Below are 57671 nucleotides of genomic sequence, written 5' to 3' on the forward strand. Positions count from 1 at the left end.
AGACAACGCCCCCCGCCCCCGCGCGCCCGCCCCCCCCCCCCCCCCCCCCCCCCCCCCCCCCCCCCCCCCCCCCCCCCCCCCCCCCCCCCCCCCCCCCCCCCCCCCCCCCCCCCCCCCCGGTGGTCCGGGCCCCTTCCCCCGCACGGGCACCCGAACAGCCCGCAGAGCGCGCGGGCGACGTCGTGCTCGTGCCGGACGGGCTCGGGGAACGGCGCCCGCAGCGTCCTCGTGCCGCCACCGATCGTGACCAGCACGTCGAGCCCGTACCGGTCGGCGCCCACGACGGCGACCTCGCGCGTCTCGCGCGCCTGCGCCTCGGGCAGCTGGCCCAGCACCCAGCCGATGAGGGCGTCGCGGTGGTGGGCCTCCAGGTGGGCGACCAGCCCGTCCTCGTCGTCGTACAGCGGATCGGGTGCGGCCGTGGTGAACTCCTCGTCCTCCAGCAGGTGCACCCCGCCGGCCGTGGTCACCCGGACGTCGGCGACCTCCAGGCGCCAGACGAGCCGCGTGCTGCCGACGTCCAGCAGCGCCCCCAGCGGCCGCACGGCCGCCGCGGTCTGGGCCACCCGGCGCTGGTCGGCCGGCAGGATCGACTCCACCCAGCCCGTCACGCACAGCCGGGCCCTGGGCAGGACCGCCTGTCCCGGCGGGACGTCCAGGACGTCCAGCACGGCGGGGACGCGGCTCCAGCGGCTGTCGTCGTCGAGTTCGAGCAGCCGGCGGTGCAGCGGCGAGCCGTCCTCCAGGAGCAGCAGCAGCCCGCCCCAGGCGTCGGTGAGGTGCTGCACGCCGTAGGCCTCGGTGCGCGACTCGCTCGTGCGGGTGCGCCGGGCCGGGGCGATCTCGGCGAAGACGTCCTCGGGGTCGTGCGGGTGGTCGTGCCCGTGCTGGTGGTGCGGGCAGGCCTGCCGGGTGCGCGGCAGGTGCAGCGTGCCGGTGACCGTCCCGACGGCCAGGGTGCGGGCCCACTGGGCGGGGGTGGGGCGGGTGAGCGCGTGCCTGGTCGTGCCGCTGGTCGTGCCGCTGGTCGTGCCGCTGGTCGTGCTGGTGGTCATCGTCACCCCGTCGGAGGCCGTAGAGTTGGGAGCGGTGCGCTCCGAGTCCTGCCCGTGCGGGACCGGTGCCGTGGTCCGCTCGATCCCCGGGATCCGGTGGTTCACGTTGCCTCCTCGGGGCGCGATCGTCCTGGCCCTTCGAGTGCTTCTCGAGGAAGGCCAGGCTCACCTTACGATCAGGAGAGTGGAATGAACAACGCCCGACCCAAGGTGCGCATCTCCCGCGCACTCGGGGTGGCCCTCACGCCGAAGGCCGCCCGCTACATGGACCGTCGCCCGTACCCGCCGGGCATGCACGGTCGCAAGCAGAAGAAGGCGTCGGACTACGCGACGCAGCTGCGCGAGAAGCAGCGTCTGCGGTTCCAGTACGACGTCAGCGAGACCCAGCTCCGTCGGGCGTACGACCTGGCCAAGCGCAAGCCGGGCAAGACGGGCCAGAACCTGGTCCAGCTGCTCGAGACGCGTCTGGACTCGGTCGTGTGGCGTGCGGGCTTCGCCCGGACCATCTACCAGGCTCGCCAGATGGTCGTGCACCGCCACATCGTCGTCGACGGCCGTCGCGTGGACCGTCCGTCCTTCCGGGTCCTGCCCGGTCAGACGGTCGAGGTCGCGCCGCGCTCGAAGGCGAAGACCCCGTTCATCGTGGCTGCCGAGGGCGGCTGGAGCGACAACGAGATCCCCGGCTGGCTGGAGGTGGAACGTGCCGAGCTCACCGCCAAGGTGAACGCTCTGCCGGTCCGCGAGCAGATCCCGGTGACCTGCGACGAGCAGCTCGTCGTCGAGTACTACTCGCGCTGAGTCTCCTCACGTCCACAGGGCGCCGGTCCCCGCGAGGGGGCCGGCGCCCTGTGGCGTCGGCGGGCCCGCCGCACGCGCTCACAGTCGCGGCGAGCTGCGGTGCGACAGCGACGCCTCGTCCAGGTCGAGCTGCTCCAGCGACTCCGCCACCGCCTCCTCGGCGATGCGCCCCTCCTCCTGAGCCGTCACCAGCGCCGCTCGCTGGGCGCTGATCATCCTGCGCCGCAACAGGATCCCCGTCTCAGCGGCAACCCGGCCGGTGGAGGCGCCCTCCTGCTCGGCGTCGTCGGAGGCCCGCAGCGCGGCGAGCTGCTCGGCCCGTCGCAGGACGAGGTCGGCGACGTGGCGACGCACCGGGTCGTCCGCCTCCTCCCGCGCACGGGTCAGCTCCTCGTGCGCCGTCCGCGAGGACAGCTCCCGCGCCAGCCGGCGCTGCCGGTCGAGCCACTCGTGCTCCTCGGGAGCCTCCAGCCGCAGCCGGCGGATCAGGGCCGGCAGCGTGGAGCCCTGCAGCACGAGGGTGCCCACCGCGACGGCGAAGGCGAGCACCTGCAGGTCGGCGCGGTGCGGGAACGGCTCACCGGAGGCGGTGGTCTCGGGGATCCCGGCCGCGGCGGCCAGCGTCACCACACCGCGCATGCCGGTCCAGGCGATGACGACGTCCTCGCGGACGGTGTAGTGGCGGCCGCCGGGGGAGAAGCGCCCGCGCAGGACCCGGCGCATGAGCACGCCACCGCCGAGCACCCAGACGAGGCGGACCCCGACCACCGCGGCCAGCACGACCAGCGCTGCCCCCAGCAGCCCGGCGAGGCTCGTCCCCTCGTCCAGCGCGTCCGAGAGCAGGAAGCGCAGCTGCAGACCCAGGTAGGCGAAGACGAACGCCTCCAGCAGCACGTCCAGCAGGTTCCACACCTCGCGCTCGGCGATGCGGGTCGCGTAGACCGTCCGCACGGCCCGGCGCGACAGCGCGAACCCGGCGGCCACGACGGCCAGCACCCCGGAGGTCTCCAGGGCCTCGGCGACGGCGTAGGCGGTGAACGGCGTGAGCACCGCCAGGGCCGTCATGTTGGCGGGGTTGCGCAGGCGCGTGCGCACCAGGTGCACCACCCGTCCGAGGACGGCGCCGACGAGGACCCCGCCGACGGCCTCGAACAGGAAGAAGAGCACGGGGTCGCCGATGACCGTCTCGGTTCCGGCCACCGCCGCCGTCGCCGTGGAGAACAGCGTCAGCGCCGCTGCGTCGTTGACCAGGCTCTCGCCCTTGAGCGTCGTCAGGACCCGGACGGGCAGCCCGAGGCGGCCACCGATGGCCACCGCTGTCACGGCGTCGGGCGGGGAGACGACGGCCGCCAGCACCAGCGCGGTGCCCAGCCCGAGCCAGGGCACCGCGTACGCGGCGACCGCGCCCACCGCCGCCGTCGTGACGACGACCAGCAGCACCCCGAGGTTGGTGATCGACCGCCAGCGGCGCACGAACCCGCGCCAGGAGAAGCCGGCCGTGGTGGAGAACAGCAGCGGCGGCAGGACCACGGACAGGATGACGTCCGGAGGCAGCTCCAGCCGCGGCAGCCCGGGCACGAAGGAGACGGCGGCGCCGGTCACCGCGAGCACCAGCGGCGCCTGCCACCCCCGGCGCGCCGACACGATCGTCAGGGCGAGCGCACCCAGCAGGACGAGGAGCAGGTGGGGCAGCACCCCGTCAGTCTGGGGTGGGAGCCGGTCGTGGGCGCGCCGGCGCGGTGCCTCACCGCCGCGGCCACGACCGGGCCCGGATCAGGGGTGCGTCATCGACATGACGTCCAGCGCCGTGTCGAGCTGCTCCTCGCTGACCTCACCGCGCTCGACGAACCCGAGCGCCACGACGGCCTCGCGCACGGTCGAACCGGTCGCGACGGCGTGCTTGGCGACCTTGGCGGCCGCCTCGTACCCGATGACCCGGTTGAGCGGGGTGACGATCGAGGGGGAGGACTCGGCGAAGCGGCGGCACGTCTCGACGTCGGCCTCCAGGCCGTCGATCGTGCGGTCGGCCAGCAGCTTCGAGGCGTTGCCCAGCAGCCGCGCGGACTCCAGCACGTTGCGCGCCATCACCGGGATCTGGACGTTCAGCTCGAAGGAGCCGCTGGCCCCGGCCCAGGCGACGGTGGCGTCGTTGCCGACGACCTGCGCGCACACCATGAGGGTGGCCTCGGGAACGACCGGGTTCACCTTGCCCGGCATGATCGACGACCCCGGCTGCAGGTCCGGCAGCCGCAGCTCGCCCAGGCCCGTGCGCGGGCCGGATCCCATCCAGCGCAGGTCGTTGCAGATCTTGGTGAGACTGACGGCGACGACCTTCAGCGCGCCGGACAGCTCGACGAGCGCGTCGCGGGCGCCCTGGGCCTCGAAGTGGTCCGCGGCCTCGGTCAGCGGCAGGCCGGTGTCGGCGGCGAGCAGCTCGATGACGCGCTGCGGGAACCCGGGCGGGGTGTTGATGCCCGTGCCCACGGCCGTGCCGCCCAGCGGCACCTCGGCCACCCGCACGACGGTCGCCTCGACGCGTTCGACGCCGCGCGCCAGTTGCTGCGCGTAGCCGGCGAACTCCTGGCCCAGGGTCACCGGGGTGGCGTCCATGAGGTGCGTGCGACCGGACTTCACGACGTCGGCCCACTCGGTGGCCTTGCGGCGCAACGACGCCTCGAGGTGGCGCAGGGCCGGGACCAGCTCGGTGACGACGGCCGAGGTCGCGGCCACGTGCACCGAGGTCGGGAAGACGTCGTTGGACGACTGCGAGGCGTTGACGTGGTCGTTGGGGTGGACGGGGGAGCCGAGCCGCTCGGTCGCCAGGGTCGCGATGACCTCGTTGGCGTTCATGTTCGAGCTCGTGCCCGAGCCGGTCTGGAAGATGTCGACGGGGAACTCGGCGTCCCAGCGGCCGCCGGCGACCTCGTCGGCGGCGGCCGCGACGGCCCGGGCCAGGTCCTCCTCCAGCACCCCCAGCTCGGCGTTGGCCAGCGCCGCGGCCTTCTTGATGCGGGCCAGGGCCTCGATGTGAGCGCGCTCCAGGGGCGTGCCCGAGATCGGGAAGTTCTCCACGGCCCGCTGCGTCTGCGCGCGGTACTTCGCGGCCGCGGGGACCCGGACCTCTCCCATGGTGTCGTGCTCGATCCGGAACTGTTGATCAGGGGCTTCACTGGCCATGCCCCCATCCTGCCAACCCGCCCCGTGCCGTGGTGCGGCCGGTGGCGTGGATCACGGACTGCTCACGATCCCGAGCCCGGCGGATCTTCCGGGGTGCGCGCCGTGGAGGCCAGGTGTAGGCATGGCGGACGACATCCGACGACGGAGTCCAAGGAGGGGCCGTGGCAGGTCGATGGCGCACCCACCTGGGGATGGTGAGCGCGGCGGCGGTGCTCGCCGGTGGTCTCGCAGCGTGTGGTGACTCGAGCACCGCGTCGGGCACCCCGACGCTCAACTGGTACATCAACCCCGACAACGGGGGTCAGCAGACGATCGCGCAGCAGTGCAGCGAGCAGTCCGGCGGCGCCTACACGATCGACGTCTCCATCCTGCCCAGCGACGCCGCCGCGCAACGCGAGCAGCTCATGCGACGGCTCGCCGGCAACGACACCTCGATCGACCTCATGAGCCTGGACCCCGTCTTCGTGCCGGAGACGGCCGAGGCCGGCTTCCTGGCCGAGGTGCCCGCCGACCTGCAGCAGCAGTGGTCCGACGGGATCGTCGAGGGCGCGGTGCAGGGCGCGTCGTGGAAGGACGAGCTCGTCACCGCACCGTTCTGGGCGAACACCCAGCTGCTGTGGTTCCGCAAGTCCGTCGCCCAGGCCGCCGGCCTGGACACGACGCAGCCGATCACCTGGGACCAGCTGGTCCAGGCCGCCCAGCAGCAGGGCACCGCCATCGGCGTCCAGGGCCAGCGGGCGGAGTCCATGACCGTGTGGGTCAACGCCATGATCGCCTCGGCCGGCGGTGAGGTCATCGAGAACCCCGACGCCAAGGGCCCGGACATCCGGCTGGGCCTGGAGAGCGAGGCGGGCGCGGCCGCCGCGAAGGTCATGCAGGACATCACCGCTGCCGGGGTCGGCGGACCGGGCATCGACAACCGCGACGAGGCCGCCACGGCCAACCTGTTCCAGCAGGGCGACGCGGCGTTCATGGTGAACTGGCCCTTCGTCTACGCCCAGGGCAAGTCCGCGGCCGAAGAGGGCACGATGGACCAGGCGATCTTCGACGACTACGGCTGGACGACGTACCCCGCGATGAGCGCGGACCTCCCGGCGGCTCCGCCGCTGGGAGGCATCGACATCGGTGTCAGCGCCTTCAGCGAGAACAAGGAGGCGGCGTTCGAGGCCGTGTCCTGCATCGTCTCGGTGGAGAACCAGGCCGCGTACATGATCTCCGACGGCAACCCGGCCGCCGCCGAGGCGGCCTACGAGGACCCCGAGGTCCAGGAGGCGTACCCGATGTACGACACCATCCGGACCTCGCTGCAGGCGGCGGCTCCCAGGCCGCAGACCGCGTACTACAACGAGGTGAGCCAGGGCATCGCCGACCGGTGGCAGCCGGTCTCCGCCGTCACCGACGACACCCCGGCGCAGTCGCAGGGTTACATCGAAGAGGTGCTGCGAGGGGAGAAGCTGCTGTGAGCACCACCGCCACACCGCTCGGCGCCGACATCGCCACCGACCCCAAGGGCAAGCGCCCGCGCGCCAGCGACAAGGCCCGGTCCGAGGCGAAGCTGGGGTGGATGCTGGCCGGGCCGGCGTTCGTCATCCTCGTCGCCGTCACCGGGTACCCGATCCTGCAGGCGCTGTACGAGTCGCTCTTCAGCTTCCGGCTGACCGCACCGGCCGACCGGGAGTTCGTCGGGCTGAAGAACTACGGGGTCATCCTCTCCGACGGGCTGTGGTGGTCGGCGCTGGGCAACACCGCGCTGATCACCGTCGTCACCGTGGCCGTCGAACTCGTCATCGGGTTCGCGCTGGCCATGGTGATGCACAAGGTCCTCGGCTGGCTGCGGCCCATCGTCCGCACCGCGATCCTCATCCCGTACGCGATCATCACCGTGGTCTCGGCCTACGCCTGGCAGTACGCGTTCGGCCTGACCACGGGGTTCATGAACGCCGTGCTGGGCCTGGACGACTACGACGTCTTCGCCAACAAGTGGTCGGCGCTGGCGGTCATCTGCCTCTCGGAGATCTGGAAGACCACCCCGTTCATCTCGCTGCTGCTGCTGGCGGGGCTCGCGCAGGTCCCCTCGGACATGACGGAGGCGGCCAAGGTCGACGGGGCCACGGCGTGGGAGCGGCTGTGGAAGGTGACGCTGCCGAACATGAAGGCCTCCATCATGGTGGCCCTGCTGTTCCGCGCCCTGGACGCGTTCCGCATCTTCGACAACGTCTACATCATGACCAACGGCGCGGCGGGCACCGAGACCGTCTCGTCGCTGGCGTACAACCAGACCATCAGCCGGCTGGAGATCGGGCTGGGGTCGGCGGTCTCGGTGCTGCTGTTCGTCTGCGTCCTGCTGATCTGCTTCGTGGCGATCAAGGTGTTCCGGGTCGACCTGGCCCGTGCGAGGGGTGAGGGCTGATGGGTGCGTTGTCCACCAAGGAGAAGACCGGCTGGTACCTCGGTGCCCTGCTGATCGTCCTCTACGCGATCGTCCCGGTCGTCTACATCGTCTCGATGAGCTTCAAGTCCGAAGGTGCCCTGGCGGAGCGGACGTTCTTCCCGTCGCAGTGGACCTGGGGCAACTACGACGAGATCTTCCGCGGCAACGGGTCGGACCTGTTCCTGCCGGCGCTGCGGAACTCGATCATCACCTGCCTCGTCGCGACGTTCATCGCGGTCATCCTGTCGATGTTCGCGGCCTACGCCATCGCCCGGCTGAACTTCCCGGGCAAGCGCGTGGTCCTCACCAGTGCGCTGGCGGTGGCGGTGTTCCCGGTCATCACGATGGTCACCCCGCTGTTCAACGCGTGGCGGCAGATCGGCCTGTACGACACGATCCCCGGCCTGATCATCCCCTACCTGGCGCTGACGCTGCCGATCTCCATCTGGACGATGTCGGCGTTCTTCCGCGGGATCCCGTGGGACATGGAGCAGGCCGCCCAGGTCGACGGGGCGACGAGCTGGCAGGCGTTCCGCAAGGTCATCGTCCCGCTGGCCGCGCCCGGGGTGTTCACCACGGCGATCATCGCGTTCTTCATCGCCTGGAACGACTTCGTGTTCGGCATCTCGCTGACCTCGACGTCGCGGGCCCAGCCGGTGCCGGCGGCGTTGTCGAGCTTCACCGGGTCCAGCTACTTCGTCCAGCCGACGGGCGCCATCTCGGCGGCCGCCGTCATCGTCACCATCCCGGTCGTGGTCCTGGCGCTGGTGTTCCAGCGCCGCATCGTCGCGGGTCTCACCAACGGCGCAGTCAAGGGCTGAGGGAAGGGTTCCAGAACAATGGCTCGCATCGAACTGAAGAACATCGTCAAGCAGTACGGTGACGGCTTCCCGGCCGTGAACGACGTCAGCCTCGACATCGCTGACGGGGAGTTCGTCATCCTGGTCGGTCCGTCCGGCTGCGGGAAGTCGACGCTGCTGCGGATGATCGTCGGGCTGGAGGACATCACCTCCGGCGACCTGCTCATCGACGGCAAGCGCGTCAACGACCTGGCCCCCCGGGACCGGGACCTGGCGATGGTGTTCCAGAACTACGCCCTGTACCCGCACCTGAGCGTGGGGGAGAACATCGCCTTCCCGTTGCGGCTGAACCACTCCAAGGTGCCCGAGAGCGAGATCCGGGAACGGGTGCAGCGCGCGGCCGACATGCTGGAGCTGCACGAGCACCTGGACCGCAAACCGGCGAACCTGTCCGGCGGGCAGCGTCAGCGGGTGGCGATGGGGCGGGCGATCGTCCGCGACGCCAAGGCGTTCCTGTTCGACGAACCGCTGTCGAACCTCGACGCCAAGCTGCGCGGGCAGATGCGCACCGAGATCGCCCGGATGCAGCGCTCGCTGGCCACGACGACGGTCTACGTCACCCACGACCAGACCGAGGCCATGACGCTGGGCGACCGGGTGGCCGTCCTGCGCAAGGGCGTCCTGCAGCAGGTCGCCAGCCCGCGTGAGCTGTACGAACAGCCCGTCAACCTCTTCGTCGCCGGGTTCATCGGTTCGCCGCCGATGAACTTCCTGCCCGCGCGGGTGAGCGGCGACGTCCTGCAGCTGCCGTTCTGCGAGGTGCCCAGGCCCGCGGTGGTCGGCTCGGAGCACGACGGCAAGCTGCTCATCGTCGGCGTGCGGCCCGAGCACTTCGACGACGCCGACGTGACCGACGCCCCCGGCGGGGCGGTGACCTTCTCGGCGCAGGTCGACGTCACCGAGTGGCTGGGCAACGAGCTGTACGCCTACGTGCCGTTCGAGGCCGCGGAGGAGACCAGGGCGCAGCTGGCCGAGCTCGACCGCGAGCTGGACGGGGAGAGCCTGCGCAGCCAGCTCGTCGTGACCCTCGACGCGATGAGCGGGGTGCGCGACGGCGACACCGCGCGCCTGTGGTTCGACCCGCGGCGGATGCACGTGTTCGACCCCTCCTCCGGGGTGAACCTGACCCGTGACGAGGAGAAGGCGAAGAAGATCGGCGAGCAGTCCGAGGCGCTGCGCAAGCGGTCCCTGGAGCGGGCCCGCTCGGAGGCGTCCAAGGCGCCGGCGAGCGTCTGAGCGGACGGCGGAGCGCCCCGGGGTCTGCCCGGGGCGCTTCGTGCGTCCACGGCCGGCTCGTCCCCGGCCGCCACCGCTCGGCTCAGCTGTGAGTACACGCCTGCTCACGGTGCGTCGATAGTCCGCCGACGCGTGCGGAGGTTCCGCACGACTGTCGGACACCGTGGCTATCGTGCGCGCACGGGTCCTCCACACGGGCGGGCCCGTTCGTGCGGGACCTGGTGCGGAGGGCGGTGGCGGTGACGGACTCGCTCGCGCTCCCCGTCGAGGCCGGTCCCGCCGTTCCCGGGCTCGCGCTCGTGCAGGACCCCTCCCACGGCCTGGCGGTCACCGTGCGCCGCGGTCTCGGCAGCGCCCCCGTGCCGGAGTGGCGGGTGCTGGCGGCCCGGGCGGGGGAGTCGCCGTTCACGGGCCCGGACTGGCTGCGGGCCGTCCACCGCCACCTCGGGGCCGGCGAGCCGTTGCTGGTCAGCGTGCGCCGCGACGGCCGGCTGCTGGCCTTCGGGGCCTTCGCCCTGCTGGGCGGCTCGCGCCCGCTGCTGACGTTCCTGGGAGCCGGGGGCAGCGACTACGCGGGCGTCCTCACCGATCCCGACGCCGGTGTTCCCCGCTCGCGCCTGGTCGCGGCCGTGCTGGACGGGGCGGTCCGCGAGGCGCCGGGCGCGCTGCTGGACCTGGAGCAGGTGCCGGCCTCCGGCGCGCTGCCCGAGCTGGTGGCGCAGTGGGCCGCCGGGCGCGGCTACGCCGTGCGCACGCTGCCGCAGGCGACGGTGCACAGCGTGCCGTTGCCGGCCACGGTCGCCGAGCACGACGCGGCGCTGGGGCGGCACGTGCGGCACGAGGAACGACGGCAGTGGCGACGGCTGGCCGAGCTCGGTGAGCTCGTCGTCGCCGACGACCTGCTCGCCGGTCTGGCCGCGCTGCGCGAGACCGACCCCGAGGCCGCCGCGGACCGGCTCGAGGAGCTCGTCACCGAACTCGCCGAGGTCGACGACGCGCACCCGCACGCCGCCCGTCGCCGCCGCCCGTGGCGCGGGGCGTCGGGGCGCACGCTGTCCGAGGTGCTGTGGACGACACCGCCGGGCGGGGTGCAGCTGTCCGGGCTGCGCGTCGACGGCGAGCTGGTCGCCTACACGTTCTGCCTGGCCGGTCCCACGGCCCTGCACGGGTACGTGCAGTCCTACCGGCGCCGCTACGCCGCGACGGGGCCGGGCACCTTGCTGCTGCTGCGCCTGCGCCGTCGGGCGATCCTGTCCGGGTACCGCGAGCTGGACCTGCTGCGCGGTGACGAGGCCTACAAGCGGCGGCTGGAACCGCTGGCCCGGCAGACGGTGCGCCTGCAGCTGGCTCCGGCCTCCCGGGAGCTGGTGCCCGGGCTCGTCGACCGCGTCAGCCTCTTCCGCCGCGCCTACCGCGACGAACTGCACCGCCGCGAGCGTCTCGGCCGCGGGTTCGACGCCGTCTCGGGGGCGGCCGAACGCCTGCGCGACGAGGTGGCCCGCCGCCGGGCGGCGCTGCCGGCGCCGCCGCGGGTGCGGCCGCTGAGCCGCCTGCTGCGACGCCGGCGCTGAGCCGGACGGTGCTCAGGCGTCGAGCTCGGCGCGCGTCGGGGGGTTCGCCCCGGCCCGCGAGCAGGTGATGGACGCCGAGCGGATGGCCGTGGCCACGATCGACTCCAGGGTGCCCAGGCCGAGGTGACGCAGTCGCGGCAGTCCCCGGCCTCCGAGCAGGTCGTGCTCGGCCAGGGCGTGCAGCAGCCCGGACATGAACGCGTCGCCGGCGCCGACGGTGTCGACGACCTCGATGCGCGGCGCCGGGACGTGCAGCGTGCCGGCGCCGGAGACGGCGACGGCCCCCGCGCTGCCGCGGGTCACCACGACCAGCGCCGGGCCCCGCGCCTGCCACCGGTAGGCGACGGCCTCGACGTCCTCGCCGGGCAGCAGCCAGGCCAGGTCCTCGTCGGAGGCCTTGACGACGTCGGCCGCCTCGACGAACTGCTCGACGCGGGCCAGGGCCTGCTCGCGGTCGGCGAAGAACGCCGGCCGCACGTTGGGGTCGTAGCTCGTCGTCGCGCGGCCCCGCACCGAGCGCAGCAGGCTCAGGGCGGTGTCCGCCCCGGGGGGGACGGCCGCGCCGATCGACCCGGTGTGCACGAGCGTGACGTCGTCGCCGAGCGTGACCTCCGGCACCCGCCAGACCAGGTCGAAGTCGTAGGTCGCCTTGCCCTCGGCGTCGATCTCGGCCCGCGCCACCGGGGTCGGGTCACCGTCGACGGCGCCCGGGAGCAACTGCACGGCACCGGATTCCAGGTGCGCGCGCAGCAGCTTGCCGTGGTCGTCGTCGCCCAGGCGGGTCAGCAGCCCGACGTCGTGCCCGAGCCGGCCCAGGCCGTAGGCGACGTTGAGCGGGGACCCGCCGGGGTGTTCGGTGGTGGCGTCGGAGGCGTCCGAGCCCGCCCGGTGGACGACGTCGACGAGGGCCTCGCCGACGACGACCGCTCGCGACCCCGGCAGCGCGCCCGTCATCAGCGGGGGCCGGTGAAGTCGATCGCGGAGTAGGCGCGCAGCTTGGACAGGCGGTGCTCGCTGTCGACCTTGCGGATGGTGCCGGACTTGCTGCGCATCACGATGCTGGAGGTGCTGATGGTGTCGCCGCGGTAGCGCACGCCGTCGACCAGCTCGCCGTCGGTGATGCCGGTGACGACGAAGTAGACGTTGTCGGAGGCCACCAGGGTCTTGGTGTCCAGGACGGCGTCCAGGTCGTGACCGGCGTCGATCGCCTTCTGCTTCTCGTCGTCGTCGCGGGGGGCCAGCCGGCCCTGGATGGCGCCGCCCAGGCAGTGCATGGCGCAGGCGGTGATGATGCCCTCGGGGGTGCCGCCGATGCCCAGCAGCAGGTCCACGCCGGTGCCCTCGCGGGCGGCCATCACCGCACCGGCCACGTCGCCGTCGGAGATGAACTTGATGCGGGCGCCGGCCTCGCGGACCTCGTCGGCCAGCTTGGCGTGGCGGGGGCGGTCCAGGATGCAGACGGTGATGTCCTCCACCCAGCGGTTCTTGGCCTTGGCCAGGCGGCGGATGTTCTCGCGCACCGGTAGGCGGATGTCGACGACGTCGGCGGCCTCGGGGCCCACGGCCAGCTTGTCCATGTAGAACACCGCCGAGGGGTCGTACATGGTGCCGCGTTCGGCCACGGCCAGGACGGCGACGGCGTTGGGCATGCCGCGGGCGGTCAGGGTGGTGCCGTCGATGGGGTCGACGGCGACGTCGCACTCGGCGCCGGTGCCGTCGCCCACGCGTTCGCCGTTGTAGAGCATCGGGGCGTTGTCCTTCTCGCCCTCGCCGATGACGACGGTGCCGTTCATGGAGACGGTGCCGATGAGGGTGCGCATGGCGTTGACGGCCGCGCCGTCGGCCTTGTTCTTGTCCCCGCGCCCGACCCAGCGGCCGCCGGCCATGGCGGCGGCCTCGGTGACGCGGACGAGTTCCATCGCGAGGTTGCGGTCGGGGGCCTCGGTGCCGACGGCCAGCGACGGGGGGAGCGCGGTGTTCTGGGACATGGTGGGGGCCTCCTGGAGCCAGCTGACCTTCGGGACCGGTACCGGGCGGATCACCGGGCGACGCACGTCGTCGGCTGCCGATGCTATCCGTCACCATGGGGGCGTGAGCACGACCGGTCGTCCGCCGCAGCCCGCCCCCACCGACAGCGGGGAGGACCCCCGCGGTGTGCCCCGGCAGCGGCACTCGGGCGGCAACGTCCAGTCCATGATCATCTCGATGGCCGTGATCCTGGCCATGGTGGCCGTCGTCGTCTGGCTGCTGCCGCGGCCCAACGCGATCGAGCAGCCGGCCGTCGACGTCGCCAACGCCGCCGAGGGCGCGCGCTCGCAGCTGTCCTTCGAACCCGTCGTGCCCGTCGGCGTGGAGGAGTGGACCGCGACGTCGGCCAACGTCAACCGCTCCACCGACGGCGTCGTCACCTGGCACGTCGGGTACCGCACCGACGAGGGGAAGTTCCTGGCCCTCGAGGTCGCGCGCGACACCACGCCGACGTGGCTGCGGGCGCAGACCCAGAGCGGCGACGACGACGGCGAGGCGACGATCGGGGACGGCACCTGGCAGCGGTACCTGCAGGAGGACCGTGCCCGCTACAGCCTGGCCCGCACCCAGGACGACGTGACCGTGCTCGTCACGGGCGAGGGCGGCTACCCGCTGCTGACCGAGCTGGTCACCGCGGCCGAGGCCGGCTGGGAGCAGGCCGGCACGCCCTGGGGCGCCGCCGCCGGAAGTGCCTGATCGAGCACTCTCGTGGTCGAGCGCGGGCGGATCAGCCGTCGGTGTCGGCGGCCTCGTCCCCGCCGGCGGCGTCCAGGCGGGCACGGGCACCGTCCAGCCACTGCTGGCAGCGGTCGGCGAGGGCCTCGCCGCGTTCCCACAGCGCCAGGGCCTCCTCCAGGCCGGTCCCGCCGGCTTCCAGCCGGCGCACCACGTCGACGAGTTCGTCGCGGGCCTGCTCGTAGGTCAGTTCACTGGGGGCGGCGTCGTCGGGCACCGGAAGAACCTACCCAGCGTCCCCGGCGACCGCCGCGACCTCCCCGTCGGCCAGCCGGATCCGCAGCCGGGTGCCGGCGGGGGCGTCCTGGGGGGTCCGCACCAGCGCGCCGTCCGGCCGCTGCACGACGGCGTACCCGCGCAGCAGCGTCGAGCGGGGCGACAGCGCGCGCACGCTGGTGCGCAGGTGGTCGACGTCGACGCGGGCCCGGTCCAGGCGGTGCTCCAGGGAACGCCGGGCGCGGTCGCGGGCGGCGGTGACCTCGGCGGCCCGGGTGTCGACCAGCACGTGCGGGGCGGCCAGCACCGGCCGGCTGCGCAGCGCGGCCAGCGCGTGCTCCTCCCGCTCGAGCCGGGCCACGGCCCCGCGCCGGGCCCGTGCGCGCAGCTGCCGCACCCCGGCCAGCTCCTCGGCCACGTCGGGCACGACCAGCCGGGCCGCGTCGGTCGGGGTCGAGGCGCGCACGTCGGCGACCAGGTCCAGCAGCGGGGAGTCGACCTCGTGCCCGATGGCCGACACGACGGGCGTGCGGGCCGCGGCCACGGCACGCACCAGCGTCTCGTTGCTGAAGGGCAGCAGGTCCTCGACGCTGCCGCCGCCGCGGGCGACGACCACGACCTCGACGTGCGGGTCCGCGTCCAGCTCGGCCAGCGCCTGGCTCACCTCCGTCACCGCGTTCGGGCCCTGGACGGCGACCTCGCGGATCTCGAAGCGCACTGCGGGCCAGCGCGACCGCGCGTTCTCCACGACGTCCCGCTCGGCGGCTGAGGCGCGGCCGCAGACCAGGCCGACGGTGTGGGGCAGGAACGGCAGCTCCTTCTTGCGGGAGGAGTCGAACAGCCCCTCGCTGCGCAGCACGCGCTTGAGGTGCTCCAGCCGGGCCAGCAGCTCCCCGACGCCGACGGGGCGCACGTCGTCGGCGGCCAGGCTCAGCGAACCGCGCTTGGCGAAGAACTCCGGCTTGGCGTGCACGACGACGCGGGTCCCGTGGGCCAGACCGTCCGGCAGGGCCTCGCGCAACCGGCCCAGCACCCGGCGCGCGATCGTGACCGGCATCGACATGTCGGTGTCGGCGTCGCGCAGGGTGACGAAGACGACGGAGGAGCCGGGCCGGTCGTTGACCTGGACGACCTGCCCCTCGACCCACGTCCAGGGCATCCTGGCGATGTAGGCGTCCATCTTCGCCGCCAGCAGCCGCACGGGCCACGGGTTCTCCGCCGTCGTCTCCCCGGCGGTGGTGGGGCGGCGGCGGGGTGCGGGTTCGGCGGCGGGCACGTCCTCATCCTGTCAGCGGAACCCCCACGGAAGGCCCACGGGCGGGACACGTCCGGCGACTTACCATGGGGCCGTGACCCAGAGCCTGACCGAACCCCTCCAGGACGACTGCAACGACGCCTCGACCCTGGCGGCGGCGGGCGAGCGGCCGGTCTGGGACGGCGGCAAGCGGGTCCTGCTGGCGGCCCCGCGCGGCTACTGCGCCGGCGTCGACCGCGCCGTCGTCGCGGTGGAGAAGGCCCTGGACCTGTACGGGGCCCCGGTGTACGTGCGCAAGGAGATCGTCCACAACAAGCACGTCGTGCGGACCCTGCAGGAACGCGGCGCGGTCTTCGTCGACGAGACCGACGCGGTGCCCGAGGGGGCGCACCTCGTCTTCTCCGCGCACGGCGTGAGCCCCGCGGTGCGCGAGGCCGCCAGGGCGCGCTCGCTGCAGACCATCGACGCCACCTGCCCGCTGGTCACCAAGGTGCACAAGGAGGCCGTCCGCTTCGCCAGGCAGGACGCCGAGATCCTGCTCATCGGCCACACCGGCCACGAGGAGGTCGAGGGCACCGCGGGCGAGGCGCCCGACCACATCACCATCGTCGACAACCCCGACGTCGCCGACACCATCGAGGTCAAGGACCCCGACAACCTCGTCTGGCTGTCCCAGACGACGCTGAGCGTGGACGAGACGATGGAGACCGTGCGCCGGCTGCGGCAGCGGTTCCCGAACCTGCAGGACCCGCCCAGCGACGACATCTGCTACGCCACCTCCAACCGCCAGGTCGCGGTGAAGAAGATCGCCCCCGAGGCCGACCTCGTCGTCGTCGTCGGCTCGGCCAACTCCTCGAACTCGGTGCGTCTGGTCGAGGTGGCCCTGGACGCCGGGGCCGGTGCGGCGCACCGCGTCGACGGCGCCCACGAGATCGACGAGGCCTGGTTCGAGGGGGTCACCACCGTGGGGGTCACCTCCGGCGCCTCGGTGCCCGAGGTGCTCGTCGAGCAGGTCGTCGCCTTCCTGGCCGAGCGCGGCTACGGGCAGGTCGAGGAGGTCACCACGGCGCAGGAGGACCTGACGTTCTCCCTGCCCACGGACCTGCGCCGCGACCTCAAGGCGGGCAACCGCCGGTCGCTGCCCGTGACTCCCGTCTGAGCGGCAGCGCTCCTCCACCTCCTCCGGCGGTTCCGGAGCCGTCCCCGGCCGCCCGGCACCGGTCGGGCGCCAGCGTGCGCCCCGGTGGCGGTGCGTCGTCCCGTCGCGCCGTCCGGCTGGACCCCGGGCGGCGCCGGCCTGCGCCCGCCCGCGGGCCGGGGCGTCGGTGCCCCGGGCGGTGCCTGCGCCCGCGATCCCGTTGAGCGGCGCACCACTCCACCTGCGGCGCAACCGGTCGACCCGCTGGACGCGAGGGGCCGCAGGGTGCTCGCCGGCCCGACGCACCCTCCTCGGTCGTGCGCGGGTCCCTGCGGGACGGGCTGCTCGCGCCGCTACAGTGACGCCACGTGAGAGTTGACCCGGCGTGATGTGAGGGGGGCGTCGTGGGACACGACAGCCAGAGCGGGATCCGGCACGGGGTGGGGCCGGCCGAGGCGGCGTCGACGGCGCCGCTGGCGACGTTGATCCGGGAGGACTTCGAGCGGCACTCGCGCTCGCTGGTCCACCCCGGGCTGCACGCGCTCGTGGTCCACCGGATCGGGCACTGGGGGCTGTCGCAGCCCGCGCCGGTCCGCAAGGCCGTCAAGGTCGCGCACCGGCTGGTGAACCGGCTGGTCATCCAGAACCTGTACGGCACCGAGATCGCCGACGAGGCGGTCATCGGGCGCAGGGTCGCCATCGGGCACCACCAGGCGGTGCAGATCCCGGCCTTCGCGGTGATCGGCGACGGGGCCACGCTGCGCTCGGGGGTGACGATCGGCTTCGCCAACGCGCAGGAGACCCGGCGCGAGGCCGTGCCGCACATCGGCCGGGACGTGGCCATCGGGACGGGGGCCGTGCTCGTCGGGCCGATCACCGTCGGCGACGGCGCCTCGATCGGCCCGAACGCCAACGTGAGCGTGGACGTGCCGGCCGGGGCCACCGCCTTCGCGCCGCCCGCGCGGATCTTCAAGCCCCAGCCGTCGACCCGGACCGTCACCGACGCGTCCGTGTCCTGACCGGCGACGCACGAGGGGGGGAACGCGATGAGCGCGAACGAGTTGGCGCAGGCGCTGGCGGCGGTGGGGGCCACCCCGGTCCCCGCGCCGCGCGCCTGCCTGGACCTCGCCAAGGCCCACCGGGCCGCCGGTGACGCACGGCGCGCGGTGGGGTGGGCCTTCGCCGCCGCCGACGCCGCCGCCACCGGGGCGGGGGCGGACTTCGCGACCTGGCTGGGGGCCAGCCGGGTCTGGGAGACGGTCCGGGCCGAGCTGCCGCCGGCGCCGCGCACGGCCAGGATCGCCGTCCTGGGCAGCTACACCACGACCCAGTTCAGCCAGCTGCTGCCGCTGGCCTGCGCACGGGCCGGGATCGACGTCGAGGTCTACGAGTGCGGGTACGGCCTGTACCGCACCGAACTGCTCGACCCGGCCAGCGGTCTGCACGCCTTCGCCCCCGACGTCGTGGTGCTCGCCGTCGACGCGGCCGCCGTCGACCTGCCCGAGCACAGCGACGACCCCGAGGCCGCCGTCGAGGCCGAACTCGCCCGGTGGACCTCGCTGTGGGACCTGGCGACCCACCGGTTCGGCGCACGGGTGGTCCAGCACGGCTTCGTCCTGCCGCCCGACGTCCCGCTCGGTCACCTGAGCGCACGGACCCCGGGGTCGCGGCAGGCGATGCTGCAGCGCCTGCTGGCCCGTCTGGGCGAGGCCGCCGGAGCGTCGGTCGCCGTCGTGGACTGCGAACGCCTGGCCGGGACCGTGGGCAAGCGCAACTGGACCGACCCCCGGTACGTGCACGCCGCCAAGCAGTCCGTCGCCCTCGGCTGCGTGCCCCTGCTGGCCCGGCACACCGCGGCCGTCCTGGCCGCGCAGCTGGGCCGGTCCCGCAAGTGCCTCGTGCTCGACCTGGACAACACCCTGTGGGGCGGGGTGCTCGGCGAGGTCGGACCGCACGGCATCGAGATCGGCCACGGCGCTCGCGGGGAGGCGTTCAGCGCCTTCCAGCGGTACGTGCTGGCCCTGAAGGACAAGGGCGTCGTGCTGGCGGTGAGCTCCAAGAACGACGAGGCGCACGTGCGCGAGGCGTTCGAGCAGAACCCCGACATGCTGCTGGCGCTGGACGACTTCGCCGTCGTGAAGGCGAACTGGGAGGACAAACCCGCTGCGGTGCGGGACATCGCGCGCACCCTGGGGATCGGCGAGGATGCCCTGGTGTTCGTCGACGACAACCCGGCCGAACGCGAGGCCGTGCGTGAACTCGTCCCCGACGTCGACGTCGTGCCCCTGCCGCCCGAACCCGCGGCGTACGTGGCGACGCTGGCGGCCTACCCCTTCTTCGAGACGGACGCGCTGACGGCCGAGGACACGGCGCGCACGGCCCAGTACCGGGCGCGGGCCCAGGCCGTGGCCGCGCAGGACTCGGCCGGCAGCCTGCAGGAGTACCTGGCCTCGCTCGGCATGCGGGCCGAGGTCAGCGCCCTGGGGCCGGCGAACACCGCCCGCGTCGCCCAGCTGCTGGGCAAGACCAACCAGTTCAACCTCACGACCCGCCGGCACTCGCCGGCCGACGTCGAGGCCATGGCGCTGGACCCGGCGTGGACCTCGGTCGTGGTGCGCCTGCGCGACCGGTTCGCCGACCACGGGATCGTCGCGGTGGCGCTGGCGCGCCGGGACGGTGAGGTGCTGGACGTCGACAGCTGGCTCATGAGCTGCCGGGTCATCGGCCGGACCCTGGAGGACGAGGTGTTCGGTCTCCTGGTGCGGGCGGCCGAGGCCGCGGGCTGCACGGCGCTGCGGGGGACGTACGTGCCCAGCGCCAAGAACTCCCAGGTCGCCGGGCTCTACGAGCGGCTGGGGTTCACCCGCACGAGCGCGGACGAGGACGGCACGACGCGCTGGGAGCTGGCGTTGCCGGCGACCGTGACCACACCTGGGCTGGTCGCGGTGGAAGAGGTCCGCACGGACCACGACGAGAAGGTGGGGGTGGCGTCGTGAGCGACGTCGACGAGCGCATGGTCCAGGTCTTCCGCGAGGTGCTCGGCCGGGAGGACGTGCAGCTGGAGGACCGCACGACGGCCGCGGACGTGCCGGGCTGGGACTCCCTGGCGCACATCAACATCATGTACTCGCTCGAGGCGGAGTTCGGCGTCCGGTTCAGCGACGAGCAGCTGACCTCCTTCCAGGACGTGGGCGAGCTGCGGCGCTTCCTGGCCAGCGAAGCGGGCTGAAGGTAGCGGGTAAGCTCCCGTACCCGTGGCTCTCACCATCGGCATCGTCGGCCTGCCCAACGTCGGCAAGTCCACGCTCTTCAACGCCCTGACCAAGAACGACGCGCTGGCGGCGAACTACCCGTTCGCCACGATCGAGCCGAACGTCGGGGTGGTGGCACTGCCCGATCCGCGGCTGGACCAGCTCGCCGGGCTGTTCTCGAGCGAGAAGACGGTGCCCGCGACGGTGTCCTTCGTGGACATCGCCGGGATCGTCAAGGGCGCCAGCGAGGGGGAGGGGCTGGGCAACAAGTTCCTGGCCAACATCCGCGAGGCCGACGCCATCTGCCAGGTGACGCGCGCCTTCGCCGACCCCGACGTCGTGCACGTCGCCGGTGCGGTCGACCCGGCCGACGACATCGCCACGGTGCACACCGAGCTCGTCCTGGCCGACATGCAGACCCTCGAGCGCGCGGTCCCGCGGCTGGAGAAGGAGGTCAAGGGCAAGAAGGCCGACCCGGCCGTGCTCAAGGCCGCGCAGGCCGCGCAGGCGGTCCTGGACTCCGGCCGCACCCTGTACGCGGCGACGAAGGCCGACGACGTCGACCTGCCGCTGCTCAAGGAGCTGGGCCTGCTGACGACCAAGCCCTTCCTGTACGTCTTCAACGTCGACGAGACCGTCCTGGGCGACGCGGCGCGGATGGCCGAGCTGCGCGAGCTCGTCGCCCCGGCCGAGGCCGTCTTCCTCGACGCCAAGCTGGAGTCGGAACTGGCCGAGCTGTCGCCCGAGGAGGCCGCCGAGCTGCTGGAGTCGGTCGGGCAGACCGAGTCCGGGCTGGACCAGCTGGCCCGGGTGGGCTTCGACACGCTGGGCCTGCAGACGTACCTGACGGCCGGCCCGAAGGAGTCGCGCGCCTGGACCATCCACCGCGGCTGGACCGCCCCGCAGGCCGCCGGGGTCATCCACACCGACTTCCAGCGCGGGTTCATCAAGGCCGAGGTCGTCTCCTTCGACGACCTGCTGGCCGCCGGGTCGATGGCCGAGGCCAAGGCCGCCGGCAAGGTGCGCATCGAGGGCAAGGAGTACGTCATGGCCGACGGCGACGTCGTGGAGTTCCGCTTCAACGTCTGAGTCGGTCCGCGGCGACCCGGAGCCGCCCGTGCGAAACGTGCGTGGAACACGGCCGACTCCCGCTGGAAACGATCGGGTCTCGATCGGATGACGGGTCGGCCCGGGTGCTGGGCAGATCGGGTGTCCTGCGGGATGCTGCGCAGGCGGTGGGGTCGACGGAGCCCCCACCGCTTCCCGCGTCCGGCCCCGTCCGTGCCCGCTTCCGCGCGAGACCGCAACCACATCGTTACCTGCAGCCGTCGATCCGGGACGCAGGGCTCCTGACCTGGGACGTTGCCCGCCGCGGTGCTCGCCCAGCGTGCGCGCCCGGGTGCGGAGCGCGTCCGCGCGGGGGACACTGGCACGACCCCTGCGCGTGCGGGTGGCCGCCGCTGCCCGCGGGCGTCAGGAATGGCGTTGACCGAGTGTTAACGTGCTTTCCGACCTTTTGGAGTGGACATCCTGCGCGTCAGGAGTCACCACGGCTGGGCAACGTGCCCACACCATGCTCGCGAGGAGGAGTTCCACCTTGAGCAGTTTCGAGAAGGACGACGCCCGGAAGCCCGGTCAGCGGGTCGGCGTCGTCGCCGGCGGCCCCGTCCTGACGCGCCGCAACGGCCTGAAGGGCGCCCTGGGCATCGCCGCCCTGTCGACCCTGGCCGCCTGCGGCAGCGACGACGACGGTGACTCGGGCAACGGCGGCACCGGTGGAGGCACCGGCGGCGACGTCGTCGTCAACGGCACCGAGCCGCAGAACCCGCTGGTCCCGACCAACACCAACGAGGTCGGCGGCGGGCGTCTCCTCGACTCCCTCTGGGCGGGCCTCGTCTACTACCAGGCCGACGGCACCCCCGAGAACGACGTCGCCGAGTCCATCGAGACCACCGACGCGCAGAACTACACCATCAAGATCAAGGCCGGCCAGACGTTCTCGGACGGCACCCCGGTCACCGCGCAGTCCTTCGTCGACGCGTGGAACTACGGCGCCCTGGGCACCAACGCCCAGCTGTCCAGCTACTTCTTCGAGCCGATCGCCGGCTTCGACCAGGTCCAGGCCGACCCGCCGGCCGCGCAGACCATGTCCGGCCTGGCCGTCGTCGACGACACGACCTTCACCGTCGCGCTGGTCCAGCCCGAGTCCGACTTCCCGCTGCGCCTGGGCTACTCGGCCTTCTACCCGCTGCCGGCCAGCGCGTACGACGACATCGCCGCCTACGGCGAGAACCCGATCGGCAACGGCCCGTACAAGCTGTCCGCCGAGGGCGCCTGGCAGCACAACGTCCGGATCGACCTGGTGCCCAACGACACCTACGACGGTCCGCGCAAGGCGCAGAACGACAGCCTGGCGTTCGTCTTCTACGAGACCTACGACGCGGCCTACTCGGACCTGCAGTCGGGCAACCTCGACGTGCTGGACAACATCCCCAGCTCGGCGCTGGCGACCTTCACCGACGACCTCGGTGACCGCGCGGTCAACCAGCCCGCGGCCATCTTCCAGTCGTTCTGCATCCCCGAGACGCTGCCGGGCTTCGGCGGCGAGGAGGGCAAGCTGCGTCGTCAGGCGCTGTCCTACGCGATCAACCGCGACCAGATCTGCGAGGTCGTCTTCAGCGACACCCGCACCCCGGCCAAGGACTTCACCTCCCCGGTCATCGCGGGCTACTCCGAGACGGTCGAGGGCAACGAGGTCCTGTCCTACGACGAGGCCAAGGCCAAGCAGCTGTGGGAGCAGGCCAACGCCATCGCCCCGTGGAACGGCAGCACCTTCACCATCGCCTACAACACCGACGGTGACCACCAGTCCTGGGTCGACGCCGTGACCGCGAGCATCCGCCAGGTCCTGGGCATCCAGGCCGAGGGTGCGCCGTACCCGACCTTCGCCCAGATCCGCACGGAGATCACCAACCGGACGATCACCGGGGCCTTCCGCACCGGCTGGCAGGCCGACTACCCGGGCCTGTACAACTTCCTCGCGCCGCTGTACGCGACGGGGGCGGGCTCCAACGACGGTGACTACTCCAACCCGGAGTTCGACGCCCTGCTGACCCAGGCCGCCGGCACCACCGACCAGGACCAGGCGAACCAGATCCTGCAGCAGGCGCAGACGATCCTGTTCTCCGACCTCCCGGTCATCCCGCTGTGGTACTCCAACGCCAGCGGCGGGTACGGCGAGGCGGCGAGCAACGTCGCCTTCGGCTGGAACAGCGTCCCGCTGTACTACCAGGTCACCAAGTCCTGATGTGACGCATCGGGGGTGGGTCGGAGCACCGGCCCACCCCCGTTCGCGCGTGCGGACCCAGCCGGCCCTCGCGCGGAACCGAGGCAAGAGAACAGGGGCCGGACGGCTACGGAAGGCCGGATCCGGCGAGGAGGCTCGTGATGGGTTGGTACATCGGGCGCCGTCTGCTGCAGATGGTGCCCGTCTTCTTCGGAGCGACGCTCCTCATCTACGCACTGGTGTTCCTGCTGCCCGGTGACCCGATCCTCGCGTTGTTCGGCGACCGGCCGGTGAGCGAGACCGCCTACGCGACGCTGACCGAGCAGTACAACCTCGACGAGCCGTTCATCGTGCAGTACCTGCTCTTCATCAAGGGCATCTTCACCCTGGACTTCGGGACGTCGTTCTCCGGGCAGCCGGTCATCGACCAGATCGGCCGGGCCTTCCCCGTGACGATCCAGCTGGCCCTGGTCGCCCTGACCATCGAGGCGGTGTTCGGCATCGCCTTCGGCTTCATCGCCGGCCTGCGCCGCGGCGGGGTCTTCGACTCCACCGTGCTGTTCGCCAGCCTCGTCGTCATCGGCATCCCGGTGTTCGTGCTCGGCTTCGTGGGCCGGTACCTCGTCGGGGAGAAGTGGGGGATCGTGCGGCCCACGGTCGGCAGCGACCCGGGCCTGACCGACCTGATCCTGCCCGGCGCGGTGCTCGGCGCGCTGTCGTTCGCCTACGTGCTGCGGCTCACGCGCAACTCCGTGGCCGAGGGGCTGTCGGCCGACCACGTGCGGACCGCCACGGCCAAGGGCCTGTCCCGGCCGCGCGTCATGACCGTGCACGTGCTGCGCAACTCCCTCATCCCCGTCGTGACCTTCCTCGGCACCGACCTCGGCGCGCTCATGGGCGGCGCCGTCGTGACCGAGGGCATCTTCAACGTGCCGGGGGTGGGCAACCTGCTGTACCAGTCCGTCGTCCGGCAGGAGGGGCCGACCGTCGTGTCGGTCGTGACGATCCTGGTGCTGGTCTACCTGGTCGCCAACCTCGTCGTCGACCTCCTCTACGCCGTCCTGGACCCGAGGATCCGCTATGTCTGAGAACTCCACGGGCGGTACCGCGGTGCGGCCCGGTCAGGAACACTTCGTCGCCCCGCTGGAGGAGACGCCGCTGGCGGCGGTCGACGCCGTCGACGACAGCGCGCCCTCGGGCGGATTGTTCTCCGACGCCTGGAAGCAGCTGCGCAAGCGGCCGATGTTCATCGTGCCGTGCCTGATCATCCTGCTGATCGCGGTCGTCTCGCTGTTCCCCTCGTGGTTCACCTCGCAGGACCCCCGGTTCGTGGACCTGTCCGTCGCCCTGGACCCGCCCTCGGCCGAGCACCCGCTGGGCGTGACCCGCGCCGGCACCGACGTCTACGCGCGCCTGGTGCACGGCGCCCGCGCCTCGGTCTCGGTCGGCCTGCTCACCACGGCCATCGTCGTGCTCGTCGGCGGCGTCGTCGGCGCCCTGGCCGGCTTCTTCGGCGGCTGGCTGGACGCCCTGCTGTCGCGCGTGGTGGACATCTTCTTCGCGCTGCCGCTCATCCTGGGCGCCATCGTCCTGCTGCAGACCCTCAACGGCCGCAACGTGCTGACCGTGGCCGTCACGCTGGCGCTGTTCGGCTGGCCGCAGGTGGCCCGCATCATGCGCAGCTCCGTGCTGCAGGTCCGCAGCGCCGAGTACGTGACGGCCGCCAAGTCCCTCGGCCTGGGGCGGACGGGCACGCTGGTGCGCCACGTCATCCCCAACGCGATCGGGCCGGTCATCGTCGTGGCCACCATCTCGCTGGGCACGTTCATCGCGGCCGAGGCGACGCTGTCCTTCCTGGGGCTGGGCCTGCCGCCGAACATCGTGTCCTGGGGCGGTGACATCGCCCAGGCCCAGCAGGTCCTGCGCACCGACCCGTGGATCCTGCTGTGGCCGGGTCTGGGGCTGTCGCTGACGGTCCTGTCCTTCCTCATGCTCGGCGACGCCCTGCGCGACGCCCTCGACCCGAAGGGCCGCACCCGATGAGCACGCCCACCAACTCCCCGGTCGACCGGTCCAAGCCGCTGCTGCAGGTCGAGGACCTGCACGTCGACTTCCGCTCCGGCGGTCGCGACGTGCACGCCGTGCGCGGGGCCAGCTTCACCGTCTACCCCGGCCAGACCGTCGCGATCGTCGGCGAGTCCGGCTCGGGCAAGTCCACCTCGGCGATGGCCGTCATCGGGCTGCTGCCCGGGACCGGCAAGGTCGTCGGCGGGCGGGTGCTGTTCGACGGCAAGGACATCGCCCACGCCTCCAAGCGCGAGTACGTCGACCTGCGCGGCAAGCACATCGGCCTGGTCCCGCAGGACCCGATGTCGAACCTGAACCCGGTGTGGAACATCGGCTTCCAGGTCAAGGAGGCCATCGAGGCCAACGGCATCGCCAAGGGCGCGGCGGCCAGGAAGCGGGCCGTCGAGGTCCTCGGGGAGGCCGGGCTCGCGGACGCCGCCCGCCGGTACAAGCAGTACCCGCACGAGTTCTCCGGCGGCATGCGCCAGCGCGCGCTCATCGGCATCGGCCTGGCCTCCCGGCCGCGGCTGCTCATCGCCGACGAGCCGACGTCGGCGCTGGACGTGACGGTGCAGCGCGGGATCCTCGACCACCTGCAGTCGCTCACCGACGACCTGGGCACGGCCGTGCTGCTCATCACGCACGACCTCGGGCTGGCGGCCGAGCGGGCCGAGCACCTCGTGGTCATGTACAAGGGGCAGGTCGTGGAGTCCGGGCCGGCGCTGCAGATCCTGCAGTCCCCGCAGCACCCCTACACCCAGCGGCTCGTCTCGGCCGCCCCCTCGCTGGCCTCGCGGCGCATGCAGTCCGAGCACCGCGCGCAGATCGTGGAGCAGGCCGAGGCGCACGCCGTGCACGCCCACGAGGTCGTCGCCGAGCAGACCCCCGTGGCCCTGCCGGACGCGGTGACCGAGGACGTCATCGAGGTCCGCAACCTGTCCAAGGAGTTCGTCCTGCGCGGCGCCGGCCCGCGCGGGGAGAAGCTGCGCGCCGTCGACGACGTGAGCTTCTCGGTGCGGCGCGGCACGACCCTGGCCGTGGTCGGGGAGTCCGGATCGGGCAAGTCGACGGTGGCGCAGATGGTGCTCAACCTGCTGCCGGCCACCTCGGGGGAGGTGCGCTTCGACGGCGTCGACATCACGACGCTGAACCGGCAGCAGCAGTTCGCCTTCCGCCGCCGGGTGCAGCCGATCTTCCAGAACCCGTACGGCTCGCTGGACCCGAGCTGGAGCATCTTCCGCTCCGTGGAGGAACCGCTGCGGATCCACAAGGTCGGGGACGCCGCCAGCCGCGAGGCGCGGGTGCGCGACCTGCTCGACAAGGTGGCGCTGCCGCAGAGCTCGCTGCGGCGCTACCCCAACGAGCTGTCCGGCGGTCAGCGCCAACGCGTCGCCATCGCCCGTGCGCTGGCCCTGCAGCCCGAGGTCGTCGTGTGCGACGAGGCCGTCTCGGCCCTCGACGTGCTCGTGCAGGGGCAGATCCTGACGCTGCTGAACGACCTGCAGGCCGAACTGGGGCTGACCTACCTGTTCATCACCCACGACCTCGCCGTCGTGCGCGAGATCGCCGACGACGTCGTGGTGATGCAGAAGGGCAAGCTGGTCGAGCACGCCAGCGTCGACGACGTGTTCGACCGGCCGCAGCAGGAGTACACCCGCGCCCTGCTCGAGGCCATCCCCGGCGGCAGCATCCAGCTCGGGGCCTGACCCCCCCTGCGCCGACGTCCGGGGACACGCCCGGACGTCGGCGGGCTGGGCTGCGGCACAGCCGGTGTGCCGGTTACGGTGGTCGAATGCTGATCGCAGTCCTGGTCCTCGCCGTCGCCGTCGGGGTCGCTGTCGTCATCTGGCGCACCAGCCCCCGGCACCGGGTCGCCGTCGTGGCCCGCACCGACCACGGGACGCGGGCGCGCCTGGCGCGCGAGTCCGCCCGCACGCCCCACGAGTGAACCCACCGTGACGCGCCGGTGACCTGTGGTGCAGGTCACCCGCGCGTTCTTGTTGCAGGGTGAACCATCTCGAGGGCTGCGACGTTGCAGACTGGGAGAGATCGCCACCCGCCGTGGCGGTGCGAGACCACGACGGGAAGGACACCCCATGGCCCGGACCACCGACGAACCCTCGAGCGCGGGTGGTGCGCGCTCGGATCGGGCTGCGCGCGTCGCGGCCATGCAGAAGGCCGAACGCGCCCGCGCCGGTCGCCGTCGCGCGGCGCTCATCGCCGTTCCGACCGTCGTCGTGCTGGCCGTCGCCGGCGTCGTGACCGCCGTCTTCGTCAACCGCCCCGAACCGCCGTCGCTGGACGCGGTCACCACGGCCGACTACGAGGCCAGCGTCCACGTCACCGAACCGGTGACGTACGAGGAGACCCCGCCCATGGGCGGGCCGCACTACAGCGTCTGGCTCAACTGCGGGATCTACGACGCCCCCGTGCCGAACGAGAACGCGGTGCACAGCATGGAGCACGGCGCGGTCTGGATCACCTACCGGCCCGACCTGCCCGTCGAGCAGGTCGAGGAGCTCAAGGACGCCGTCAGCGGGCAGACGTACACCGTGCTGTCCCCGTACGAGGGACTGCCCTCGCCGATCGTGCTCTCGGCGTGGAACAACCAGCTCCCCGTCGAGTCCGCCGACGACCCGCGCATCGACGCCTTCCTGTCCAAGTTCGTCCAGGGTGCCCAGACGCCCGAACCCGGCGCGCTGTGCAGCAACGGCGTGGGGACCCCGACCGGCTGATGGCTGCCCTCTCGGCCCGGCGGGTGCTGCTGGGGGCGGTGGCCCTGCTGCTCGCCCTCGTCCTCGGCATCCTCGCCGGCCGCGCCCTGCCCACGGCCCCGGGGGAGAACTCCGTCGACGTCGGGTTCTCCCGCGACATGACCACCCACCACAGCCAGGCCGTCTCGATGGCCTACACGGCGATCCAGAACGCGCCGACCCCCGAGGTGCGCCAGCTCGCCGTCGACATCGCCTCCACCCAGGGCAACCAGATGGGCCGGATGCAGCAGCTGCTCATCTCCTGGGGCCAGCCCCTGTCCGGCGCCGGCACCCCGGTCATGGCCTGGATGGCCGGCACCGACCTGCACGCCCGGCACCTGGTCGAGCAGGAGCAGGAGGGCCGGATCATGCCGGGGATGGCCACGGCCGACGAACTGGCACGGCTGAACTCCGAGACGGGTCAGGTGTTCGAGGTCGACTTCCTGCAGCTGGTGCTGCGCCACCACGTCGGCGGCATCGAGATGGCGCAGTACGGCGCCGAGCACGCCACGACGAGCGAGGTCCGCGACCTGGCCTCGGCCATCGCCTCCAGCCAGCAGGGGGAGTCGGACCTGCTGCGGGACTACCTCGCCGCCCGGGGGGCCGAGCCCCTGCCGGACGAGGTCGCCCCGTGAGGCTGGTGGTGGGGGCGGCGATCGTCGACGACCTGGAGTCCCCGACGCGGCTGCTGGCCGCCCGCCGCAGCGCCCCGGCGGCGCTGGCGGGCAAGTGGGAACTGCCCGGCGGGAAGGTGGAGCCGGGGGAGGCGCCCGTCGAGGCCCTGCACCGCGAACTGCGCGAGGAACTGGGCGTGGCCGTCCGGCTCGGTGCGGAGGTCGTGCACCCCGGCGGCGCCTGGCCGCTGACGCCTGCGTTGGAGATGCGGGTGTGGTGGGCCGTCGTCGTCGAGGGCAGTCCCGAGCCGCTGGAGGACCACGACGAGCTGCGGTGGCTGCCGCGCGGTCGGTGGGGGTCCGTCGACTGGCTGCCCGGTGACGTCGCGCTGGTCGCGGCGATGGAGTCCGGCGCGCGGTAGCGCCGCGCCGCGAGCCCGCACCGCACCCACGCCGCACCGACGTGGGTGCGGCTCTGGGGGCGGCGGCGGACTCCGGAAGGAGCCCGGACGCGAAGACCCCCGGACCGACCGGTCCGGGGGCCTTCGTGCGCAGGGTTCCTCAGCGCGAGGGCTCGGCGCCGGGCGCCGGCGGAGTGGGGGCGATGGCGACCGGGATCGGGCTCTCCCACTCGGTGTCGGCCGCCGTGATGCGCGGGTCGCGGCGATCCCCGTGGCGACGCTTCGGCTGGGTCATCTTCGGGTCGTTCGCCAGGTCCTTGACCAGGGCCACGGCCATCAGCGCCATGATGACCAGGAACGGGGCGGCGGCGATGATCGTGATGTCCTGCAACGCTTCCAGGCCGCCGGCGAAGAACAGCACGATGGCGACCAGGCCCATCAGCCCGCCCCACAGCGCGGTCAGCCACTTCTGCGGCTCGTCGACGCCGTAGGAGCTCAGCGACCCCATGACGATGCTGGAGGCGTCGGCACCGGAGATGAAGAAGATGGCGACGAGCACCACGACGAGGATCGAGGTGAAACCGGCCCACGGGAACTGCTGCAGGAACGTGAACATCTGCGACTCCTGGTCCGCGATCCCCGCGATGTCGGCCCCGCCGGTGCCCTCGACGAACTTGCGCTGTAGGTCGATCGCGGCACCGCCCAGGACGGAGAACCAGATGAGGGAGACCAGCGTCGGGACGAGCATGACGCCGACGACGAACTCGCGGATGGTGCGGCCGCGGGAGATCTTGGCCAGGAACGCGCCGACGAACGGCGTCCAGGAGACCCACCAGGCCCAGTAGAAGAGCGTCCAGGCGCTCAGCCACTCGGTGCCGCCGAACGCGCCGGTGCGGGTCGCCATCTGCGGCAGGGCCGTCAGGTAGTTGCCCGCCGAGGCCGGGATCAGGTTCAGCATGAACACCGTCGGGCCCACGACGAAGAGGAAGAACAGCAGCAGCAGCGCCAGCACCATGTTGGTGTTGGACAGCCACTTGATGCCGCGCTCGATGCCGCTGATCGCCGAGACGACGAAGCAGACGGTCAGGACGGCGATGATGAGCACCTTGACGGTCGTCGAGTTCGCGACGCCGAAGACCTCGGTCAGGCCGCCGTTCATCTGCGCCGCGCCCAGGCCCAGGCTGACGGCCGAGCCGAACAGCGTGGCGAAGATCGCGAAGATGTCGATGACGCGGGCCGCGCCGCGTCCGCGCCGGCCGCGCAGCAGCGGGGCGAAGGCGGCGGAGAACCCGCCGACGCGCTCCTTGCGGTAGCTGGAGTAGGCCAGCGCCAGGCCGACGACGGCGTAGATCGCCCACGGGTGCAGGCCCCAGTGGAACAGCGAGTAGTTCATCGCCTCGCGCGCCGCGGCCTGCGAGCCGGCTCCGGCGTCGTTCTGCGGGACGGTCATGAGGTGCGTCACCGGCTCGGTCACGCCGTAGAACATCAGCCCGATGCCCATGCCGGCGGAGAACATCATCGCGATCCAGGACGCCCGCGAGTGCTCGGGACGGTCCTCGTCGCGACCCAGGCGGATGCGACCGAAGCGGCTGAAGGCCAGGACGAGGGCGAGGACCACGAAGCCGGTCGCGCCGAGCACGAAGGCCCAGCCGAAGTCACCGACGACGACCTCGAGGACGGCGTCCGCGCCGGCCTTCAGCTGGGTGGGCCACACGGCCCCCACGAGGAGGAAGACGACCACGACGCCGGCGGCGATCGCGAAGGTCTGCTTGTCGATCGGGGGACGCTCCACGCGGCCCAGGTCGCGGGCGCTGACGGCGCCCGCCGAAGGGGTGTTCGAAGGACTTGAAGGTGTGCTGGATCCGTGCTCAGGTGGTGCGGACATGTCTCCGAGGGTGGCACGAAATGACTACCCCGGGCCAACTGATGATGGTGCGAAAGCATCATCACGAGGACGTCCTCGCAGGTCAGCGTGGTGATTCGGGGTTCAAGGACCACTCGCGCGGACCGCGTCGGCGCGAGCGCGGATAGACTGTGGTGTCAACCCTCCACGCGACCCGCCCGACGCCCCGCGCCGGCGGTCGAGACTTCCGAGAGCGGATCGAGAACTCCATGCCCTTGAGCACCCGCGCCGACCTGCGCAACGTCGCGATCGTCGCCCACGTCGACCACGGCAAGACCACCCTCGTCGACGCGATGCTCTGGCAGTCCGGCGCCTTCCGGGCCAACGCCGACGTCGCCGACCGCGTCATGGACTCGGGCGACCTCGAACGCGAGAAGGGCATCACGATCCTCGCGAAGAACACCTCGGTCCGGTACGCCGGCCCGGGTGCTCCCGAGGGCGGCATGACGATCAACATCATCGACACCCCCGGCCACGCCGACTTCGGCGGTGAGGTCGAGCGCGGTCTGTCGATGGTCGACGGCGTCGTCCTGCTGGTGGACGCCTCCGAGGGTCCGCTGCCGCAGACCCGCTTCGTGCTGCGCAAGGCCCTGGCCGCGGGCATGCCCGTCGTCATCCTCGTCAACAAGGTCGACCGTCCCGACGCGCGCATCGCCGCGGTCGTGGAGGAGACCTACGACCTGCTGCTCGACCTGGCCGCCGACATCGAGGGCATCGACGCCGACAAGCTGCTCGAGGTGCCCGTCGTGTACGCCTCGGCCAAGAACGGCCGGGCGTCGCTGAACCAGCCCGAGGACGGCGGCCTGCCGGACTCCGAGGACCTCGTGCCGCTGTTCCAGACGATCCTGGACACCATCCCGGCGCCGACGTACGACCCCGAGACCCCGCTGCAGGCGCACGTCACCAACCTCGACGCCTCGCCGTTCCTGGGCCGCCTGGCGCTGCTGCGCGTCTTCTCCGGCGAGCTGGTCAAGGGTCAGCAGGTCGCGTGGTGCAAGCACGACGGCACCGTCCAGCGCGTGAAGATCACCGAGCTGCTGGTCACCGAGGCCGTCACCCGCGTGCCCGGCGAGAAGGCCGGCCCGGGCGACATCGTCGCCGTCGCCGGCATCGAGGACATCACCATCGGCGAGACCCTCGCCGACCCCGAGGACCCGCGGCCGCTGCCGCTGATCACCGTCGACGAGCCGGCGATCTCCATGGTCATCGGCACCAACACCTCCCCGATGGCCGGTCGCGTCAAGGGCGCCAAGGTCACCGCGCGCCTGGTCAAGGACCGTCTCGACTCCGAGCTGGTCGGCAACGTGTCGATCCGCGTGGTGCCGACCGAACGCCCGGACGCGTGGGAGGTGCAGGGCCGCGGTGAGCTGGCGCTGGCCATCCTCGTCGAGCAGATGCGCCGCGAGGGCTACGAGCTGACCGTCGGCAAGCCGCAGGTGGTCACCCGCCGCGACGAGAACGGCAAGCTGCTCGAGCCCTACGAGAACCTGACGATCGACTCCCCCGAGGAGTACCTGGGTGCGATCACCCAGCTGCTCGCCGCCCGCAAGGGCCGCATGGAGACGATGACCAACCACGGCACCGGCTGGGTGCGCATGGAGTTCTACGTCCCCTCCCGCGGGCTCATCGGCTTCCGCACCGAGTTCCTCACCGAGACCCGCGGCACCGGCATCGCGCACACCCTGTTCGCCAAGTACGACCAGTGGGCCGGCGACATCCGCACCCGCGCCTCGGGCTCGCTGGTGGCCGACCGCGCCGGTGCGGCGACGGGCTTCGCCATCGGCAACATCCAGGAGCGCGGCCAGCTCTTCATCGAGCCGACCACCGAGGTGTACGAGGGCATGATCGTCGGGGAGAACTCCCGCGCCGACGACATGGACGTCAACATCACCAAGGAGAAGAAGCTCACCAACATGCGCTCCTCCACCGGTGACGAGCTCGAGCGGCTCGTGCCGGCGAAGAAGCTCTCCCTGGAGCAGGCCCTGGAGTTCTGCCGCGAGGACGAGTGCGTCGAGGTGACCCCGGAGGCCGTGCGCATCCGCAAGGTCGTCCTGGAGGCCAACCAGCGCGCCAAGACGGCCTCGAAGGCCAAGAAGGGCTGACCCGGCCCGTTCCCGCGCGCAGCGCACCTCCCGCCTCCCGGACCAGGTCCGGAGGGCGGGAGGTGTGCTTCCGGCCGTTCGCGCGAGGATGGTGACCATGACCACGACTCCGCCCGAACCACCCGGACAGCCCGACGCCACGCCCGAGGGCGCGGCCGGAGCGGCGACGGTGGGACGCGACCCGCTGGAGATCGCCGCCGACGTCGTGGACGACGTCTCCCGCGAGCTGGACCCCGCCGAGCTGGCGGCCATGGACCACCTCGACCAGCCCCGGCGCGTGCTGTTCGTGCACGCCCACCCCGACGACGAGTCGATCGGCTCGGGCGCCACGATGGCCCGCTACGCCGACTCCGGCGCGACCGTGGTGCTGCTGACGGCCACCCGCGGTGAGCTCGGTGAGGTCATCCCGCCCGACCTCGCGCACCTGGACCCCGACGCCCTGGCCGAGCACCGCACGCACGAGCTCGCGACGGCCATGGAGGCCCTGGGGGTCGGCGAGCACCGGTTCCTCACCCGCCCCGACGGCTCCGGCTACCGCGATTCGGGCATGGTCTGGCTGGAGCCGGGACGCGCCGCGGCCGGTGACGACGTCGACCCCCGGGCGCTGGCCGCGGCCGATCCCGAGGAGGTCGCCGCCCGGATCGCCGAGGTGGTCCGCGAGGTCCGCCCGCAGGTCGTCGTCACCTACGAACCTGGCGGCGGGTACGGCCATCCCGACCACGTCCGGGTCCACGAGGCGACCACGCGGGCGCTGGTGCTGGCCGCCGGTGACCACCGGGACGGGTCGGTCCCGTGGCAGGTCGCCAAGGTCTACGAGATCGTCCAGCCCGAGGGACCCGTCCGGGCGGCGCTGCAGGCGTTCGTGGACGCCGGAGCCGAAGGGGCCGGGGCCGCGGACGGTCCGCTGCCGAGCGTCGTCGTCCCCGACGCGCAGGTCACGACGGCCGTCGACGGGACGGAGCAACTGCCCGCCAAGATCGCCGCCCTGCGGGCGCACGCCACCCAGATCAGCCTCGACCTCGACGCCGATCCGCCCGCGATGCGGCTGTCCAACGGTGTGCCGCAACCGATCTGGCCCGTCGAGCACTACCGGCTGGTGCACGGGGTCGTGAGCGGCCCCTTCGACGACGACGGCCGCGAGACCGACCTCTTCGCGGGGATCGCACCCACCTCCTGACCCGGGACGGCGTCGGCGGACGGTGTTCGCCTCGGCACGCTCGGTTGCGCCGGGCGGGTGAACGCGATCGTCCGAACGCGTCACGGTGGGTGGCCGCCGGTGTGCGGGCGGGGTTGGGTGGAACCACGTCCGGGACCCGCCGGACGGGATCCGAGAGGAGCGGTCCGTGGCCCACGTCCTGCGCGCCCCCGACCCGCGTCGCCCGTCCGCCCGTCCGCCCGCGCCCGCGCGCGCCGGCGTGAGGACCGGCAGGGACAGCGCCGACGTCGGCCGGGTGCGCGAGCGCAACCGCCGCCGGCGCACGCAGACGCTGCTGCTCGTGGTCCTGGCCGTGCTGCTCGTCGTCGACGTCCGGCTGGCGTTCGGGCTGCCGCTGCTGCCGTCCCTGCCGACGGTCGACCCGCTCTACCTCATGGTCGGCATCTTCTTCGCGCTGATGATCGCGCTGCTGCTCGGCCAGACGCTCCTGTCCGGCCGCTCCCCGCACGTGGTCTACCGGCCCGAGCAGATCGACGTCTCCCTGGACGACGTCAAGGGCCTGGACCCGGTGAAGGAGGACGTCGAGCGCAGCCTGGACCTGTTCCTGGCCGCGCGCACGTTCCGGCACCGCATGGGTGGCCGGCCGCGGCGCGGGCTGCTGTTCGAGGGCTCGCCGGGGACCGGCAAGACGCACATGGCCAAGGCGATGGCCCGCGAGGCCGGCGTTCCGTTCCTGTTCGTCTCCGCGACCAGCTTCCAGTCGATGTGGTACGGCGCCACGGCCCGCAAGCTGCGCTCGTACTTCAAGGCGCTGCGCAAGGCGGCCCGTCGCGAGGGCGGTGCCATCGGGTTCATCGAGGAGATCGACGCGATCGCCGGGGCGCGCGGCGGCATGAGCTCGATGACGGCGGCGCCCACGAGCTCGATCGTGGGCTGCGGCGGCCTGACCAACCTGCCGATGTCGCTGCCGACGACGGAACGCGCTGCGCTGCAGACCGAACGCCTCGCCTCCAGTGAGGGCGCGAGCGGCGTGGTCAACGAGCTCCTGGTGCAGATGCAGTCGTTCGACGAACCCTCGGGTTCCGAGAAGGTCCGCGGCTGGTTCGTCGACACCGCCAACCGGTTCCTGCCCGCGCACCGGCAGCTGAAGCGGCCCGTGACCGAACCCGTCGAGGTCCTCCTGGTGGCCGCCACCAACCGCGCCGACTCCCTGGACCCGGCGCTGCTGCGCCCGGGCCGGTTCGACCGCCGGATGAGCTTCGGGCTGCCCGACAAGGCCGGCCGTCGCGACCTCGTCGACCACTTCCTGGCCCGCAAGGCCCACGAGAGCGCCCTCGACGACGCCGAACGTCGCGACGCCCTGGCCGGCATCACCAACGGCTACTCGCCGGTGATGATCGAGAACCTGCTCGACGAGGCCCTCGTCAACGCCGTCCGCCGCGACGGCGACGGCATGAGCTGGGCCGACATCGAGCACGCCCGGCTGGTCACCGAGGTCGGCCTGGGGCAGCCGGTCGGCTACACCGAGCACGAGGCCCGGCTCATCGCCACCCACGAGGCCGGTCACGCCACGGTCGCCTGGCTCGTCGCCCCGCAGCGCCGGCTGGAGATCCTCACGATCGTCAAGCGCGCCAACGCCCTGGGCCTGCTGGCCCACGGCGACGCCGAGGACGTCTACACCCGCTCGCGCACCGAGCTGGCCGGCATGATCAAGATCGCCTTCGGTGGTCAGGTGGCCGAGGAGCTGTTCTTCGGCGACGTGTCCACGGGCCCGGCCGGGGACCTGCAGTCGGCCACCTCGGTCGCGGCGCAGATGGTGGGGTCGGCCGGCATGGCGGGCACGCTCGTGTCGTTCACGGCCGTGCAGCAGGGCGCGTTCGCCGACGGCAACCTCGTCGCCCGCGTCCTGGGCGACTCCGAGGGGCGCCGGCTGGTGGAGAACCTCCTGAGCGAGCAGAAGGAGTTCGTCCGCGAGCTCCTGGAGCGCAACCGGCACCTGGTCGCCGCGCTGCGCGACGCGCTGCTGGAACGGCACGAGCTCATCGGGCACGAGATCACCGACGTGCTGCAGGCGGCGAAGGCCGCCCACGAGCAGCCGCGGGTGATCGACCTGCGCGAGGGAGCCCCCGTCCGGGGGAACTGAGACTCGTCGCGGCCGGGACGGCAGGAGGGGAGTTCCGGCCGCGACGCACGACTCGCACCGCCCAGGAAGACGGGGGACTTCCGGGGGAGGCGGTGCGGGACGCGGGAACGGGAGCGTGTGCACCTCGGGGGGCTGAGGTGGGCCGCTCCCGTTCTGCTACCCGGCGGGTGCCACCCGGTAGTGGTAGGCGTGGTGCACGGTGAACCCCTGCCCGGCGTACAGCGCGCGGGCGCCGTCGTTGTCGGCCTGCACCTGCAGGTACGTGCAGGGCGCACCCCGCGAGCGCGCCCAGTCGGCGATCTCGGCCAGCACCCGCCGGGCCAGGCCGCGGCGGCGGTGCGAGGGGGCGGTCTCGACAGCGGTGACGCCGGCCCAGCCGGGCGACAGGGACCCACGCGCGATGGCCACCGTCTCGGACCCGTCGACCACCCGGACGAAGACCTGCTCGTCGGCCGAGACGAGGATCCTCCGGCCGGCGGGCGGCACCGTCGGGGCGCCCTGGTAGTGGTACTGCGCCAGCCAGGCGGCGTCCGGTTCGGGGGAGGTCTGCACGTGCAGCCCGGCCGGCAGCGGCACGTCGGACGCACCGGGCAGGTCGTCGGTCGCGGCCGTCATGACGACGGTGGGGGTGCGCACCGTCCAGCCGCGCGCGGCCAGCGCCTCGGCCGGTTGCGTGCCCTCGCCCAGGCCGTCGGCGGGGTGGGCGACCGACACCACCGCCCGCAGCCCCCGCGCGGCGTAGAACCGCTCGACGGCCTCGACCGCCTGCGGCACCGGCAGTCCCGGGTCGCCGACGGCCAGCGCCGAGTTGGCCCGGCCGGTGAAGCCCTCGCTCGCCCGCAGCCGCCAGCCGCCCAGGTCCAGGCGCTCCAGCGGCCGCCAGTGCTCGGCCATCACGCGCTCGAGGTCCTCGGTGCCGATCGCGGTGTGGGGAGCTCCGCGGCGCACCGGCGGCGGGGGCACGGGCTTGGCGGCCAGCACGTCGGCGCGGGCCACGCTCACCTCGCCGCGGCGGGTCGCGATCCGCAGCGTCACCGCGTCCGCACCGACCAGGTCGCCCAGCGCGTCGGAGGCCGACCCGTCGGGCAGGCGGTGCCGGACGACCACGCGGGACCCCACTTCGAGCTCGCGGACGACGTGGCTCCGGGGTCGGGCGGGGGTGACGTCTGCCACGTGTGGTCCTCCAGCGGTGGTGCTCGTGTGCGGGGCCCGGGAGCCGTCGGCGATACTAGGAGGCGCGTCCGGCCGCCCGCCCGCCGGAGGAGGAGGACAACCCGTGACCTACGTCATCGCGCAGCCTTGCGTCGACGTCAAGGACAAGGCCTGCATCGAAGAGTGCCCGGTCGACTGCATCTACGAGGGCAAGCGCTCGCTGTACATCCACCCCGACGAGTGCGTGGACTGCGGTGCGTGCGAGCCGGTGTGCCCCGTCGAGGCCATCTACTACGAGGACGACGTCCCCGACCAGTGGTCGGCCTTCACCGCGGCCAACGTCGAGTTCTTCGACACCGTCGGCTCGCCCGGCGGCGCCGCCAAGATGGGGCAGATCGACGCCGACCACGCCGTGGTCAGCGCCCTCCCGCCACAGGGCGAAGGGCACTGATGAGCGCGCCGACCCAGCCAGCGCGTCGCCGGGTCGGCGCGTCGCTCCCCGACTTCCCCTGGGACTCCCTGGCGGCCGCCAAGGCGACCGCGTCGGCGCACCCGGGGGGGTTGGTCGACCTGTCGGTCGGCACGCCCGTCGACGCGACCCCCGAGGTCGTCGCCGAGGCGTTGCGTTCGGCCGCGGACGCACCCGGCTACCCGCAGACCTACGGCACCGCGCCGCTGCGCGAGACCGTCGCGGCCTGGTTCGCCCGCCGCCGCGGCGTGCCCGCGCTCGACCCCGACGGCGTGCTGCCGACGATCGGGTCCAAGGAACTGGTGGCCTGGCTGCCGTTCCTGCTGGGCCTGGGGGAGGGCGACGTCGTCGCGCACCCCGCCGTGGCCTACCCGACGTACGACGTCGGCGCCCGGCTGGCCCGCGCCACGCCCCTGGGTGCCGACACCGTCGAGGAGCTCGAGGCCGCGTGGAACGCCGGGTCCCGGATCCGGCTGCTGTGGCTGAACAGCCCCTCCAACCCCACCGGCGCGGTGCGCACCGTGCAGGACCTCGCCGCGCTCGTCGCCTGGGCGCGCGCCCACGACGTCGTCGTGGTCTCCGACGAGTGCTACGCCGAGCTCGGCTGGGAACCGGCGCACGACACCACGGTCGGCGGGCTGGTCGCCTCCGTCCTGGACCCGCGCGTCTGCGGCGGGGACCACACCGGCCTGCTCGTGGCGTACTCGACGTCGAAGCAGTCGAACCTGGCCGGCTACCGGGCGGCGTTCCTGGCCGGTGACGTCGCGCTCGTGCGCGAGGTGCTGGAACTGCGCAAGCACGCCGGGATGATCGTCCCCTGGCCCGTGCAGGTGGCGCTGCGGGCCGCGCTGGCCGACGACGAGCACGTCGCGGTGCAGCGCGAGCGCTACCGGGCGCGGCGCGAGCTGCTGCGGCCCGCCCTGCAGCGCGCGGGGTTCCGCGTCGACGCCTCGCAGGCGGGGCTGTACCTGTGGAGCACCCGCGACGAACCCTGCCGCACGACGATCGACCTGCTCGCCCGGCGGGGGATCCTCGCCGCGCCCGGGGACTTCTACGGCCCGCCCGGCGCCCGGCACGTCCGGATCGCGCTGACGGCCACCGACGAGCGCATCGGGCAGGTGCCGGACCGCCTGCAGGACCTCGGATAGGTGTGTGACGGACCTGTGTTGGGCACGATCACCACGGACGGGTACGGTCGCGACATGGCTGACTCCGTGACGCTGAAGCACGCAGGTGGCGACCTCGACCTCCCCGTGACCCCTGCCACCGAGGGCGCCGCCGGCTTCGGCATCGGCAGCCTCCTCAAGGAGACCGGGCTCGTCACCCTGGACTCGGGGTTCACGAACACCGCCTCGTGCACCTCGGCCATCACCTACATCGACGGCGACGCCGGGGTCCTGCGCTACCGCGGGTACCCGATCGAGCAGCTCGCCGAGAAGTCCACCTTCGTCGAGACGAGCTACCTGCTCATCTACGGGCACCTGCCCACGGAGCAGGAGCTGACGGCGTTCACCGAGCGCATCCAGCGGCACACGCTGCTGCACGAGGACCTCAAGCGCTTCTTCGACGGCTTCCCGCGCGACGCGCACCCGATGCCGGTGCTGTCCAGCGCCGTCAGCGCGCTGTCGACGTTCTACCCGAACTCCCTGAACCCCTTCGACGTCGAGCAGGTGGAGCTGTCCACCGTCCGGCTGCTGGCCAAGCTGCCGACGATCGCGGCCTACGCCCACCGCAAGTCCCTGGGCCAGCCGTTGCTGTACCCGGACAACCGGCTCGGGCTGGTGGAGAACTTCACCCGGCTCTCGTTCGGCAACCCCGCCGAGGACTACGAGGTGGACCCGGCGCTGGTCAAGGCGCTGGACCAGCTGCTGATCCTGCACGCCGACCACGAGCAGAACTGCTCGACCTCCACCGTGCGCCTGGTCGGCTCGGGGCAGGCGAACCTGTTCGCCTCGGTCTCGGCCGGCATCCACGCCCTGTCCGGCCCGCTGCACGGCGGGGCGAACTCGGCCGTCCTGGACATGCTCGAGGCCATCAAGAACTCCGACGACGACGTCGACACGTTCATGACCAAGGTCAAGAACAAGGAGAAGGGCGTGCGCCTGATGGGCTTCGGCCACCGGGTGTACAAGAACTACGACCCCCGCGCGGCCATCGTGAAGAAGACGGCCGACGAGATCCTGTCCAAGCTGGGCAAGCGCGACGAACTCCTCGACATCGCCATGCGCCTGGAGGAGATCGCCCTCAGCGACGACTACTTCATCGAGCGCAAGCTGTACCCGAACGTCGACTTCTACACCGGCATCATCTACAAGGCCATGGGCTTCCCGACCAAGATGTTCACGGTGCTGTTCGCGCTGGGCCGGCTGCCCGGCTGGATCGCCCAGTGGCGCGAGATGATCAACGACCCGGCCACCAAGATCGGCCGTCCCCGCCAGGTGTACGTCGGCGAGGGCGCCCGCGACTACGCGGAGCTCGCGAGCCGCTGACCGACCGCCGACGTGCTCGACCCCGGAAGTGCCTGGTCGAGCACGTCGGGGGTCGAGCGTCGTCGGTGCCGTCGGCTCAGCCGACGCGGATCTGGACACCGCCGGCGGGCAGTCCGGTGGCGGTCTCCACCCAGTCGCGGCTGGACGCCGCGCGGGTCCAGCGCGAGCCCGCGACGCTGACCTCCGTCACGGGGTACGTGCCGGCGCTGGCGACGGCCCAGCCGGCCACGGCCCAGGCCGTGCGGGCGGGGTCCTCCCCGCCGAGGGTGAACTCGAACGCCCGGCCGCTGGTGCCCGCCACGACGGCCGGGGACGCCGTCGTCACCTGCGTCGCGGCGGCGTCGGCGACCCGCTGCGCGGTGTCGGTCAGCCGGGAGTCGTCGCCGTTCTCCAGCGGGACGTCCGCCCCGCGCAGGTGGCAGGTGAAACCGCCCGGCGTGTACCCCGTCAGAGCCGAGGCGATGAGCCGCGCCTCGGGTTCGTGGTCGCCGTAGGCCAGCGGGAAACCGCTGCGCTGCACCTGTTGTGCGGCGTCGGTGACCGGCAGGTCGCGGTACCCGTCGACCTCGATGAGGGCGTCGTAGAAGGCGTTCGTGGCGAAGACGGGGTCCTGGACCTGCTCGGGGGTGCCCCAGCCCTGCGAGGGGCGCTGCTGGAACAGGCCGAGGGAGTCGCGGTCCCCGTGGTCGAGGTTGCGCATCCCCGACTCCTGCACGATCGTCGCGATGCCGATGGTCGCGGCGCGGGCGGGCAGCCCGCGGCGCACGGACAGGCCCACGACCGTGGCGGCGTTGGCGGCCTGCTCGGGCGACAGGGACGTCGACTCGCCCTCGACCGAGGCCCAGCAGCGCTCGCGGACGACGGGCGCATCCGGGTCGCGGGTCAGCCACACGACGCCGCCGGTCACGGCCAGCGCCGTCACGGTCAGCGTCGTGGCCAGCCGCAGGCGCCGGGTGCGTCGTGCACCCGGCGGGGTCCGGCGGCGCTGGGGAGCACGGACGGCCACCGTCAGTTGGCGTGCAGGGCGGGGTTGAGCTCGACCCTGACGCCCTTGCGGGGCAGCGCCTCGACCTGGCCGGTCATCGAGTTGCGGCGGAACAGCAGCCCGTCCGAGCCGGACAGGGTGCGCGCGCTCACCGTCTGCTGGACGGTGCCGTCCTCGCCGAGCAGCGAGACCTTCGTGCCCGCGGTGATGTACGTGCCGGCCTCCACGACGCAGTCGTCGCCCAGGCTGATGCCCGTGCCGGAGTTCGCGCCGAGCAGGGTGCGCTCGCCGATGCTGACGACCTGCTTGCCGCCGCCGGACAGCGTCCCCATGATCGAGGCGCCGCCGCCCACGTCGGAGCCGTTCCCCACGACGACGCCCGCGGAGATGCGGCCCTCCACCATCGAGACGCCGACGGTGCCGGCGTTGAAGTTGACGAAGCCCTCGTGCATGACGGTCGTGCCCTCGGCCAGGTGGGCGCCGAGGCGGACGCGGTCGGCGTCGGCGATGCGCACCCCGGTGGGCGTGACGTAGTCGGTCATCCGCGGGAACTTGTCGATGCCCAGGACCGTCACCGGCCCGACGTTGGCCCGCAGCGCGAGCCGGACGCGCTCGAAGTCGGCGACGGCGCACGGGCCGTGGTTGGTCCACACGACGTTGGCCAGGACGCCGAAGAGGCCGTCGAGGTTGGCGCCGTGCGGGGCGACGAGGCGGTGCGAGAGCAGGTGCAGCCGCAGGTAGGCGTCCGCGGTGTCCCGCGGGGCCTCGTCGAGGTCGATCTCCACGGTCAGCACGCGCTGCCTGGTGCGGCGGTGGATGTCGTCGGCCTCGAGGGAGGCCAGCTCGGCCGGCACGCCGTAGGAGCTGGTGGAGGGGGCGGAGCCCAGCGCGGGGAAGGGGAACCAGACGTCCAGCACCGTGCCGTCCTCGGCGTAGGTGGCCAGGCCGTGGCCCCAGGCGCGTCGGGTCTGCTGCTCGGTCGTCTGCTCGCTCACACGGAGGACCCTACAAGCGTCCGACAGCCCGTCGGAGTCCGTGACTAGGGTGAGCGGCGTGACCGTTCCAGCTCCCGCGCTCGACCTGAGCGACCCCGCGATCGACGTCGTCGAGCTGACCCGTCGCGTCTGCGACATCCCCTCCGTCAGCGGCGACGAACGTGCCCTGGCCGACGCCGTGGAAGCGGCCCTGCGTGCGCTCGGCGGGTTCGAGGTCACCCGCGACGGCGACGCGGTCGTGGCCCGCACGACGCTGGGCCGGCCCGAGCGCGTGCTGCTGGCCGGGCACATCGACACCGTCCCGCTGACCGACCCGCCGAACCTGCCGGTCCGCCGCGAGCAGCACCCCCTCGACGGTGACGTGCTCGTCGGCCGCGGGACGTGCGACATGAAGGGCGGGGTCGGGGTCCAGCTGGCGCTGGCCCGCCGGGTGGCCGCGGCCGGCGCGGACTGCCCGCGCGACGTGACCTTCGTCTTCTACGACCACGAGGAGGTCGAGGCGGCCCGGAACGGCCTGGGGCGGCTGGCCCGCAACGCCCCGCACCTGCTCACGGCCGACTTCGCGATCCTGCTCGAACCGTCCTCGGCCGTCGTCGAGGGCGGCTGCAACGGCACCCTGCGCGCCGAGATCACGACGACCGGCAAGGCCGCGCACTCGGCGCGGCCCTGGCGCGGGCACAACGCCATCCACGACGCGGCGCCCGTGCTGGCCCGGCTCGCCGACTACACACCGCGGGAGGTCGACGTCGAGGGTCTGGTGTTCCGCGAAGCCCTCAACGCCGTCCTGATCTCCGGTGGCATCGCCGGCAACGTCATCCCCGACCGCTGCGTCGTGACCGTGAACTACCGCTTCGCGCCCGCGGTCGACGCGGCCGGGGCCGAGGCGCACGTGCGCGAGGTGTTCGCCGGCTTCGACGTGCGCGTCACCGACGCCGCCGACGGTGCCCGGCCGGGGCTGCACCTGCCGGCCGCCGCCGACTTCGTCGCGCGCACCGGGTCCACCCCGCTGCCCAAGTACGGCTGGACGGACGTGGCCCGGTTCTCCGCGCTCGGCGTCCCGGCCGTCAACTACGGCCCGGGGGACAACGCCACCGCGCACGCCGACGACGAACGCTGCCGGACGGCCGAGGTCGAGCAGTGCCTGCAGGTGCTGTCGGGCTGGCTGCTGGAGGGAGTCTCGTGAGCACGATCTGCTTGTACGGCAGCGCGTCCGGCGGCATCGACCCCCGGCACGTCGACCTCGCCGCCACCGTGGGCCGGCTCATCGGCGAACGCGGGCACGACCTGGTCTACGGCGGGGGCGGGACCTCGGTCATGGGCGCGGCCGAGGCCGCCGCGCGCGCGGCCGGGGCCCGCACGACCGGCGTGATGCCGCAGGCGCTGCTCGACCTCGAGCTGCCGCCACCGGGTCTGGGCGAACTCGTCGTCACCGACGACATGCGCCAGCGCAAGGCGGAGATGGACGTGCGCGCCGACGCGTTCATCGTGCTGCCCGGCGGGCTGGGGACGCTGGAGGAGCTCTTCGAGATCTGGGTCGCGCGCACCATCGGCCTGCACACCAAGCCGCTGGCCGTCCTGGACTGCGACGGGCACTACGCCGGGCTGCGGACGTGGCTGGAGGGCCTGGTCGGGCGCGGGTTCGCCCGGCCGCTGGTCTTCGACTGCATCCACTGGACCGACGACCCGGCCGAGGCCCTGGACTTCCTCGACGCCGCGCCCCGCGAGCGGGTCCAGCTGCCCAGCTCCGAGATCGTCGGCTCGTTCGTGGAGTTCCCGACCGACTCCTCCGACGGGGACCAGCCCGGGGACCAGCCCGGGGAGGGCGCGGCGTGACGGTCGTGCTGCTGGTCCTCGTCCTGCTGGTCGTGGGCGCCGTCGTGGCGGTCGTCACCGGCCGCGTCAGCGGCGCGCTGGGGCCGCAGACCTCCAGCCGGCCCTACCGGGGCCTGCCCGAGGGGCCGGTCGTGGCCACCGACGTCGACGCGGTCCGGTTCTCCCTGGGCGTGCGCGGCTACCGGATGGACGAGGTGGACGCCGTCCTGGACCGGTTGCGCGAGGAGATCCGCGAACGCGACGAGGAGCTGGCCGCCTGGCGCAGCGCCGAGGACTAGACCAGGCATCGACCGAGGAGTGGCTGCCGTGCACACGATCGACTTCACCGCGCGGTCCGTGGTGACCGGGCGGGTCCGGCACGTCTTCGACGTGCTGACCGACTGGCCCCGGCAGACCGGCTGGGTGCCGGCCACCGTCGTCTCGCGCCCCGAGGGAGGACCCGTCGGCGTGGTGGGGGAGCGGTTCGTCGCCACCACCAGGATCGGCCCGTTCACGCTGGTCGACTCCATGGAGGTCGTCTCCCGCGTCGTCCCGGACACCAGCGCCGGGTCCGAACGGCCCGGCCGGGTCGGGATCGTCAAGACCGGCGACCACCTCGGCGGCACCGTCGAGATCGTCGTCGCGCCCGCGGGGTCGGGACAGGTGCTCGTGGAGTGGACCGAGCACGTCGTCGTCCGCTCGCGCCGGCTCGCCCGGCTGGCCGCGCTGGGCGGGCCGGTGCCGGGGCTGTTCGGCAAGGCCGCGTTCGAGGTCGTCCTGCGCCGGGCGCGCGACGACCTGCGCGGACCCTCGTGAGCCTCGCGACGCCCGTCCGGCTGTCGCGCCGCTCCTCGCTGCACCTGCGCTGGTTGCGCACGCCCGTCGCCGTGCGGGTGCTGCTCGTCTACGCCCTGGCGCGGTCGTTCTCCGCCGCGGTGCTCGCCGAGGTCGCCCGTTTCCAGCCCGACAGCGACTGGACCCCCGGCGGAGCCGGGTACGGCGACATGCTCGGGCTGTGGGACGCCACGTGGTACCGGCAGATCGCGCAGGACGGGTACCCGCGGTCGGTGCCGGTGGGCACGGCCGGGGACGTGCAGCAGTCGGCGCTCGCGTTCTACCCCCTCGCCCCGCTGCTGGCGCGGCTGCTCATGACGACGGGCCTGTCGTTCGAGGCGGCCGGGGCGCTGGTGTCGCTGCTGGCCGGGGCCGCGGCCGCCGTCGGGGTGCACGCGCTGGTGCACCGCGCGCTGGCGCAGCGCGCCAGTGCGGCCGTCGCGCGCCGCGGGGCCTGGAGCGCCGCGGTGCTGTTCTGCGTCTCCCCGCCCTCGCCGGTCTTCCAGGTGCCCTACACCGAGGCCCCGGCGCTGGCGCTGCTGGTGGCCTTCCTGCTGTGCCTGCAGCGCGGCCGGTACGGCCCGGCGGCGCTGGTCGCGCTGGCGCTGGGGCTGACCCGGCCCGTCGCGGTGCCGCTGTCGGTGGTCGTCGTCGTGCACCTGGTGCTGCGCGCGCTGGCCGGGCGCCGGGCCGGGACGGTGCTGGGCGGCCGGGAGGCCCTGCGCTGCCTGGGGCTGCTGGCCGCCTCGGGGCTCGCGGGGCTGCTGTGGCCGGCCACGGCGGCGCAGCTGACCGGTCGCACCGACGCGTACACCGCGACGATGGGAGCCTGGCGCGCCGGGGGTGAGGTGGTCTGGCTCGAGCCGTGGTGGGGGATCTCGCAGTACGTGCTGGGCCCGGTCGGGCCGGTGGTGCTGGTGCTGGCCGTCGCCGGCTACGTGGTGTGGATGCTGTCGCGACGCACCGCCGTCCTGGGGGCCGACCTGCGGGCGTGGTGCCTGGCCTACGTCGGCTACCTGCTGCTGGTCCTGGACCCGTTCACCAGCCTCTTCCGGTACCTCGTCTTCCTCTTCCCGCTCGGCGGGCTCGTCGCGACGCGGCCGGGGAGTCGCCCGGTGCTGCGCGCGTGGGTGGTCTGTTCCCTTGCGCTGCAGGTGGTCTGGGTCGCGTGGTTGTGGCGGTTCTCGCCGCCGGCCGACTGGCCACCGTGATCGTCTTCGTGCCCCTGCGCCCACCAGGGGGGTGCGGTGGGGGATGATGTACCCCACACGCCGACCGCAGCACCCGGCCGCGGGGGCGGCGCGAACGAAGACGACGAGAGGGAGCACGCCGATGGCGGCCATGAAGCCGAGGACCGGGGACGGTCCGCTGGAGGTCACCAAGGAAGGGCGCGGCATCGTCCTTCGGATGCCGCTGGAAGGCGGTGGGCGTCTCGTCGTGGAGATGACTCCCGACGAGGCCAGCGCCCTCGGAGAGGCCATCACCTCGGTCGTGGGCTGAGGCGATCGAGGCGGGGCGGGCACCGACGGTGCCCGCCCCGCCTCGTCTGCGACCCCCTGCAGTGCGAGAGCGAGGACCACCGTGAGCACCCCCACCGTCAGCCCGGCCGTCACCGCGGCCGCCCCCGACCTGCGCCGCTGGACCCCGCCCGTGGTGGAGGTCCGCCGCACGGCGCTGGCCTCGGCCGACCTGGCCGGGATGGAGGTGCTGGCCGTCCCGGTCGCCCCCGGCGCCGGTCCGGACGCCCCGCTGCAGCCGCGACCGGGCGCCGCCGACGCGGCCGTCCGCTACGGCATCGACCTCGCGGCCGTGTGCGCGGCGGAACAGGTCAGCGGCGCGGCCGCGACGATCACCCGGCTGCCCGTGCCCGCCCCCGAGGGCAGCCCGCGCCGGCTGCTCGTGGTGGGCGTCGGCGACTCCTCGCCGACCGCCCTGCGCCGCAGCGGCGCCGCGCTGGCCCGTGCCGCGGGCACCGGGGACGTCGTGACCACGCTGGCCGACGGGGTCGGCGCGGCCGGCACGCGGGCCTTCGTCGAGGGCTTCCTGCTGGCCTCCCACGTCCCGCCCGTCAGCGGCCGCAAGGCCGCCGCCCCCACCACCGCGCGCCGGCTCGTGCTGCTGGGGGAGGTGGCCGTCGCCGACGTGCGGCACGCGGAGGTGACCGCCGGGGCGACGGTCCTGGCCCGCGACCTGGCCGCCACCCCCTCGAACGTGAAGAACCCCGCGTGGATGACCGAGCAGGTGCGCGAGGTCGCCGCGGGCCTGCGGCTGAAGGTCGAGGTCCGCGACGAGACGCGGCTGCGCCGCGAGGGGTTCGGCGGTCTGCTGGCCGTCGGGGCGGGGTCGGCCTCGGCGCCCGCGCTGGTGCAGGTGGGCTGGACGCCGCGCGCCACCCCGGAGGCACCCCACGTCGTGCTGGTGGGCAAGGGCATCACCTACGACACCGGTGGCCTCGGGATCAAGCCCCGCGAGTCGATGGTCGCGATGAAGACCGACATGGCCGGTTCGGCCGTCGTGCTGGCCGTCGTCGCGGCGGCGGCGAAGCTGAAGCTGCCCGTCCGGGTCACCGGCCTGCTGGCGCTGGCCGAGAACGCCTTCGGCGCCTCCTCCTACCGCCCCGGTGACGTCGTGACGCACTACGGCGGCCGGACCACCGAGGTGAACAACACCGACGCCGAGGGGCGCATGGTGCTCGGCGACGCGCTGGCCTACGCCGACGCGGTGCTGCAGCCGGACGTCCTGGTCGACGTGGCGACGCTGACGGGGGCCGCGACGCTGGGCCTGGGCAAGCGTCACGCCCCGCTGTACTCGGCCGACGCCGCCCTGGTCGACGAGCTGCTCGCCGCCTCGGCCGCGACCGGTGAACGCCTGTGGCACATGCCGCTGGTCGAGGACTACGCCGGCGCGATCGACTCCGACGTCGCCGACGCCCGCCAGGTCACCACGACCCCGGGGTTCGGGGCCGGCTCGATCCTCGCGGCCCTGTTCCTGCGCCCCTTCGCCGGGACCCGTCGCTGGGCCCACCTCGACATCGCCGGCACCGGCCGCGCCGACGGCCCCGAGCACGAGGTCACGAAGGGCGCGACCGGGTTCGGCGCGCGCGTGCTGCTGGAGTGGCTGGAGAGCATGTCGTCGTGACGTCGGGATCGGCGGTGACGTCCGCGTTCCGTGCCCCGCGCTGGACGGCGACGGCCTAGAGGCCGGCGACGGACACCGTCGCTGCCGTCGTCGTCCAGCGCGGGGCACGGAACGGGACTCCAGGGAGCCGCGCCTCCCGGCGTCGAAGGACACGACATCAGGAGTGCTTGACCGCCAGCAGCAGCCCGTCGCCGGTGGGGAGCAGCGTCGGGAACCAGTTCCCGTCCTCGAGCACGACGCGGGACACCTCGCGCAGCGCGGCGGTGGAGGCGTCACGCGCGGCGGGGTCGACGACGCGACCCTTCCAGAGCGCGTCGTCGACCACCAGCAGCCCGCCGACCCGCAGGAGCCGTCGCGCCTGGTCGAGGTAGGCGGAGTACTCCCGCTCGTCCCCGTCGAGCAGGACGAGGTCGTAGGCGCCGTCGGTGAGCCGGGGCAGCACCTCCAGGGCGCGGCCGTTGATGAACCGGGCGCGGTTGGGCCGGATCCCGTCCTCGGCGACGGTCTCGCGGGCGGCGCGCTGCGCCTCGCCGTCCACGTCGATGGTCGTGACGACCCCGTCGTCGCCCATCCCGCGCAGCAGGCTGAGCGTCGCGACGCCGGTGCCGGTCCCCACCTCGACGACGGTGCGGGCCCCGTTGGCGGCCGCCAGCACGGTGAGGGTCGCCGCGACGCCGGGGGAGACGGGCTCGAGGCCGAGGTCGGCGGCACGTTCCCTCCCGCGCTGCAGCACCTCGTCCTCGGGGACGAACTGCTCGGCGTAGGCCCAGCTGGCGGGCTGCTTGCTGGACGGGCGAGACGAAGACGTCGGCACGTGCGCAATCTAGTGCACGTCGTGATCTCACCCGGCGTGATCAGGTGATCGCGCACCGGGGTGGTCCGACGGTTCGCCGTGCGCGGACTGCGAAGGGGCTGTGAAGCAGGCGCGTGCGGAACTGCGCAGGTCAGACCTCCGTTGGACCCGGTGACGCCGACCGGCTGGACCTGCCGCCCGGGACTGGCTCGACGAAGGGGAGTGGGAGACCATGGGAGCACTCGCGGTGCCGTACCCGGCTCCGATGACCACCCGTTCCAGGAGGAACCCCGTGAGCGACGACCCCGGCCACCGTGCCGGTCGTTCCACCGACCAGGCCGCCGTCGACCCGGCGACCCTGTCGCCGGCCGTCGCGGCCTCGGCGTGGGTGCCGCCCACGTGGGAGGAGGTCGTGCACGACCACTCCGCCCGCGTCTACCGGCTCGCCTACCGCCTGACGGGGAACCGCCACGACGCCGAGGACCTCACCCAGGAGGTCTTCGTCCGGGTGTTCCGCTCGCTGTCCAGCTACCAGCCGGGCACCTTCGAGGGCTGGCTGCACCGCATCACGACCAACCTCTTCCTGGACCAGGTGCGCCGCAAGCAGCGCATCCGCTTCGACGCCCTCGCCGAGGACGCCGGCGAGAAGCTGGCCAGCACCGACGTCGGCCCCGAGCGCGCCTACGAGCACCGCAACCTCGACGACGACGTCCAGCGCGCGCTGGACGCCCTGCCGCCGGACTTCCGCGCCGTCGTCGTCCTGTGCGACATCGAGGGCCTGTCCTACGAGGAGATCGCCGCGACGCTGGGGGTCAAGCTCGGCACCGTCCGCTCGCGCATCCACCGCGGCCGCGCCCAGCTGCGCGCCGCGCTGGCCCACCGCGCGCCGCGCCCGCCGGCCGCCGCCCCGCAGTTCGCCTACGGCGAGGACAACTCGTGAGCGGTCCGCACCTCGGGGCGCGGGTCACCCCGCTGGTCGACGGCCGCCTGGCGGCGGACGCGCAGGCGCGCGCGGCCGAGCACCTGCGCGGGTGCCTGGAGTGCACCGACGCCGTCGAGTCCGAGCGGCTCGTGCGCGCACGGCTGCAGGCCCTGGGTGCTCCCGAGGTCTCCGAGGACCTCATGGCGCGGTTGCTCGACATCGGCGGTCCCCACGGGCCGCTGCCCCCGCGCGACCGCCCCATCGCCAACCCGGCCCGGCCCGTCGTCGGGCTCGCGCCGCCGTCGCGCACCGATCCGGTCCGCGCCCGCGGTGGACGGGGCCCCTCCGGGCGCGCGGCCCGGCGGGTGCGCCGGCGTCCGGTCGCGGCCGCGCTGGCCGGCACGTTCTCGCTGCTGGGGGCCGGCATCGTGGGGGTGCTCGTGCTCGGAGGCGTTCCGGGGGGCGACGCGCCCGCGCCGGTCGCCGAGCTGCGCACGACCCCGTCCGCCTCGCCCACGAGCACGACCGTGAGCCGGGGGCTGCCTCCGGCCTCGCCGAGCGCGACCGCCCCGACGTCGGCCTCGCCCGGCAGCGCGCTGCCGACCCCGTGAGCACCCCTTCCTCGCCGGGTGGCGACTGGGCCGACCCCGCCGCGGGCCGCGACCCGTGGGCCACTCCGCCGGTGCCGGGCCGGGACCAGGAGCCGCAGGACGCGGCGCCCGACAGGTGGCGGCAGCCGCAGGGCCACAGCGCCGGGCACGACGCGTTCCCGCCGCCGGCCCCGTTCGACCCCTACGCCCCACCCGGCCAGCAACCCGGCCAGCAACCCGGCCAGCAACCCGGCCAGCAACCCGGCCAGCAATCGGCCCAGCAGCCCTCGCGCGGGCACGGGTCACCGGCCCGCTGGATCGGGGCGGGTTCGCTGGTGCTGCTGCTCGGCGTCCTGGGCGGTTTCGCGGGCGGGCTCCTGCAGGAGGAGCTGTCCGACGACGACGTCACCTACCCCGCCGTCGCCCTGCCCTCACCCTCACCGGGGACCACCGACCGGCCCGGCGGATCGGTCGCCGGCATCGCCGCGACCGCGCTGCCCAGCGTCGTCGCGCTGCAGGTGCAGGGCAGCGAGGGCCTCGGCACGGGCTCGGGCTTCGTCCTGGACGCCCCGAGCGAGGGGGGCACGTTCGTCCTCACGAACAACCACGTCGTCGCCGGCGCCTCGGGCGACGGGATCGTGGTCGTCTTCCAGGACGGTCAGCAGGCGGCCGGCGAGCTGGTCGGGGCGGACGTGTCCTACGACCTGGCCGTCGTGCGCGTGGACCGGACCGACCTGCGGGCCCTGCCGTTCGGCGACTCGGCCTCGGTCGTCGTCGGCGACCCGGTGGTGGCCGTGGGAGCGCCGCTGGGTCTGCAGGGGACGGTGACCGAGGGCATCGTCTCGGCGCTGAACCGGCCCGTCTCGGCCGGCCAGTCGGCCGGCGACGCGTCCTACATCCAGGCCATCCAGACCGATGCGGCGATCAACCCGGGCAACTCCGGTGGTCCGCTGCTCAACGCCGCCGGTGAGGTCATCGGCATCAACTCGGCGATCGCGACGCTGCCGGGGGCGGACGGGTCGCAGGGCATCGGCAGCATCGGGCTCGGCTTCTCGATCCCCTCCGAGCAGGCCCGGCGCACGGCCGAGCAGCTCATCCAGACCGGTCGCGCCGTGCACCCGGTGATCCGGGTGTCGCTGGACAACTCCTACACCGGCGAGGGCGTGCAGATCCTCGACCAGCCGGGGGCCGTGGAACCGGGTGGGCCGGGCGACCGTGCGGGACTGCAGCCGGGCGACGTCGTGCTGGCCATCGACGGCCGGCCGGTCACCGAACCGGTCGAGCTCATCGTCGACATCCGGGCGCGCGAACCCGGCGAACAGGTCACGCTGACCGTCCGCCGGGGTGGCCAGACGTCCGAGGTGCCCGTGACCCTGGAAGCCGACGGTTAGGATCGCCCCGTGTTCGGCATCAACGGGGGCGAGTTCCTCGTCCTCCTCGTCGTGGCGCTGGTGATCCTCGGACCCGAGCGGTTGCCCCACTACGCCGAGCAACTGGCTGGTCTGGTCAAGTCCGCGCGGCGCTTCGCCAAGGGCGCCCAGGCCCAGATGCGCGAGGAACTCGGTCCCGAGTTCGACGACATCGACTGGCAGAAGCTCGACCCGCGTCAGTACGACCCGCGCCGCATCGTGCGCGAGGCGCTCACCGAGGCGTGGAACGACGAGGACGACGAACCCGCCCAGAAGAAGACGTCCGCCGTCGGCACCGCCAAGGGTGTCGACCTCGGCAAGAAGTCGTCCGAACCGGCGAAGAACCCCGCGCCGGTCGCCTACGACGAGGACGCGACCTGACCCGCGTCACCTGGGCGTGATCACAGGAGTGCTCGATCACGGTGATCGGGCACTCCCGTGATCGAGCAGTCCCGGAACCGGCGCGCAGCACCGGCGATCGTGCGTTCCGGGTCAGGCGACGCTGACCCCGAGCCGGCGTCCGGCCAGCCCGCGCGGGCGGTGGGCCAGGTGACGGGCCAGGTCGCGCAGGGCGAGCGCAGCGGGGGAGTCCGGCTGCGAGAGCACCACGGGCGTCCCGGCGTCCCCGCCCTCGCGCAGCGCCACGTCCATCGGGACCTGCCCCAGCAACGGCACGTCGGTGCTCAGGCGCTGCGACAGCGAGGTCGCCACGGCCTGACCGCCGCCGGACCCGAAGACCTCCAGGCGCTGACCGTCGGGCAGTTCCAGCCAGCTCATGTTCTCCACGACGCCCACGACGCGCTGCTCGGTCTGCGCGGCCACGGCACCGGCGCGTTCGGCGACCTCGGACGCGGCGACCTGCGGGGTCGTCACGACGAGGATCTCCGCGCGCGGCAGCAGCTGCCCGACGCTGATCGCGATGTCGCCCGTGCCCGGGGGCAGGTCGAGCAGCAGGACGTCCAGGTCGCCCCAGAACACCTCCGAGGCGAACTGCTGCAGGGCGCGGTGCAGCATCGGCCCGCGCCAGGCGACGGGCTGGTTGCCGGGCACGAACATCCCGATCGACATCACCCGCACGCCGTGGGCGACCGGCGGGATGATCATCTCGTCGACCTTGGTCGGCTTGCCCGTGACGTCGAGCAGCCGCGGGATCGAGAAGCCGTGGACGTCGGCGTCGAGCAGGCCGACCCGCAGGCCGTCGGCGGCCATCGCGGCGGCCAGGTTCGCGGTCACGCTGGACTTGCCGACCCCGCCCTTGCCCGAGGCCACGGCGTAGACGCGGGTGAGGCTGCCGGGGTCGTTGAACGGGATGGTCGGCGCGGCGCCGGTGGTGCCACGGACCTTCACGGTCACCTCGCGGCGCTGTTCGGGCGTCATCTCCCCGAGGTGCACGCGCACGCCCGTGGCGCCCTCGACGGTGCGCACGGCGTGGGTGACGTCGCGGGTGAGGGTCTCGCGCATGGGGCAGCCGGCGATGGTCAGCAGCACGCGGACGTCGACCATCCCGGCCGCGTCGACGTCGACCGCGTCGACCATGCCGAGGTCGGTGATCGGGCGGTGCAGTTCGGGGTCGTCGACCGAGCGCAGCGCCTGGAGGACCCCCGCGCGCACGCTCTCGGAACTGGGCGTGGGCGACATGGCTCCAGCGTACGTGGCGATGGTTGACCGGCCGGACGCGCGGTGGCAGGGTTGAGCGCGGAAAGCGCTTGCCGTCCCTCGCCGTGGAGGATTCCTTGCCTGCTCGCCGCTACGCCCTGGTCGGGACCGGGTCCCGGGCCTCGATGTACCTCTCCGCGCTCGCCGGCGCGCACGCCGGGGACGGTGAGCTCGTCGCGATCGCCGACACCAACCCCGGGCGGATGGACGTGCACACCCGCCGGCTGGTCGCCGCGGGCCTGGCCGCCCCCGAGCAGTTCGCGCCCGCCGACCTGGCCGAGACCGTCCGACGGCTCGACATCGACCGGGTCGTCGTCACCACGCCGGACCGCTACCACGCCGACTACGTCGTGGCCGCCCTCGAGGCCGGGGCGGACGCCGTGGTGGAGAAGCCGCTGACGACGACCGAGGACGGTGTGCGGCGCATCGCCGAGGCCGTCGAGCGCACCGGCCGCGACGTGCTCGTGACCTTCAACTACCGCTACGCGCCGCGCAACAGCGCGCTCAAACGGGTCATCGCCGACGGCCTGGTCGGCGAGGTGACCTCGGTGCACTTCGAGTGGGTGCTCGACACCGCGCACGGTGCGGACTACTTCCGCCGCTGGCACCGGCAGAAGGAGAACTCCGGCGGGCTGCTGGTGCACAAGAGCTCGCACCACTTCGACCTGGTGAACTGGTGGATCTCCGGCGTGCCGACCCGCGTGTTCGCCAGCGGCGGGCTGCGGTTCTACGGCGCCGAGAACGCCGCCGCACGGGGCCTGGGCAAGCGCCCCGGGCGCGGGACGTCGGAGGAGGCGCGCGGGGACGCGTTCTCCCTCGACCTGCGCGCCAGCGAGGCCAACCGCGAGCTGTACCTGGAGAACGAGGGCCATGACGGGTACCTGCGCGACCGGGACGTCTTCGACCCCGGGATCACCATCGAGGACAACCTGGCCCTCGTCGTCGACTACGCGGTCGCGCGGGGCACGGCCACGATGTCGTACGCGCTCAACGCCCACTCGCCGTGGGAGGGGTACGTCGTGAACGTCAACGGCACCCTCGGCCGCGCCGAGCTGACCGTCGTCGAGCGGGGCGCGGTCCTGCTCGAGGGCGGCACGGTGGACCCGAGCATGCACCCCGAGGAGGTGGCCGACGACGAGACCCGACCCGTCTCGGAGCGGCTCGTCCTGCAGCAGCACTTCGGAACCGCCCGCGAGGTCCAGATCCCGGCCGGCGAGGGCGGGCACGGCGGCGGCGACGCCCTGCTGCTGCGCGACGTGTTCGAGGGTCCGTCGGCGGACCCGCTGGGCCGCACCGCCTCCTGGCGCGACGGGGTGCGGTCGGTGGTCGTCGGGATCGCCGGGAACGCCTCGCTGGCCACGGGTCAGGCCGTGCGGACCGCCGACCTCGACCTGGGCCCGGCCGTCAAGACCCTCCTGCCCTAGCCGCCCCGGAAGAGCCCGCGGAAACAACAGTCTCCGTCGCCCAGGACGCTCTGGAGCGACGGAGACTGTTGTTTCCGCGCGGAGGGAGGGCGCGTCAGAGAGAGGGGACGACGACCGCGCGGCCGGTGAGGGTGCCTTCGTGGAGGCGCTCGTAGGCCTTCGGCGCGTCGGCCATCGCGAAGGTCTCGGTGTGCACGTCGAAGACGCCCTGGTGGGCCAGCTCGACGAGTTCGATCAGCTCACCGCGCGCACCCCAGTACGGCACGGTGACCGAGGTCTCGTAGGCCTGCCGGAAGAACCCGACCTGGGCGGCCGCCGGCTTGCTGGAGATCCCGACGATGGTGACGTCGGACTCCACGGCGGCCACGGCCATGGCGGTGTCGATCGTGGGCTGGGCGCCGACGAAGTCGAGCACGAGGTCCGCGCCCCTGCCGCGGGTGAGCCCCCGCACCTTCCCGGCCGCCGCGGCGTCGGACAGCACGACGTCGTGGGCGCCGACCTTCGTGGCCAGCTCCAGCTTCTCGTCGGTCACGTCCAGGGCGATGACGCGAGCCGGCGACAGGGCGCGCAGGATCTGGATCGCGAGGTGGCCCAGGCCCCCGGTGCCGATGACGACGGCGGTCGAACCGGCGCGCAGCTTCGGCAGCGAGCGCTTGATCGCGTGGTAGGGCGTGAGGCCGGCGTCGGTCAGCGGCACGGTCTTCACGGGGTCCAGGTCGCCGATGGGGACCAGGTGGCGCGGGGAGTCCACGACCATGTACTCGGCCAGCGCGCCGGGGGCGCCGAGGCCAGGCGGGTTGATGCCCAGCTCACCGGCGCGCGGGCAGTAGTTCTCCTTGCCCTGCGCGCACAGGTGGCAGGTGCCGCAGCCCCACGGCCCGTAGACGACGACGTTGGTGCCGACCTCGATGCCCTCGGCACCCGGGCCGAGCTCGACGACGCGGCCGGCGCCCTCGTGACCCAGCGTCAGCGGCAGGCCGTAGACGTACTGGTCCTCCGGCAGACCCATGATGAAGTCGTCGGAGTGGCAGATCCCGGCGGCCGTCACCTCCAGCAGCACCTGCCCGGGACCCGGTGCCGGCTTCTCGACCTCCACCACTTCGGGCTTGCCACCGATGGTCCGGTACTGCACTGCGCGCACGGCCAGTTCCTCCTCGACGAGTTGGTTCGACGTCGAGGAGGCTACTCCTGAAAGACAGGTGTCGATCAGCCGGCGGTGACGCGGATGACCTCCTCGAACGTCGTCTCGCCGCGCATCGCCTTGGCCAGCGCCGAGGCGCGCAGCGACTTCATGCCGATCCGCTCGGCCTCCTCCAGCAGCGCCGACTCCGTCGCGTCGTGCATGAGCACCTTGCGGACGCTGGGGGTCACGTCCAGGACCTCGTAGACGGCGGTCCGGCCGCGGTAGCCCGACCCGCCGCACTCGGGGCAACCGGTGCCCTTGAGCGGGGTGGCGTCCAGGATGTCCTCGATCGTCAGGTCCAGCAGCGCGAGGGTGTCCTCGTCGGGGATGTAGCCGTCGGCGCAGGAGTCGCAGGGCTTGCGGACCAGTCGCTGGGCGATCGCGGCCGTCAGCGAGGAGGCCACCAGGAACGGCGCGGCGCCCATGTCGACCAGACGCGTCAGCGCCCCGACGGCCGAGTTCGTGTGCAGGGTGGAGAGCACGAGGTGACCGGTCATCGACGCCTTGAGCGCCAGTTCGGCCGTCTCGGTGTCACGGACCTCACCGATGAGGACGATGTCGGGGTCCTGGCGCAGGACCGAGCGCAGACCCGCCGAGAACGTCATCCCGACCTTGGCGTGCACCTGGACCTGGGTGATGCCGGGCAGCTGGACCTCGACGGGGTCCTCGAGCGTGATGATGTTCTTCTCGGGCGTCATCGTCGCGTGGATCGCGGCGTACAGGGTGTTCGTCTTGCCCGAACCGGTCGGGCCGGTGATGAGCACCAGGCCCTGCGGCACCGACAGCGCCTTGGTGAAGATCTCCAGCTGCTCGGGTTCGAACCCCAGCGACTCCAGCGACGGCACGTCGTCGCCGCGGGTGAGCAGACGGATGACGATCTTCTCGCCGTGCAGGGCCGGCAGCGTCGAGACACGGCAGTCGATGGCGGCGCCGTCGACCACGACTCGGGTGCGGCCGTCCTGGGGGATGCGGCGCTCGGAGATGTCCAGGCCGGAGATGATCTTGATGCGGCTGATGACGCTGGGCGCGACCCGCTTGGGGGCGCTCATGACGTCGCGCAGCAGGCCGTCGACGCGGAAGCGCACGCGCAGCTGGTCGCGCTGGGACTCCAGGTGGATGTCGGAGCAGCGCAGCCGCACGGCGTCGGACAGGATCCGGTTGACCAGCTTGACGATGGGGGCGTCGTCGTCGACCGAGCCGTTGAGCGCGGCCAGCGGGTCCTCGTCGTCGTCCTCGGTCGCGTCCTCGACCATCCGGGAGACCTGCGAGGTGTCCTCGGTCAGCGACCAGGCGCGGGCCAGGTGGTCGCGGATCTGGGAGTCCATCGCCACGACGACGTGCAGCTCGGGCGTGCGGGTGTACAGCTTCACGTCGTCCAGCGCCAGGACGTTCGTCGGGTCGGCCGCGGCGACGAGCAGGTACTCCGGCGTCCTGTCCAGGACCAGCACGCGGCAGCGCTCGGCGACGGCGCGCGGCAGGATGCGCACGACGTCGGGGGCCAGGTTGATGCGCGAGAGGTCGACGTGCTCCAGGCTCAGCAGCTCGGCCAGGCACTGGGCCAGCTCGGCCTCGGAGACCATGCCGAGCTCGACGAGGATCTGACCCAGCCGACGGCGCGGGCCCTCGACGTTGCGCTGTTCGGCC

The 57671-nt window shown here is 73.1% G+C and carries 53 protein-coding genes (1 of these 53 running past the window's edge); 38 read left to right on the forward strand and 15 right to left on the reverse strand.

Annotation, left to right across the window (positions count from 1 at the left end; all coding sequences use genetic code 11):
• Positions 1-1160 (reverse strand): DUF2470 domain-containing protein (locus ACRYR2_RS19570; protein WP_432564562.1); only part of this gene is annotated, 1160 nt, incomplete at its 3' end.
• An 84-nt stretch (positions 1161-1244) separates the two neighbouring features.
• Here ACRYR2_RS19570 and rpsD point away from each other — a divergent pair.
• Positions 1245-1853: a 30S ribosomal protein S4 gene (gene rpsD, locus ACRYR2_RS19575; RefSeq protein ID WP_432564563.1), complete on the forward strand. Its 609-nt coding sequence runs from the start codon at positions 1245-1247 to the stop codon at positions 1851-1853.
• Between the two features lie 78 nt (positions 1854-1931).
• Here the strand turns inward: rpsD and ACRYR2_RS19580 are convergent, their stop codons facing one another.
• Both ACRYR2_RS19580 and ACRYR2_RS19585 read right to left on the reverse strand, forming a co-directional pair.
• Complete coding sequence (locus tag ACRYR2_RS19580) at positions 1932-3548, reverse strand: Na+/H+ antiporter (RefSeq protein ID WP_432564564.1); 1617 nt, start codon at positions 3546-3548, stop codon at positions 1932-1934.
• A gap of 78 nt (positions 3549-3626) precedes the next feature.
• A complete protein-coding gene (locus ACRYR2_RS19585) occupies positions 3627-5030 on the reverse strand; it encodes a class II fumarate hydratase (RefSeq protein WP_432564565.1) in 1404 nt (467 codons plus the stop codon).
• 161 nt (positions 5031-5191) lie between these two features.
• Here ACRYR2_RS19585 and ACRYR2_RS19590 point away from each other — a divergent pair, with 161 nt between their 5' ends.
• The 5 genes from ACRYR2_RS19590 (at position 5192) to ACRYR2_RS19610 (ending at position 11128) form a co-directional block, all read left to right on the forward strand.
• Entirely contained in the window at positions 5192-6493 is a 1302-nt protein-coding gene (locus ACRYR2_RS19590) for an extracellular solute-binding protein (RefSeq protein WP_432564566.1), read from the forward strand.
• Entirely contained in the window at positions 6490-7440 is a 951-nt protein-coding gene (locus ACRYR2_RS19595) for a carbohydrate ABC transporter permease (RefSeq protein WP_432564567.1), read from the forward strand. Before ACRYR2_RS19590 ends, ACRYR2_RS19595 begins: the two co-directional genes overlap by 4 nt.
• Before the next feature lie 8 nt (positions 7441-7448).
• The gene (locus ACRYR2_RS19600; RefSeq protein ID WP_432564615.1) at positions 7449-8282 is read left to right on the forward strand and encodes a carbohydrate ABC transporter permease; all 834 of its coding nucleotides are present in this window, start codon (positions 7449-7451) and stop codon (positions 8280-8282) included.
• A gap of 18 nt (positions 8283-8300) precedes the next feature.
• Complete coding sequence (locus ACRYR2_RS19605; protein WP_432564568.1) at positions 8301-9557, forward strand: ABC transporter ATP-binding protein; 1257 nt, start codon at positions 8301-8303, stop codon at positions 9555-9557.
• 239 nt (positions 9558-9796) lie between these two features.
• Positions 9797-11128, forward strand: a complete 1332-nt coding sequence (locus ACRYR2_RS19610; RefSeq protein WP_432564569.1) for a GNAT family N-acetyltransferase — start codon at positions 9797-9799, stop codon at positions 11126-11128.
• A gap of 12 nt (positions 11129-11140) precedes the next feature.
• On the opposite strand, the gene ACRYR2_RS19615 is transcribed toward ACRYR2_RS19610, so the two are convergent.
• Both ACRYR2_RS19615 and glpX read right to left on the reverse strand, forming a co-directional pair.
• On the reverse strand, positions 11141-12082 hold the full coding sequence (locus ACRYR2_RS19615; RefSeq protein WP_432564570.1) for a carbohydrate kinase family protein: 942 nt from the start codon (positions 12080-12082) through the stop codon (positions 11141-11143).
• Positions 12082-13116, reverse strand: a complete 1035-nt coding sequence (glpX, locus tag ACRYR2_RS19620; protein WP_432564571.1) for a class II fructose-bisphosphatase — start codon at positions 13114-13116, stop codon at positions 12082-12084. The genes ACRYR2_RS19615 and glpX overlap by 1 nt, the downstream gene beginning before the upstream one ends.
• Positions 13117-13219: 103 nt before the next feature.
• Here glpX and ACRYR2_RS19625 point away from each other — a divergent pair, with 103 nt between their 5' ends.
• Complete coding sequence (locus ACRYR2_RS19625; protein ID WP_432564572.1) at positions 13220-13852, forward strand: DUF4245 domain-containing protein; 633 nt, start codon at positions 13220-13222, stop codon at positions 13850-13852.
• Between the two features lie 31 nt (positions 13853-13883).
• Here ACRYR2_RS19625 and ACRYR2_RS19630 read toward each other — a convergent pair whose 3' ends face one another.
• Positions 13884-14108: an exodeoxyribonuclease VII small subunit gene (locus ACRYR2_RS19630; protein ID WP_432564573.1), complete on the reverse strand. Its 225-nt coding sequence runs from the start codon at positions 14106-14108 to the stop codon at positions 13884-13886.
• A 9-nt stretch (positions 14109-14117) separates the two neighbouring features.
• A complete protein-coding gene (xseA, locus tag ACRYR2_RS19635) occupies positions 14118-15383 on the reverse strand; it encodes an exodeoxyribonuclease VII large subunit (RefSeq protein ID WP_432564574.1) in 1266 nt (421 codons plus the stop codon).
• A 127-nt stretch (positions 15384-15510) separates the two neighbouring features.
• Between xseA and ACRYR2_RS19640 the strand changes: the two genes are divergently transcribed.
• The 13 genes from ACRYR2_RS19640 (at position 15511) to ACRYR2_RS19700 (ending at position 28893) form a co-directional block, all read left to right on the forward strand.
• Positions 15511-16521 (forward strand): 4-hydroxy-3-methylbut-2-enyl diphosphate reductase, encoded by a 1011-nt coding sequence (locus tag ACRYR2_RS19640; protein WP_432564616.1) that lies wholly within the window; start codon positions 15511-15513, stop codon positions 16519-16521.
• A gap of 383 nt (positions 16522-16904) precedes the next feature.
• On the forward strand, positions 16905-17519 hold the full coding sequence (locus tag ACRYR2_RS19645; protein WP_432564575.1) for a serine O-acetyltransferase: 615 nt from the start codon (positions 16905-16907) through the stop codon (positions 17517-17519).
• A 27-nt stretch (positions 17520-17546) separates the two neighbouring features.
• Positions 17547-19496: an HAD-IIIC family phosphatase gene (locus tag ACRYR2_RS19650; protein ID WP_432564576.1), complete on the forward strand. Its 1950-nt coding sequence runs from the start codon at positions 17547-17549 to the stop codon at positions 19494-19496.
• A complete protein-coding gene (locus ACRYR2_RS19655) occupies positions 19493-19729 on the forward strand; it encodes an acyl carrier protein (protein WP_432564577.1) in 237 nt (78 codons plus the stop codon). Before ACRYR2_RS19650 ends, ACRYR2_RS19655 begins: the two co-directional genes overlap by 4 nt.
• A 25-nt stretch (positions 19730-19754) precedes the next feature.
• Complete coding sequence (ychF, locus tag ACRYR2_RS19660; RefSeq protein WP_432564578.1) at positions 19755-20840, forward strand: redox-regulated ATPase YchF; 1086 nt, start codon at positions 19755-19757, stop codon at positions 20838-20840.
• Between the two features lie 580 nt (positions 20841-21420).
• Positions 21421-23058 carry a peptide ABC transporter substrate-binding protein gene (locus tag ACRYR2_RS19665; RefSeq protein ID WP_432564617.1) on the forward strand — a complete coding sequence of 546 codons (1638 nt, stop codon included), beginning with the start codon at positions 21421-21423 and terminating at the stop codon, positions 23056-23058.
• Between the two features lie 140 nt (positions 23059-23198).
• Positions 23199-24125, forward strand: a complete 927-nt coding sequence (locus ACRYR2_RS19670) for an ABC transporter permease (protein ID WP_432564579.1) — start codon at positions 23199-23201, stop codon at positions 24123-24125.
• Positions 24118-25080: an ABC transporter permease gene (locus ACRYR2_RS19675; protein WP_432564580.1), complete on the forward strand. Its 963-nt coding sequence runs from the start codon at positions 24118-24120 to the stop codon at positions 25078-25080. Before ACRYR2_RS19670 ends, ACRYR2_RS19675 begins: the two co-directional genes overlap by 8 nt.
• Entirely contained in the window at positions 25077-26810 is a 1734-nt protein-coding gene (locus ACRYR2_RS19680; protein WP_432564581.1) for a dipeptide ABC transporter ATP-binding protein, read from the forward strand. The genes ACRYR2_RS19675 and ACRYR2_RS19680 overlap by 4 nt, the downstream gene beginning before the upstream one ends.
• A gap of 86 nt (positions 26811-26896) precedes the next feature.
• On the forward strand, positions 26897-27052 hold the full coding sequence (locus ACRYR2_RS19685; protein WP_432564582.1) for a hypothetical protein: 156 nt from the start codon (positions 26897-26899) through the stop codon (positions 27050-27052).
• 148 nt (positions 27053-27200) lie between these two features.
• Complete coding sequence (locus ACRYR2_RS19690) at positions 27201-27839, forward strand: DUF3105 domain-containing protein (protein WP_432564583.1); 639 nt, start codon at positions 27201-27203, stop codon at positions 27837-27839.
• Complete coding sequence (locus ACRYR2_RS19695) at positions 27839-28492, forward strand: DUF305 domain-containing protein (RefSeq protein WP_432564584.1); 654 nt, start codon at positions 27839-27841, stop codon at positions 28490-28492. Before ACRYR2_RS19690 ends, ACRYR2_RS19695 begins: the two co-directional genes overlap by 1 nt.
• Positions 28489-28893, forward strand: a complete 405-nt coding sequence (locus ACRYR2_RS19700) for a (deoxy)nucleoside triphosphate pyrophosphohydrolase (RefSeq protein ID WP_432564585.1) — start codon at positions 28489-28491, stop codon at positions 28891-28893. Before ACRYR2_RS19695 ends, ACRYR2_RS19700 begins: the two co-directional genes overlap by 4 nt.
• 139 nt (positions 28894-29032) lie before the next feature.
• Here the strand turns inward: ACRYR2_RS19700 and ACRYR2_RS19705 are convergent, their stop codons facing one another.
• Complete coding sequence (locus tag ACRYR2_RS19705; protein WP_432564586.1) at positions 29033-30757, reverse strand: BCCT family transporter; 1725 nt, start codon at positions 30755-30757, stop codon at positions 29033-29035.
• Positions 30758-30984: 227 nt separating this feature from the next.
• Here ACRYR2_RS19705 and typA point away from each other — a divergent pair, with 227 nt between their 5' ends.
• The 3 genes from typA to ACRYR2_RS19720 all read left to right on the forward strand — a co-directional run bounded on the left by typA (position 30985) and on the right by ACRYR2_RS19720 (position 36176).
• Positions 30985-32877: a translational GTPase TypA gene (typA, locus tag ACRYR2_RS19710; RefSeq protein ID WP_432564587.1), complete on the forward strand. Its 1893-nt coding sequence runs from the start codon at positions 30985-30987 to the stop codon at positions 32875-32877.
• A 97-nt stretch (positions 32878-32974) separates the two neighbouring features.
• Complete coding sequence (gene mshB / locus ACRYR2_RS19715; protein ID WP_432564588.1) at positions 32975-34054, forward strand: N-acetyl-1-D-myo-inositol-2-amino-2-deoxy-alpha-D-glucopyranoside deacetylase; 1080 nt, start codon at positions 32975-32977, stop codon at positions 34052-34054.
• 166 nt (positions 34055-34220) lie between these two features.
• Entirely contained in the window at positions 34221-36176 is a 1956-nt protein-coding gene (locus ACRYR2_RS19720) for an AAA family ATPase (protein ID WP_432564589.1), read from the forward strand.
• Positions 36177-36332: 156 nt separating this feature from the next.
• Here ACRYR2_RS19720 and ACRYR2_RS19725 read toward each other — a convergent pair whose 3' ends face one another.
• Positions 36333-37349 (reverse strand): GNAT family N-acetyltransferase, encoded by a 1017-nt coding sequence (locus ACRYR2_RS19725; RefSeq protein ID WP_432564590.1) that lies wholly within the window; start codon positions 37347-37349, stop codon positions 36333-36335.
• Positions 37350-37452: 103 nt separating this feature from the next.
• Here ACRYR2_RS19725 and fdxA point away from each other — a divergent pair, with 103 nt between their 5' ends.
• The 3 genes from fdxA to ACRYR2_RS19740 are packed head-to-tail and all read left to right on the forward strand — an operon-like array spanning position 37453 to position 40286.
• Positions 37453-37779, forward strand: coding sequence for a ferredoxin (fdxA, locus tag ACRYR2_RS19730; RefSeq protein ID WP_432564591.1), 327 nt, complete (start codon positions 37453-37455; stop codon positions 37777-37779).
• Entirely contained in the window at positions 37779-38945 is a 1167-nt protein-coding gene (gene dapC, locus ACRYR2_RS19735) for a succinyldiaminopimelate transaminase (RefSeq protein WP_432564592.1), read from the forward strand. The genes fdxA and dapC overlap by 1 nt, the downstream gene beginning before the upstream one ends.
• 54 nt (positions 38946-38999) lie before the next feature.
• Positions 39000-40286, forward strand: coding sequence for a citrate synthase (locus ACRYR2_RS19740; protein WP_432564593.1), 1287 nt, complete (start codon positions 39000-39002; stop codon positions 40284-40286).
• A gap of 76 nt (positions 40287-40362) precedes the next feature.
• On the opposite strand, the gene ACRYR2_RS19745 is transcribed toward ACRYR2_RS19740, so the two are convergent.
• Positions 40363-41292: a hypothetical protein gene (locus ACRYR2_RS19745; protein ID WP_432564594.1), complete on the reverse strand. Its 930-nt coding sequence runs from the start codon at positions 41290-41292 to the stop codon at positions 40363-40365.
• Positions 41293-41294: 2 nt separating this feature from the next.
• The gene (dapD, locus tag ACRYR2_RS19750) at positions 41295-42266 is read right to left on the reverse strand and encodes a 2,3,4,5-tetrahydropyridine-2,6-dicarboxylate N-succinyltransferase (protein WP_432564595.1); all 972 of its coding nucleotides are present in this window, start codon (positions 42264-42266) and stop codon (positions 41295-41297) included.
• Positions 42267-42315: 49 nt separating this feature from the next.
• Between dapD and dapE the strand changes: the two genes are divergently transcribed.
• From dapE to ACRYR2_RS19785, 7 genes are all read left to right on the forward strand, one after another.
• Positions 42316-43449, forward strand: a complete 1134-nt coding sequence (dapE, locus tag ACRYR2_RS19755; protein WP_432564596.1) for a succinyl-diaminopimelate desuccinylase — start codon at positions 42316-42318, stop codon at positions 43447-43449.
• Entirely contained in the window at positions 43446-44099 is a 654-nt protein-coding gene (locus ACRYR2_RS19760; RefSeq protein WP_432564597.1) for an LOG family protein, read from the forward strand. The genes dapE and ACRYR2_RS19760 overlap by 4 nt, the downstream gene beginning before the upstream one ends.
• Positions 44096-44377, forward strand: coding sequence for a DivIVA domain-containing protein (locus ACRYR2_RS19765; RefSeq protein WP_432564598.1), 282 nt, complete (start codon positions 44096-44098; stop codon positions 44375-44377). The genes ACRYR2_RS19760 and ACRYR2_RS19765 overlap by 4 nt, the downstream gene beginning before the upstream one ends.
• 28 nt (positions 44378-44405) lie before the next feature.
• Positions 44406-44894, forward strand: coding sequence for a hypothetical protein (locus tag ACRYR2_RS19770; protein WP_432564599.1), 489 nt, complete (start codon positions 44406-44408; stop codon positions 44892-44894).
• Positions 44891-46123 (forward strand): hypothetical protein, encoded by a 1233-nt coding sequence (locus tag ACRYR2_RS19775; protein ID WP_432564600.1) that lies wholly within the window; start codon positions 44891-44893, stop codon positions 46121-46123. Before ACRYR2_RS19770 ends, ACRYR2_RS19775 begins: the two co-directional genes overlap by 4 nt.
• A 121-nt stretch (positions 46124-46244) precedes the next feature.
• Positions 46245-46412, forward strand: coding sequence for a DUF3117 domain-containing protein (locus ACRYR2_RS19780; RefSeq protein ID WP_166617328.1), 168 nt, complete (start codon positions 46245-46247; stop codon positions 46410-46412).
• Positions 46413-46493: 81 nt separating this feature from the next.
• The gene (locus ACRYR2_RS19785; RefSeq protein WP_432564601.1) at positions 46494-48050 is read left to right on the forward strand and encodes a leucyl aminopeptidase family protein; all 1557 of its coding nucleotides are present in this window, start codon (positions 46494-46496) and stop codon (positions 48048-48050) included.
• Positions 48051-48207: 157 nt separating this feature from the next.
• On the opposite strand, the gene ACRYR2_RS19790 is transcribed toward ACRYR2_RS19785, so the two are convergent.
• Complete coding sequence (locus ACRYR2_RS19790) at positions 48208-48864, reverse strand: O-methyltransferase (protein WP_432564602.1); 657 nt, start codon at positions 48862-48864, stop codon at positions 48208-48210.
• 244 nt (positions 48865-49108) lie between these two features.
• Here ACRYR2_RS19790 and sigE point away from each other — a divergent pair, with 244 nt between their 5' ends.
• From sigE to ACRYR2_RS19810, 4 genes are read left to right on the forward strand one after another with little or no spacing between them, the layout of a single operon-like run.
• On the forward strand, positions 49109-49783 hold the full coding sequence (sigE, locus tag ACRYR2_RS19795) for an RNA polymerase sigma factor SigE (RefSeq protein ID WP_432564603.1): 675 nt from the start codon (positions 49109-49111) through the stop codon (positions 49781-49783).
• Positions 49780-50376 carry an anti-sigma factor gene (locus ACRYR2_RS19800; protein WP_432564604.1) on the forward strand — a complete coding sequence of 199 codons (597 nt, stop codon included), beginning with the start codon at positions 49780-49782 and terminating at the stop codon, positions 50374-50376. The genes sigE and ACRYR2_RS19800 overlap by 4 nt, the downstream gene beginning before the upstream one ends.
• A complete protein-coding gene (locus ACRYR2_RS19805) occupies positions 50373-51746 on the forward strand; it encodes a S1C family serine protease (RefSeq protein WP_432564605.1) in 1374 nt (457 codons plus the stop codon). Before ACRYR2_RS19800 ends, ACRYR2_RS19805 begins: the two co-directional genes overlap by 4 nt.
• Before the next feature lie 9 nt (positions 51747-51755).
• Positions 51756-52145 carry a Sec-independent protein translocase family protein gene (locus tag ACRYR2_RS19810; protein WP_432564606.1) on the forward strand — a complete coding sequence of 130 codons (390 nt, stop codon included), beginning with the start codon at positions 51756-51758 and terminating at the stop codon, positions 52143-52145.
• A gap of 111 nt (positions 52146-52256) precedes the next feature.
• On the opposite strand, the gene ACRYR2_RS19815 is transcribed toward ACRYR2_RS19810, so the two are convergent.
• Positions 52257-53402: an Mrp/NBP35 family ATP-binding protein gene (locus tag ACRYR2_RS19815; RefSeq protein WP_432564607.1), complete on the reverse strand. Its 1146-nt coding sequence runs from the start codon at positions 53400-53402 to the stop codon at positions 52257-52259.
• A gap of 95 nt (positions 53403-53497) precedes the next feature.
• On the opposite strand from ACRYR2_RS19815, the gene ACRYR2_RS19820 reads away from it, so the two are divergent.
• Positions 53498-54844 (forward strand): Gfo/Idh/MocA family protein, encoded by a 1347-nt coding sequence (locus ACRYR2_RS19820; protein WP_432564608.1) that lies wholly within the window; start codon positions 53498-53500, stop codon positions 54842-54844.
• A gap of 94 nt (positions 54845-54938) precedes the next feature.
• On the opposite strand, the gene ACRYR2_RS19825 is transcribed toward ACRYR2_RS19820, so the two are convergent.
• Both ACRYR2_RS19825 and ACRYR2_RS19830 read right to left on the reverse strand, forming a co-directional pair.
• Positions 54939-55985 carry an NAD(P)-dependent alcohol dehydrogenase gene (locus ACRYR2_RS19825; RefSeq protein WP_432564609.1) on the reverse strand — a complete coding sequence of 349 codons (1047 nt, stop codon included), beginning with the start codon at positions 55983-55985 and terminating at the stop codon, positions 54939-54941.
• A 65-nt stretch (positions 55986-56050) separates the two neighbouring features.
• Positions 56051-57671 carry the 3' portion of a GspE/PulE family protein gene (locus ACRYR2_RS19830; RefSeq protein ID WP_432564610.1) on the reverse strand. It continues 134 nt past the right edge of the window, so the window shows 1621 of its 1755 coding nt (coding positions 135-1755); its start codon lies off the right edge, out of view; it ends in the stop codon at positions 56051-56053.

This window comes from Kineococcus deserti (genome assembly GCF_050871945.1).
Lineage (GTDB): Bacteria > Actinomycetota > Actinomycetes > Actinomycetales > Kineococcaceae > Kineococcus.

Excerpts from the sequence above, each read along its gene's own strand:
- ACRYR2_RS19650 (WP_432564576.1), top strand. The coding sequence starts at position 17,547 with ATGAGCGCGAACGAGTTGGCGCAGGCGCTGGCGGCGGTGGGGGCCACC.
- ACRYR2_RS19690 (WP_432564583.1), top strand. The coding sequence starts at position 27,201 with ATGGCCCGGACCACCGACGAACCCTCGAGCGCGGGTGGTGCGCGCTCG.
- ACRYR2_RS19675 (WP_432564580.1), top strand. The coding sequence starts at position 24,118 with ATGTCTGAGAACTCCACGGGCGGTACCGCGGTGCGGCCCGGTCAGGAA.
- ACRYR2_RS19680 (WP_432564581.1), top strand. The coding sequence starts at position 25,077 with ATGAGCACGCCCACCAACTCCCCGGTCGACCGGTCCAAGCCGCTGCTG.
- ACRYR2_RS19705 (WP_432564586.1), bottom strand. The coding sequence starts at position 30,757 with ATGTCCGCACCACCTGAGCACGGATCCAGCACACCTTCAAGTCCTTCG.
- dapC (WP_432564592.1), top strand. The coding sequence starts at position 37,779 with ATGAGCGCGCCGACCCAGCCAGCGCGTCGCCGGGTCGGCGCGTCGCTC.
- ACRYR2_RS19740 (WP_432564593.1), top strand. The coding sequence starts at position 39,000 with ATGGCTGACTCCGTGACGCTGAAGCACGCAGGTGGCGACCTCGACCTC.
- typA (WP_432564587.1), top strand. The coding sequence starts at position 30,985 with ATGCCCTTGAGCACCCGCGCCGACCTGCGCAACGTCGCGATCGTCGCC.
- ACRYR2_RS19585 (WP_432564565.1), bottom strand. The coding sequence starts at position 5,030 with ATGGCCAGTGAAGCCCCTGATCAACAGTTCCGGATCGAGCACGACACC.
- ACRYR2_RS19685 (WP_432564582.1), top strand. The coding sequence starts at position 26,897 with ATGCTGATCGCAGTCCTGGTCCTCGCCGTCGCCGTCGGGGTCGCTGTC.
- ACRYR2_RS19780 (WP_166617328.1), top strand. The coding sequence starts at position 46,245 with ATGGCGGCCATGAAGCCGAGGACCGGGGACGGTCCGCTGGAGGTCACC.
- ACRYR2_RS19695 (WP_432564584.1), top strand. The coding sequence starts at position 27,839 with ATGGCTGCCCTCTCGGCCCGGCGGGTGCTGCTGGGGGCGGTGGCCCTG.
- mshB (WP_432564588.1), top strand. The coding sequence starts at position 32,975 with ATGACCACGACTCCGCCCGAACCACCCGGACAGCCCGACGCCACGCCC.
- ACRYR2_RS19605 (WP_432564568.1), top strand. The coding sequence starts at position 8,301 with ATGGCTCGCATCGAACTGAAGAACATCGTCAAGCAGTACGGTGACGGC.
- rpsD (WP_432564563.1), top strand. The coding sequence starts at position 1,245 with ATGAACAACGCCCGACCCAAGGTGCGCATCTCCCGCGCACTCGGGGTG.
- ACRYR2_RS19670 (WP_432564579.1), top strand. The coding sequence starts at position 23,199 with ATGGGTTGGTACATCGGGCGCCGTCTGCTGCAGATGGTGCCCGTCTTC.
- glpX (WP_432564571.1), bottom strand. The coding sequence starts at position 13,116 with ATGTCCCAGAACACCGCGCTCCCCCCGTCGCTGGCCGTCGGCACCGAG.
- ACRYR2_RS19615 (WP_432564570.1), bottom strand. The coding sequence starts at position 12,082 with ATGACGGGCGCGCTGCCGGGGTCGCGAGCGGTCGTCGTCGGCGAGGCC.
- sigE (WP_432564603.1), top strand. The coding sequence starts at position 49,109 with ATGACCACCCGTTCCAGGAGGAACCCCGTGAGCGACGACCCCGGCCAC.
- ACRYR2_RS19815 (WP_432564607.1), bottom strand. The coding sequence starts at position 53,402 with ATGTCGCCCACGCCCAGTTCCGAGAGCGTGCGCGCGGGGGTCCTCCAG.